This is a genomic window from Mesorhizobium sp. Arg314, assembly GCF_053714275.1.
Genome location: NZ_JBSKBP010000005.1, coordinates 215,211 through 255,727 on the forward strand (window position 1 = coordinate 215,211; position 40,517 = coordinate 255,727).

Annotated in this window: 34 protein-coding genes and 2 pseudogenes; 19 read left to right on the top strand and 17 right to left on the bottom strand. The window is 63.5% G+C overall.

Translation table 11 applies throughout. The features are described 5' to 3' along the window. Positions 1-22: 22 nt before the first annotated feature. On the bottom strand, positions 23-1,297 hold the full coding sequence (locus ACWGS9_RS07950; RefSeq protein WP_454504719.1) for an NAD(P)/FAD-dependent oxidoreductase: 1,275 nt from the start codon (positions 1,295-1,297) through the stop codon (positions 23-25). Positions 1,298-1,313: 16 nt separating this feature from the next. Next, positions 1,314-1,982 carry a haloacid dehalogenase type II gene (locus tag ACWGS9_RS07955; RefSeq protein ID WP_454504720.1) on the bottom strand — a complete coding sequence of 223 codons (669 nt, stop codon included), beginning with the start codon at positions 1,980-1,982 and terminating at the stop codon, positions 1,314-1,316. A gap of 320 nt (positions 1,983-2,302) precedes the next feature. Here ACWGS9_RS07955 and ACWGS9_RS07960 point away from each other — a divergent pair, with 320 nt between their 5' ends. The 7 genes from ACWGS9_RS07960 (at position 2,303) to ACWGS9_RS07990 (ending at position 10,817) form a co-directional block, all read left to right on the top strand. Next, positions 2,303-3,142, top strand: coding sequence for a GNAT family N-acetyltransferase (locus ACWGS9_RS07960; protein ID WP_454504721.1), 840 nt, complete (start codon positions 2,303-2,305; stop codon positions 3,140-3,142). A gap of 128 nt (positions 3,143-3,270) precedes the next feature. Next, a complete protein-coding gene (locus tag ACWGS9_RS07965; RefSeq protein WP_454504722.1) occupies positions 3,271-4,644 on the top strand; it encodes an aspartate aminotransferase family protein in 1,374 nt (457 codons plus the stop codon). Between the two features lie 237 nt (positions 4,645-4,881). After that, positions 4,882-5,604, top strand: coding sequence for an HAD-IA family hydrolase (locus ACWGS9_RS07970; protein ID WP_320212838.1), 723 nt, complete (start codon positions 4,882-4,884; stop codon positions 5,602-5,604). A 65-nt stretch (positions 5,605-5,669) separates the two neighbouring features. Then, positions 5,670-7,280, top strand: a complete 1,611-nt coding sequence (locus ACWGS9_RS07975) for an ABC transporter substrate-binding protein (protein ID WP_454504723.1) — start codon at positions 5,670-5,672, stop codon at positions 7,278-7,280. Between the two features lie 86 nt (positions 7,281-7,366). Further along, positions 7,367-8,317, top strand: coding sequence for an ABC transporter permease (locus ACWGS9_RS07980; RefSeq protein WP_454504724.1), 951 nt, complete (start codon positions 7,367-7,369; stop codon positions 8,315-8,317). Beyond that, positions 8,314-9,165, top strand: a complete 852-nt coding sequence (locus ACWGS9_RS07985; protein WP_454504725.1) for an ABC transporter permease — start codon at positions 8,314-8,316, stop codon at positions 9,163-9,165. Before ACWGS9_RS07980 ends, ACWGS9_RS07985 begins: the two co-directional genes overlap by 4 nt. Then, on the top strand, positions 9,162-10,817 hold the full coding sequence (locus tag ACWGS9_RS07990; RefSeq protein WP_454504726.1) for an ABC transporter ATP-binding protein: 1,656 nt from the start codon (positions 9,162-9,164) through the stop codon (positions 10,815-10,817). The genes ACWGS9_RS07985 and ACWGS9_RS07990 overlap by 4 nt, the downstream gene beginning before the upstream one ends. A gap of 34 nt (positions 10,818-10,851) precedes the next feature. On the opposite strand, the gene ACWGS9_RS07995 is transcribed toward ACWGS9_RS07990, so the two are convergent. Further along, complete coding sequence (locus ACWGS9_RS07995) at positions 10,852-11,328, bottom strand: Lrp/AsnC family transcriptional regulator (RefSeq protein WP_320212843.1); 477 nt, start codon at positions 11,326-11,328, stop codon at positions 10,852-10,854. A gap of 212 nt (positions 11,329-11,540) precedes the next feature. On the opposite strand from ACWGS9_RS07995, the gene ACWGS9_RS08000 reads away from it, so the two are divergent. After that, positions 11,541-12,866, top strand: coding sequence for an NAD(P)/FAD-dependent oxidoreductase (locus ACWGS9_RS08000; RefSeq protein WP_454504727.1), 1,326 nt, complete (start codon positions 11,541-11,543; stop codon positions 12,864-12,866). Between the two features lie 53 nt (positions 12,867-12,919). Here the strand turns inward: ACWGS9_RS08000 and ACWGS9_RS08005 are convergent, their stop codons facing one another. The 5 genes from ACWGS9_RS08005 to ACWGS9_RS08025 form a co-directional block, all read right to left on the bottom strand. Then, positions 12,920-14,287, bottom strand: coding sequence for an FAD/NAD(P)-dependent oxidoreductase (locus tag ACWGS9_RS08005; RefSeq protein ID WP_454504728.1), 1,368 nt, complete (start codon positions 14,285-14,287; stop codon positions 12,920-12,922). Continuing rightward, positions 14,284-14,586: a (2Fe-2S)-binding protein gene (locus ACWGS9_RS08010; protein ID WP_454504729.1), complete on the bottom strand. Its 303-nt coding sequence runs from the start codon at positions 14,584-14,586 to the stop codon at positions 14,284-14,286. Before ACWGS9_RS08010 ends, ACWGS9_RS08005 begins: the two co-directional genes overlap by 4 nt. Further along, the gene (locus ACWGS9_RS08015) at positions 14,583-16,568 is read right to left on the bottom strand and encodes a hydantoinase B/oxoprolinase family protein (RefSeq protein WP_454504730.1); all 1,986 of its coding nucleotides are present in this window, start codon (positions 16,566-16,568) and stop codon (positions 14,583-14,585) included. The genes ACWGS9_RS08010 and ACWGS9_RS08015 overlap by 4 nt, the downstream gene beginning before the upstream one ends. Before the next feature lie 5 nt (positions 16,569-16,573). Next, positions 16,574-18,652 carry a hydantoinase/oxoprolinase family protein gene (locus tag ACWGS9_RS08020; RefSeq protein ID WP_454504731.1) on the bottom strand — a complete coding sequence of 693 codons (2,079 nt, stop codon included), beginning with the start codon at positions 18,650-18,652 and terminating at the stop codon, positions 16,574-16,576. Between the two features lie 90 nt (positions 18,653-18,742). Beyond that, positions 18,743-19,648, bottom strand: coding sequence for a LysR substrate-binding domain-containing protein (locus ACWGS9_RS08025; RefSeq protein ID WP_454504732.1), 906 nt, complete (start codon positions 19,646-19,648; stop codon positions 18,743-18,745). A 115-nt stretch (positions 19,649-19,763) separates the two neighbouring features. Between ACWGS9_RS08025 and ACWGS9_RS08030 the strand changes: the two genes are divergently transcribed. The 7 genes from ACWGS9_RS08030 to ACWGS9_RS08060 all read left to right on the top strand — a co-directional run bounded on the left by ACWGS9_RS08030 (position 19,764) and on the right by ACWGS9_RS08060 (position 28,288). Further along, positions 19,764-20,885 (top strand): NAD(P)/FAD-dependent oxidoreductase, encoded by a 1,122-nt coding sequence (locus tag ACWGS9_RS08030; RefSeq protein ID WP_454504733.1) that lies wholly within the window; start codon positions 19,764-19,766, stop codon positions 20,883-20,885. A 187-nt stretch (positions 20,886-21,072) separates the two neighbouring features. After that, positions 21,073-21,390, top strand: a complete 318-nt coding sequence (locus tag ACWGS9_RS08035) for a hypothetical protein (protein WP_454504734.1) — start codon at positions 21,073-21,075, stop codon at positions 21,388-21,390. Then, positions 21,387-21,809: an ABC transporter permease family protein gene (locus tag ACWGS9_RS08040; protein ID WP_454504735.1), complete on the top strand. Its 423-nt coding sequence runs from the start codon at positions 21,387-21,389 to the stop codon at positions 21,807-21,809. Before ACWGS9_RS08035 ends, ACWGS9_RS08040 begins: the two co-directional genes overlap by 4 nt. Positions 21,810-22,187: 378 nt before the next feature. Next, positions 22,188-23,720 (top strand): alkaline phosphatase family protein, encoded by a 1,533-nt coding sequence (locus tag ACWGS9_RS08045; protein WP_454504736.1) that lies wholly within the window; start codon positions 22,188-22,190, stop codon positions 23,718-23,720. A gap of 267 nt (positions 23,721-23,987) precedes the next feature. Further along, positions 23,988-24,863, top strand: a complete 876-nt coding sequence (locus ACWGS9_RS08050) for a protein-L-isoaspartate O-methyltransferase family protein (protein ID WP_454504737.1) — start codon at positions 23,988-23,990, stop codon at positions 24,861-24,863. Positions 24,864-25,071: 208 nt separating this feature from the next. Beyond that, positions 25,072-27,753: a hypothetical protein gene (locus ACWGS9_RS08055; RefSeq protein ID WP_454504738.1), complete on the top strand. Its 2,682-nt coding sequence runs from the start codon at positions 25,072-25,074 to the stop codon at positions 27,751-27,753. 247 nt (positions 27,754-28,000) lie between these two features. Next, a complete protein-coding gene (locus tag ACWGS9_RS08060) occupies positions 28,001-28,288 on the top strand; it encodes a hypothetical protein (RefSeq protein ID WP_454504739.1) in 288 nt (95 codons plus the stop codon). Positions 28,289-28,300: 12 nt separating this feature from the next. Here ACWGS9_RS08060 and ACWGS9_RS08065 read toward each other — a convergent pair. Then, positions 28,301-28,450 (bottom strand): annotated as a pseudogene (locus ACWGS9_RS08065) (ATP-dependent DNA ligase); the annotation flags it as partial. 680 nt (positions 28,451-29,130) lie between these two features. On the opposite strand from ACWGS9_RS08065, the gene ACWGS9_RS08070 reads away from it, so the two are divergent. After that, entirely contained in the window at positions 29,131-29,763 is a 633-nt protein-coding gene (locus ACWGS9_RS08070) for a hypothetical protein (protein WP_454504740.1), read from the top strand. Between the two features lie 203 nt (positions 29,764-29,966). After that, on the top strand, positions 29,967-30,251 hold the full coding sequence (locus ACWGS9_RS08075; RefSeq protein WP_454504741.1) for a PilZ domain-containing protein: 285 nt from the start codon (positions 29,967-29,969) through the stop codon (positions 30,249-30,251). Positions 30,252-30,757: 506 nt separating this feature from the next. Here the strand turns inward: ACWGS9_RS08075 and ACWGS9_RS08080 are convergent. Then, positions 30,758-31,369, bottom strand: coding sequence for a TetR/AcrR family transcriptional regulator (locus ACWGS9_RS08080; protein ID WP_454504742.1), 612 nt, complete (start codon positions 31,367-31,369; stop codon positions 30,758-30,760). A 116-nt stretch (positions 31,370-31,485) separates the two neighbouring features. Here ACWGS9_RS08080 and ACWGS9_RS08085 point away from each other — a divergent pair, with 116 nt between their 5' ends. Continuing rightward, entirely contained in the window at positions 31,486-32,175 is a 690-nt protein-coding gene (locus tag ACWGS9_RS08085; RefSeq protein WP_454504743.1) for a DUF2306 domain-containing protein, read from the top strand. A 415-nt stretch (positions 32,176-32,590) separates the two neighbouring features. Beyond that, positions 32,591-33,139 (top strand): annotated as a pseudogene (locus ACWGS9_RS08090) (tyrosine-type recombinase/integrase); the annotation flags it as partial. Between the two features lie 514 nt (positions 33,140-33,653). On the opposite strand, the gene msuE reads toward ACWGS9_RS08090, so the two are convergent. The 7 genes from msuE to ACWGS9_RS08125 all read right to left on the bottom strand — a co-directional run. Then, on the bottom strand, positions 33,654-34,214 hold the full coding sequence (gene msuE, locus ACWGS9_RS08095; protein WP_454504744.1) for an FMN reductase: 561 nt from the start codon (positions 34,212-34,214) through the stop codon (positions 33,654-33,656). Between the two features lie 107 nt (positions 34,215-34,321). Next, positions 34,322-35,569: an SfnB family sulfur acquisition oxidoreductase gene (locus ACWGS9_RS08100; RefSeq protein ID WP_454504745.1), complete on the bottom strand. Its 1,248-nt coding sequence runs from the start codon at positions 35,567-35,569 to the stop codon at positions 34,322-34,324. A gap of 21 nt (positions 35,570-35,590) precedes the next feature. Continuing rightward, complete coding sequence (locus tag ACWGS9_RS08105; protein ID WP_454504746.1) at positions 35,591-36,382, bottom strand: ABC transporter ATP-binding protein; 792 nt, start codon at positions 36,380-36,382, stop codon at positions 35,591-35,593. Between the two features lie 68 nt (positions 36,383-36,450). Next, the gene (locus ACWGS9_RS08110; RefSeq protein ID WP_292452150.1) at positions 36,451-37,791 is read right to left on the bottom strand and encodes an ABC transporter substrate-binding protein; all 1,341 of its coding nucleotides are present in this window, start codon (positions 37,789-37,791) and stop codon (positions 36,451-36,453) included. An 85-nt stretch (positions 37,792-37,876) separates the two neighbouring features. Next, positions 37,877-38,932 (bottom strand): branched-chain amino acid ABC transporter permease, encoded by a 1,056-nt coding sequence (locus ACWGS9_RS08115; protein ID WP_454504747.1) that lies wholly within the window; start codon positions 38,930-38,932, stop codon positions 37,877-37,879. Positions 38,933-38,934: 2 nt separating this feature from the next. Then, the gene (locus tag ACWGS9_RS08120) at positions 38,935-39,834 is read right to left on the bottom strand and encodes a branched-chain amino acid ABC transporter permease (protein WP_454504748.1); all 900 of its coding nucleotides are present in this window, start codon (positions 39,832-39,834) and stop codon (positions 38,935-38,937) included. Continuing rightward, positions 39,831-40,517: ABC transporter ATP-binding protein (locus tag ACWGS9_RS08125; RefSeq protein WP_454504749.1), on the bottom strand; the 687-nt coding region annotated here is incomplete at its 5' end. The genes ACWGS9_RS08120 and ACWGS9_RS08125, both read right to left, overlap by 4 nt.

Here is a 40,517-nt window from a genome sequence, read left to right on the forward strand (position 1 = left end):
ACTGCGTTACTGCCCTACTGCCTTACTGCATCCGGTCAAGCGCCTTGTAGTAGAGGCCGACCATCGGCAGGAACCAGGGCTTGCCGGAATAGCCGGGAATGGAGGGCCACTCGAGCCCCTTCAGCGGATTGCGGTCTTCGCGGCCGAGCATGGCATCGGCCAGGATCATGCCGAGATGGGTGGAAAGCTGCGCACCGTGGCCGGAATAGCCCATCGCGTACCAGACACCGTCATGGTAGCCGGCCCGCGGGAAACGGTCCTTGGTCATGTCGACCAGCCCACCCCAGCAATAGTCGATCTCGATCTTGGCGAGTTGCGGGAAAATCGCCGCGAGACCCGCCTGCAGGATCTGTCCGCTCCTGGCGTCGGAGCGCTGGTCCGAGGTCGCCGAGAAGCGCGCACGGCCGCCGAAGATGAGGCGCCTATCCGGCGAAAGCCGGAAGTAGTTGCCGATGTTCATCGAGGTCACGCATGTGCGGTTGCCCGGCATCGTCGCGGCGATCTCGGCATCGCTCAACGGCCGCGTGGCGATGATGAAGCTGCCGACCGAGATGAGCCTACGACGGAAGTAACTGAAATTCGGTGTCGTGTAGGCTCCGGTCGCCACCAGCACATTGTCGGCGCTGATGCGGCCACGCGAGGTGGTCAGCTCATGCCTGGTTCCGGCTTGCCTGCGGTCCGTCACCCTGGCGTTCTCGTGGATGATAGCGCCGTGGCGGACGGCGGCCGTGGCCAGACCGGCCACGTAGCGGCCCATATGCATCATGGCGCTTTTCTTCGACAGCATCGCGCCATGGAAGGGCGAGCCGATCTCGGATTTGAGATCGGCCGCCGACAGCAGCGCCGTGTCCGGATCGACCTCGGCATGGACGGCTTCGAAGTTGCGCGCGATCGCCTCGAAATGCTGCGGCTTGGAGGCGAGCTTCAGCTTGCCCGCGCGGCGGAAGTTGCAGTCGATGCCTTCCTTGGCGACCAATGCCTCGATGGTATCGACTGAGTCGTCCAGCGCCCGATAGAGCGCGATCGCGCGCTCCTTGCCGATCTCCGCCTTGGCCGAAAGATAGCTGTGGGCAAGGCCGTTGTTCAGATGCCCGCCATTACGCCCGGAGGCGCCCCAGCCGACCCGCTCCGCTTCCAGCACCACCACCTTGGCGCCGGCCTTCGCCAGTTGGCGCGCAGCGGCAAGACCGGTGAAGCCGCCGCCGACGATGGCGGCATCGTAATGCCCTTCGACCGGGCCTTGCGCCCCGCCTGAAAAGACCGGGGCGGTATCGTGCCAGTAGGAGACGAGCTTCATCGGCAATTCGCCTGTCTCAAAGCCCGACCACGCCGGGAAGACCTGAAATATTGGCGATCTCGGTGTAGCCGTAATAGGGGTTGGCCGGCTCGTGGGCGCGGTTGACCCAGACCTTGTTCTTGATGCCGAGATCGTGCGCCGACATCAGGTCGTAGCGGAACGAAGACGAGCAGTGAAGGATATCTTCCGGGCCGCAGCCCAGCATGTCGAGCATATATTCGAAAGCCTGGAAGCGGGGCTTGTAGGCCTGCGCCTGCTCGGCCGTGTAGACGGCATGGAACGGCGCGCCGAGCTTCTCGACATTGGACATGATCTGCGCGTTCATGGCGTTGGAGAGGATCACCAGCGGAATTTCCTTGGCGACCTTGGCCAGGCCGGCCGGAACGTCGGCATGCGGCCCCCAGGTCGGGACACGCTCATAGACCATCTTGGCGTCGTCGGGGCTGAAGACGACAGCGTTGCGCTTGCAGGCACGCTCGAGCGCGTTGTGGATGACGTCGGCATAAGGCTTCCAGTCGCCCAGGATCTCGTCCAGCCGATAGGCCGCGAAGTTCTTGATGAACTCCTGCATGCGCGGCTCGTCGAGCCGGCTGCCATAGAGGTCGCGGGCCGCTTCCGCCATCTGGAAAAAAGTCAACGTGCCATAGCAGTCGAAGGTGATGTATTTGGGCCTGAATGAAGCCATGTCCGTCGATCTCCGGTGGAAGCACCCGCATTGGGATTTACGTCATCATATGCGCGCAGGCGACGAGCCACCTGACCGAAAACGGCTCCGCGAAAGCAGAAAGTTCCGTATCCGACGTCCGGTTTGGCACGCTGTAGCATCTTGCCTGTCGGGAAGCGCGCCATTCCACGATGGTCAAGCGCATCCGCCTGGGACGCCGCCAGCAGAAGATGCGGCGCGCGTGCCGCGCAAAGGCGAAAGATACCGCGGAGACCGAAACCTTCAGACGATCTGCGGCGCGCCGATGGTCGACACTTCGAGGCGAGACGGAAGGATGCCTCATGCAGCAGGGCGAGATCGAACTCCGGGACTTCGGGCCCGACCATATCGAGGGCGCGGTGGCGCTTTCTCGCCAGGAGAACTGGCCGCATCGCCCGCAGGACTGGCAGATGGCGCTGCAGCTTTCGAGCGGCGCGGTGGCGCTCGACGGCCAGGGCCGGGTTACCGGAACAATACTGGTGACGCCTTATGGCGCGGATTGCGCCATGATCAACATGGTGATCGTCGACAGGAATATGCGCGGCTTGGGGCTCGGGCGCCGGCTGATGGAACAGGCCTTCGCCCTGGCCGAAAAACGTCCGCTGCGTCTCGTTGCGACAGCGGATGGCATGCCGCTCTATCAGAAATTGGGCTTTGTGCCCTCGGGCACAATCCTGCAGCATCAGGGCAGCGTCGCTGCGCTTGGGGCGCCCGACGGCGTGGAAGCGACAAGCGCCGACGACCTGCTGGAGATCAAGGCGCTGGACCGCGACGCCTATGGCGCCGATCGCGAAGCCTTGATCGATGCGCTGGCCGAGCGCGGCCAATTCGCTGTTATCCGCCGCGACGGCGCCATCGAAGCCTATGCCGCGATCCGTCCGTTCGGACGCGGCGAGGTGATCGGCCCGGTCATCGCGGGAAGTGTCGAGGACGCCAGGGCCCTGATCGGCTTCTTCGCCGCGTCGCGCGCCGGCGCCTTCCTGCGCGTGGACACCGACAGCCGGACCGGCATCGCCGGTTGGCTCACGGAAATCGGCCTCGCCCATGTCGGTGGCGGCGTGGCCATGGACCGCCCTTCGAACAAGGACGCGGCACAGGCCCGGCCAAAAGTTTACGCACTTGCCAACCAGGCGCTCGGCTAGAGCCGGATGATTTCGGATCGGTTCGATCCGAAATCTGAATCCGCCTCTAAATCAAGGAGATAGAGCATGATGTCGTCCGAAAGCCGCTTCACACTTTTCGGCATCATGCTCTAGTCACGAGGACAACAATGCTCGCCAATTCCCTGATCGAACTCGACCGCGCCCATCTCATCCATCCAGTCTCCTCCTATCGCGGCCACGAGGCGCTCGGCGTGCGCGTGCTGAAATCGGCGAAGGGAGCGACCGTGACCGACGCGTCCGGCAAGCAGCTTGTCGACGGTTTCGCCGGGCTGTGGTGCGTCAACGCCGGCTATGGCCATGACAGCATCGTCGAGGCGGCGGCCCGGCAGATGCGCGAGCTTCCCTACGCCACCGCCTATTTCGACCTTGGCTCGGAGCCGGCTATCCGGCTCGCCTCGGAACTGGCCGAGCGCGCGCCGGGAGATCTCAATCACGTCTATTTCACGCTCGGCGGATCGGACGCGGTCGACAGCACGATCCGTTTCGTCCGTTACTACTGGAATGCCAGGGGCGAGCCGCAACGCGACCAGTTCATTTCGATCGAGCAAGGTTATCACGGGTCGTCGGTGGTCGGCGCGGGGCTGACTGCACTGCCTGCCTTTCACGCGGGTTTCGGCATTCCCTTCGAATGGCAGCACAAGATCCCGTCGCCCTATCCGTACCGTAACCCGGCTGGCGAGGACGGGAACGCGATCATCGCCGCGTCGCTTGGCGCGCTGAAGGCCAAGATCGAGGAGATTGGTCCCGAGCGGGTTGCCGCCTTCTATGCCGAGCCGATCCAGGGCTCGGGCGGCGTCATCGTCCCGCCGAAAGGCTGGATCAAGGCGATCCGTGAGCTCTGCCGCGAATACGGCATCCTGTTCATCGCCGACGAGGTGATCACCGGCTTTGGCCGCACCGGGCCGCTGTTCGCCTGCACGGACGAGGACATCGTTCCCGATTTCATGACGACCGCAAAAGGTCTGACCTCGGGCTATGTGCCGATGGGTGCCATGTTCATGGCCGATCATGTCTACCAGGTCATCGCCGATGGCGCGGGCAACGCGGCGGTCGGCCACGGCTACACTTATTCCGCCCATCCTGTCAGCGCCGCCGTCGCGCTCGAGGTGCTGAAGCTCTATGAGGACGGACTTCTGGAGAACGGCATCAAGGCCGGCGCCCGCCTGATGGCCGGATTGGCCGACCTGAGCGACCATCCGTTGGTCGGCGACGTGCGTGGTCGTGGCATGCTTGCCGCGGTCGAGCTGGTGACTGACAAGCAGAAGAAGACGCCGCTTCCCGCCTCGGCAATGCCGGCGCGGCGGGTCTTCGACAGGGCGTGGGACAACGGCCTCATCATCCGTGCCTTCGCGCACGGGGTTCTGGGCTATGCACCACCGCTCTGCTGCACCGACGGCGATATCGATGCGATCATCGAGCGCACGCGGCAAACGCTGGATCAGACACTGGCCGATCCCGATGTCCGCAAGGCCCTTGCATGACGGGCGCCGAATTTTTGGCATCTCGAAATATCGCCGGGGCAGACGATTTCGCAATTTTGTGCCGCTGCCCCGCGCCTTTTCGGCGTATCCAGCGCGAGGGAAGTGCCAGACTGCTTTCAAGACAAGGCCAGAGCCCGAATTTCCGGGCTTTTGAAAAAGGCCGACGCCCCGGACAGCACGGAATTTTGTTCTGTTCAACACAATGCAATTGGGCCGCGTGCAGAGGAGAGCTAGTTCTTGGCCAAGGCCTTTAGCGAATTCAAATACATGACCTTCGATGTCGTCGGCACGCTGATCGACTTCGAAGGCGGTATTACGGCCTGTCTGGCGGGGATTGCCGCCGAGGCTGGCGTTGCCATCGTCGGCGAGGAAGCGCTCGCCCTCTATCGGCAGGCCCGTTACATGCCTGGCGTGGGGTTGTTCCCGGACGATCTCGTGCGCGTCTACATGGTCATCGCGCCGCGGCTCGGCCTGCCGGCCGAAGAGAAGTACGGTGTCCGCCTGCGGGATTCAGCCAGCGTTTGGAAAGGCTTCCCCGACAGCGCGGCGGCATTGGCCGATCTCGCCAAGTCGCACAGGCTGATTGCCATGACCAATGCCCGACGCTGGGCGCTCGACCATTTCGAGAAGCAGCTCGGATCGCCCTTCTTCGCCACCTTCACCGCCGACGACACCGGTACGGAAAAACCCGACCCGGCCTTTTTCCAGAAGGTCTTCGATTTCGTGGCGGCGCGCGGCGACGGCAAGGACGACATCCTGCATGTCGCACAAAGCCAATACCACGACATCGGTATCTCCCGGGCGCTCGGCATGACCAATTGCTGGATCGAGCGCCGGCATGCCCAGAAGGGCTATGGCGGCACGATCGAGCCCGAGCGCTTCACCGTGCCGGACCACCACTTCACCTCGATGGCCGCCCTTGCGACGGCCGTGCGCGAAAGCCTGAAGGAGCGAACCTGAACCCAAGCCCGGGAAGCCGCAGCAAGACGAGCATACCGACCAAACCAACAGAAAGGGGAATGAACATGACCGACAAGATCACCAACTGGACCAGCGCAGACGATGCCATGGTCGAAAACGCTATCCGGCGGGGCGCGAGCCGCCGCGAACTTCTCAAGATGCTGCTGGCCGGAGGCGCAGCGGTTGCCGCGGGCGGCGTAGTGCTTGGCCGCGCGACGCAAGCAGTCGCAGCCACCCCGGTTTCGGGTGGGAACTTGAAGGCGGCCGGCTGGTCGTCCTCGACCGCGGACACACTCGATCCGGCGAAGGCGTCGCTCTCCACCGACTATGTCCGCTGCTGCTCGCTCTACAATCGCCTGACCTTCCTCGACAAGGATGGCAAGACGCAGATGGAACTGGCCGAAAGCTTCGATAGCAAGGACGCCAAGACCTGGACCGTGAAGCTGCGCAAGGGCGTCACCTTCCATGACGGCAAGGACCTCACAGCTGACGACGTCGTCTTCTCGCTGAAGCGCCATCTCGACAAAGCGGTCGGCTCCAAGGTTGCCAAGATCGCCGCGCAGATGACCGGCTTCAAGGCGGTCGACAAGTCGACCGTGGAAATCACGCTCGCCGATCCGAATGCCGACCTGCCGACCATCCTGGCGCTGCATCACTTCATGATCGTGGCCGACGGCACCACCGATTTCTCCAAGGGCAATGGTACCGGCGCCTTCGTGCTGCAGACGTTCGAGCCCGGCGTGCGCTCGGTGGTCACCAAGAACAAGAACTACTGGAAGTCGGGCAAGCCTTACCTCGACTCCTTTGAGTTCATCGCCATCACCGACGACAGCGCCCGGGTCAACGCCCTGCTCTCCGGCGACATCAACTTTGCCGCCTCGATCAATCCGCGCGCAATGAAGCTGCTGGAGAGCCAGCAAGGCTTTGAACTGTCGAAGACGACGTCGGGCAACTATACGGACCTCAACATCCGGCTCGACATGGATCCGGGCAAGAAGGCCGACTTCGTGGCCGGCATGAAGTATCTCGTCAACCGCGAGCAGATCGTCAAATCAGCATTGCGCGGTCTTGGCGAAATCGGCAACGACCAGCCAGTCTCGCCGGCGAACATCTTCCATAACGCCAACCTCAAGCCGAAGGCTTTCGATCCGGACAAGGCGAAGTTCCACTTCCAGAAAGCGGGCGTGCTCGGCCAGTCGATTCCCGTGATCGCTTCCGACGCCGCGACCTCGTCGATCGACATGGCGGTGATCGTCCAGGCCGCCGGCGCCGATATCGGCATGAAGCTCGACGTCCAGCGCGTTCCGTCCGACGGCTACTGGGACAATTACTGGCTCAAGGCGCCGATCCATTTCGGCAACATCAATCCGCGCCCGACGCCCGACATCCTGTTCTCGCTCCTATACGCCTCCAACGCGCCGTGGAACGAAAGCCAGTACAAGTCCGAGAAGTTCGACAAGATGCTTGTCGAGGCGCGTGGCTCGCTCGACCAGGCCAAGCGCAAGGAACTCTATGGCCAGATGCAGACGATGGTGTCCGAAGAGGCCGGCACCATCATCCCGGCCTATATTTCCAACGTTGATGCCCTCTCCAGCAAGGTGAAGGGTTTGGAAGCGAACCCACTCGGTGGCATGATGGGCTATGCGATGGCGGAATATCTCTGGCTCGAAGCCTGAGAGGCGCCTGCCGGGGCCGGTCGGCCGGCTCCGGCACTGCATTGCGCAGGATAGTTCGACCGAACGCAACCGCGGGGAGCGCTTCCATGAAATCTGGGGTTCTCAACCTCGTGGTGAAGCGGCTGGCGGTCGCGGCCGTCACGCTTCTGATCGTCCTGTTCGCCGTTTTTTTCGCCACCAGCATGCTGCCTGGCGACACGGCCTCGATCCTGCTTGGCCAGGCGGCGACCCCCGAAGCGGTCGCCGGCCTGCGCGAGGCCATGCATCTCAACGACCCGGCGATCCTGCGTTTCCTGCGCTGGCTTGTCGGCCTGCTCCACGGCGACCTCGGCACCTCCTATGCCAACGACATGCCGGTCGCGGCGCTGATCGGCGGCCGCTTCGTCAACACCTTGAAGCTCGCCAGCGTCACCACGCTGATCTCGGTACCGCTGGCGCTGACGCTCGGCATCACCGCCGCGATGCTGCGGGGCTCGCTCTATGACCGCGCCGTCACCATCCTTTCGATCGGCGTCATCTCGGTGCCGGAGTTCATGGTCGCGACGCTGGCGGTGCTGCTGTTTGCCGTCTATCTCAAATGGCTGCCGGCGTTGTCCTCGGTCAACGAGGCGCATTCACTGACCGACCTCGTGCGCATCTATGCGATGCCCGTGATCACCCTCACTTTCGTCATCTCCGCCCAGATGATCCGCATGACCCGTGCCGCGGTGATCGAAACGCTGTCCACGCCTTATGTCGAGATGGCGCTTCTCAAAGGTGCCTCACGCGGCCGCATGGTCTTGCGGCATGCGCTGCCCAACGCGCTCGGACCGATCGTCAACGCGGTCGCGCTCTCGCTGTCCTATCTGGTCGGCGGCGTCATCATCGTGGAGACGATCTTCAACTATCCCGGCATCGCCAAGCTGATGGTCGACGCGGTCGCGACCCGTGACCTGCCGCTGATCCAGAGCTGCGCGATGATCTTCTGCCTGGGCTATCTCCTGCTGATCACGGCCGCCGACATCGTCGCCATCGTGTCCAACCCGAGGCTCAGATGATGATGGCGCGCGCGGCAGCTTCCCGACGGTCCCTCCTGGGCCACAGCTACAACCTCGTCGGCGTCGTCGCCGCGCTGGTCATCCTGGCGTGGACGCTTGTCGCGATCTTCGCGCCCTACATCATCCCACATTCGATCGGCGACATCGTCGACGACGACTATTTCGGCCCGATGCGCCAGGGGCTGTGGCTCGGCTCGGACTATCTGGGGCGGGACATGCTCTCGCGGGTTCTGATGGGCGCCCGCTACACCGTCGGCATATCGCTCGCCGCAGTCTCCATCGCCTGCTTCTCGGGTGTTGTGCTCGGCATGATCGCGGCCGTCGCCGGCGGCTGGCTCGACACCTGCCTCAGCCGCTTCCTCGACGCGATGAACTCCATTCCCAGCAAGCTGTTCGGCCTCGTGGTGGTGGCTGCGGTCGGTTCGTCCATCCCGGCGTTGATCCTGACGCTCGCCGTCATCTACATCCCCGGCGCCTACCGCTTCGCGCGGGCGCTCGCCGTCAACATCAACACCATGGACTTCATGACCGTCGCCCGCGTCCGGGGCGAAGGCACGGCCTATCTCATCGGGTCCGAGATCCTGCCCAACATCATCCGCCCGGTGCTCGCCGATTTCGGCCTGCGCTTTGTCTTCATCGTGCTTTTGCTCTCCGGCCTGTCCTTCCTCGGGCTCGGCCTGCAGCCGCCGTTGGCCGACTGGGGTGCGCTGGTGCGCGAGAACATCGGCGGCCTGCCGTTCGCGGCCCCGGCAGTCGTCGTGCCTTCGCTGGCGATCGCCAGCCTCACCATCAGCGTCAACCTGCTGATCGACAACCTGCCGCAGAAAATCAGGGACCGTGACGCATGACCAACCTCGTCGAGGTCAGGAACCTGAAGATCGAGGCGACGACCGACGCCGGACGTGTCGTTGAAATCATCAAGGGCGTCAGCCTCGACATCGCCGACGGCGAGATCGTCGCGCTCATCGGCGAGAGCGGCTCCGGCAAGACGACGGTGGCGCTCTCGCTCATGGGACACGCGCGGCCCGGATGCCGGATCACGGGCGGCGAGATCAACGTCAACGGCAAGAACATGGCAGCGCTTTCCGAGAAGGACCGGGCGAAGCTGCGCGGCACCGACATCGCCTATGTCCCGCAAAGTGCCGCCGCCTCGTTCAACCCCTCGTCGACGATCATGGAGCAGGTGATCGAGGTCACGCGCATCCACAGGCTGATGCCACCCGAGCAGGCGCGCAAGAGGGCGGTCGAGCTGTTCAGGGCCTTGTCGCTGCCGGACCCGGACGGGATCGGCGCCCGCTATCCGCACCAGGTTTCGGGCGGGCAGTTGCAGCGGCTGGCGGCGGCCATGGCGCTCATTGGCGATCCAAAGCTGATGATCTTCGACGAGCCGACGACTGCGCTCGACGTGACCACGCAGATCGACGTGCTGAAGGCATTCAAGTCGGTCATGCGGGCGGGCGGGATAGCGGGTGTCTACGTGTCCCACGATCTTGCCGTCGTCGCCCAGATCGCCGACCGCATCGTGGTGCTGAAGGGCGGCGAAGTGCAAGAGACCGGCACGACGGCTGAAATCCTTTCGGCCGCCAAGCACCCCTATACGCGCGAACTGCTGGCAGCGTTCGAGCCGAAGCCGCGGCAAGCGCACGCGGACGCGGAGGCCGAGGCCAACCAGCTGCTGCGCATCGACAATGTGACGGCCGGCTACGGTGCGGTTCGGGACGACGGCCTGCCCCTCATCCGCGCTGTCGATTCCGTCAGCCTGATCGTGGAGAAGGGCCGCAATCTCGGCGTCATCGGCGAATCCGGCTGCGGAAAGTCGACGCTGGCGCGCGTCATCGCCGGCATCCATCCGGCGGCAGCAGGCAACATCGTCTTCGACGGCAAGCAACTGCAGCGCGCCGCCAGCAAACGCAGCCAGGATCAGCTGCGCGAGATGCAGATCGTTTTCCAATATGCCGATACCGCGCTCAATCCGGCCAAGCCCGTGGAAGACATCATTGCCCGCCCGCTGGCGTTCTATCACCGGCTCGACAAGCAGGCACGCTCCAAGCGCGTCGACGAACTGCTCGACATGGTGCGCCTGCCCAAGGCGCTGCGTTACCGTCACCCTTCGGAACTGTCGGGCGGCCAGAAGCAGCGCGTGAATTTCGCGCGCGCGCTGGCGGCTAACCCCAAGCTCATCATCTGCGACGAGATCACCTCGGCGCTCGACACGGTCGTGGCGTCCGCCGTCATCGAGCTGCTCAAGGAGCTGCAGCGCGAGCTGGGGCTCTCCTACATCTTCATCAGCCACGACCTCTCCGTCGTCGAGGCGATCTGCGACGAGATCATGGTGATGTACAACGGGGAGCGGGTGGAGCAGATCACACCCGACAAGGTGAAGGCGGCCACCCATCCCTATTCCAAGCTTCTATTCTCCTCCGTGCCGAAGCTCGATCCGACGTGGCTCGACGGCCTCGTCCGCGACCCCGAGCTCGTCAGCCAGTACAGCCACCGTTGACGAGGCGGCAAGGTCTCACCTTGGAAACAGGGCCTCACCTCGGAAATAGGCTGGGCAGCGGCATGTGCGCCTTGACTATGGGGGACTTCAGCACCACGAACGAGAAATACTTGTCGATGCCGATGTCCATGTCGGTCAGCCGCTCCATGATCGTCTGGTATTCAGCGATGCCCGAGGTCACGAATTTCATCAGGTAGTCATAGCCACCCGACACAAGGTGACATTCGATGACCTGCTCGATCTTATCCACGACGGCGAGAAAACGAGCGAAGTCCACCTGGCGGTGGTTCTTCAAGGTGATTTCGGTGAAGACGGTCAATGTCTGGCCGAGCTTGCCAATATTGACCTGCGCGGAATAGCCTTCGATATAACCCTCCGATTGCAGCCTCTTGACCCGCATCAGGCATGGGCTCGGCGATAGATGCACCACTTCCGCCAATTCCACGTTGGTGATGCGGCCGTTCTTCTGCAGTTCGTGAAGAATCTTGATATCGATCCGATCGAGTTTCACGGGTGTCTCCGAAGAAGAGTGCCGCAGCACAAAATGCTGACCGTCGAGACTATCACAGCCCGCCGGCCTGTCCATCCGGGCGGATGCCGCTTTGAAACGCAGGGACTCGCGATTTCGACTGGATTGCCGGAATAAAATTCTGCCTCTGTCTCAACTGCGGCAGCGGCTGCCAGCACAACGCGATAGACTGGCGCTTCAAGGCAGAGAGGATCATGCGCGCGCCGCTGCAGCAAATCGAAACGTCGGGCGAACTGCCGCAATCGGCTGATGTGGTGGTGATCGGTGGCGGCATAGTCGGTGTCTTCGCGGCCTATTACCTGGCACGGCGCGGCCTGAAAGTCGCGCTTGTCGAAAAGGGACGCATCGGCGCCGAGCAGTCCTCCAGGAACTGGGGATGGTGCCGCCAGCAGAACCGCGATGCCCGCGAGCTGCCGATGGCGACCCGAAGCCTCGATCTGTGGGAGCACTTTGCCGCCGAAAGCGGCAAGGACACCGGCTTCCGCCGCTGCGGCCTGCTGTATCTCAGCAATGACGAGGCGGAACTGGCCGGCTGGGCGCGCTGGCGCGACTTCGCCAGAACGGCCGGCGTCACCACGCATATGCTCGACAGCGCCGAGGCCAGCGAGCGCGGCCGCGCCACGGGCCGGAGCTGGAAGGGCGGCGTCTTCTCGCCGACCGACGGCACGGCCGATCCATCGCGCGCCGCGCCCGCGGTCGCCCGCGCCATTCTCGCGCTCGGCGGCACCGTGCACCAGAATTGCGCCGCGCGCGGCATCGAGACCGAGGGTGGGCGCCTGATTGGCGTGGTCACGGAACACGGAGCGATCCGCACGAAGATGGCGGTGATGGCCGGCGGCGCCTGGGCCTCTTCGTTTTGCCACCAGTTCGGTTTCCGCTTTCCGCAAGCGTCGGTCCGCTCCTCCATCTTGTCCGTCTCGCCCGGTGCTGAAGGCCTGCCGGATGCGCTGCATACGGCGCGGATCTCGGCGACGCGCCGCGGGGACGGCGGCTATACGCTCGCCATCAGCGGACGCGGGCGCGTGGACGTGACGCCGCAGCAGTTGCGCTTCTCGTCGCAATTCGTCCCGATGTTTCTGAAGCGGTGGCGAAGCCTCGCGCCCGGCGGCCTGCAGGGGATGCGTTCGGGCCACGAAACGCTCCGGCGCTGGCAGCTCGACCGGCCAACGCCGATGGAGCGCATGCGTATCCTCGATCCGAGCCCGGACCAGGCCACGATCCGCCTGACGCATGCCCGCGCGCTCGAGCTGCTGCCCGCCTTGCGCCACACCAGGATCAGCGCCGCCTGGGCCGGCTACATCGACAGCACGCCGGACGGCGTGCCCGCCATCGGCGAGATCTACGGCGTTCCGGGTTTCTTCCTGGCGGCCGGATTTTCGGGGCACGGCTTCGGCATCGGACCTGGCGCAGGACACCTCGTCGCCGATCTCGTGACCGGGTCGGAACCAATCGTCGATGCGACATCCTACGATCCGCGGCGCCTCGATGCTTCGGCCTGGGGTAAGGTCGCCGACTTCTAGTCTCAAGCTCGACATTCCGACATCGCTTGGTAGGTGGAGCCTCCGGAACTGCATCAGCCCTCTCGGAGAAAGGCGCCGATCGGCGCCGGACGGACAGGAGCCTGCCCGCGAAACCGGCCGACAGCATCCGGTGCGCAGCCGGCTTGCGCCGCGACGAGCTCGACGGCTGCCAACTGGCAAAAGCGCCCCTGGCAGCGCCCCATGCCGACACGCGAAAGCGACTTCACCCTGTTGGCCTCGCCACCGCCGAAATCCGCGCCTTCGCGCACGGCTCCGGCAGTTACATTCTCACAGCGGCAGACGATCGCCTCATCGGGAAGTGCCCGCACCATCTCGGCCGGCCAGGGAAAGGCACGAGCCAGACCGCGGGCAAAGCGCTCGAGCCGCGCCAGCTTGCGCAGATCGGCGCTGGCGGAAGGCGCCGGACGTCCGAGATCGGCAAGGCACGCCGCCGCGGCAAGGCGCCCCGCGATCTCCGCGCCGTCCGCCCCGCGGAGGCGGACCCCATCGCCGGCAAGGTAAACTCCGTCGCCGGCCCGACCCATCTCGTCGGTCCTTGGCAGCCATTGCCGCCACTGCTCGTCATAGGTGAAAGCGCATCCCGTCAGGTCGGCCAGATGCGTCTCCGCCCGCAGGTGCCAGCCCATGCCGACCATGTCGCATGCGGTAAGGCGCTGCCGGCCGCCGGCATCGCGCCAGCGTATTGCCGTTACACCCGACGCGTCGGCCTCGATACGCTCCAGCGCCGCGCCCGCATGATAGCGGCCGCCAAGCCGCGCCCGCAGTGCGAGGCCGCGCAGCGTGACCACCGGCCGGGCGGCGAGTCCCCAGAACCCCTGCATCTGCTGGCGCCAGGAGGATGTATCCAGCATCGCCGCCACATTCGCTCCGGTCTTGAGGAGCTGTGCGCCGACCAGTGTCAGCAAAGGCCCCGATCCGATGAGGACGATGCGCCGCCCGAGCGCCACGCCCTGCGCCTTGAGCGCGGTCTGCGCAGCACCTAGGCTGTAGACGCCGGCGCTCTGCCAGCCGGGAACCGGGGCGACGCGGTCGGACGCACCCGTGGCAAGGATCAAGCGGTCATAGCCGATGACCTGCAGGCCGCCCTCCCCCAGCATATGCAGCCGCCCCCCATGCACAGCGATGACGGAGCTTCCCGCGCAATAGGTGAGTCGCCCTGCTTCGGCCATTTGGTCGAAGAGCGCATGCAGCGCGCGGGCCTTGGCCGCCTCCGACCCGTAGAGCTGCTCCGGTGTGCGGACGAAGCCGGCAGGCGGGCGGCGATAGATCTGCCCGCCCGCGCGATGCCCCTCATCGATCACCACCGGGTGAAGCCCGGCCTCGACCAGCGTCGCCGCGGCCCGTATGCCGGCCGGACCGGCGCCGGCAATTACGATCCGCGGCGATGGGGCCTCGCTCACGGCCAGTTCTCCGGCGCCGTCGTGCGCAACCGCATGCCTTCGACGACAGGCGTCGAACATGCGCGCAAACGTGGTCCTCCATCCCGCCACACCCAGCAATCCTGGCAGGCTCCCATCAGGCAGAAGCCGGCGCGCAACTCCGGCCCGAACTCCGACTTTCGCAACGCATGACCTGAAGCCAGCATGGCGGTCAGCACAGTGTCGCCTGCAAGTGCAGAACGCATCTCACCGTCGAGAACGAAACGCACCTCCGCCCGGTCGCGCTCGGCCAGCCGGACGATGCGACCGGCGGCGATCATTCCGCGGCCTCTCGCACCGGACGCGGACGAGGCAGTTCGGGAAACCGTTCGCAGACCGCGTCGAAGGCCGCCAGGACACCTTCCGGCCCGGAGCGCCCTTTCATGCGGCGAAAAATCTCCGTCTTGGCGAAGAACCGCCAGTGGATCGGCAAGGCATCCAATATGGCGTGAAGCCGGTCATAGGTGGCCGGCGTCCACTGCGCCTCGTAGCCATCGCGCTCGGGACCGAAATGGAAATGGCCGGCGGACGGCTGATGCCGCGCGCGCAATTGCTCCGTCGCCTGCTCATCGACCTCGCCGCCGCGGATGACGACGCCATAGTCGCGCTCGGCCGCAGCCGCCGAGAGATAGCCGCGCCGCACATCCTCAGCGACCCGCCAGGGCTCGCGTTCATGCGGATCGCCACGCCCGCCGCCTCCGGCGGAGCGGATCTCGAGCACGTCGCCGGGCTGCAGCACCGCGGTATCGATGTTGCCCAGCCGCCGCTCGCGCTCGGTCCCCGGATTGACGACCATATCCGACAGGCCGGCCGCCTTGCCGCCGAGCACCCCCCAGGGACGGAAGAAGCTGCGGTCGCGGTTGCGCGCCGTGATCCTGGAGTCGGGGGCAAAGACGCGGAAGGCCATCTCGGTCGCCAGCCCGCCGCGCCAACGGCCCGGACCGCCGCTATCCTTGGCGAGGCCGTATTTGACGAATTCGACCGGAGTCTCGGTCTCGGTGATCTCGATCGGTGTGTTCTTGAGATAGGCGGCATCGGCGCCCGATCCATTGGTCCCGTCGCGATGCGGCATCGCGCCGCCGCCGCCCACCACCGGGTTCACCGCCGCGATGACGCTCCGGCTGGTGCGCTCATCCGTGGTCATGACGTTGACGATGCAGTTATTGCCGGCCGGAGCCGCAGGCAGGCGCTCCGGCACTGCCTGCGAAAAGGCGCCGAAGACCACCGAGCGCAGCCGGGAGCAGGTGAGCGAGCGCATGCCTACGGCCGCGGGGTAGACCGGGTTCAGCACCGAGCCCTGAGGCGTAATGCAGGTGAACGGCCGTGTGAGGCCCGTGTTGAGCAGGAGCTTCGGGTTGAGCGTATAGAGCACGTAGTAGACGCCGATGAGCAGCATGGTGTGGCGCGGGTCGCCGCCCGAGGGCACATTGAGCGAGGAGCCGAGCTGCGGATCGGAGCCGGTGAAGTCGAGCACCGCCTCGTCGCCCTCGATCGTCAGCGTCAGCTTCAGCCGGCACGGATTGGCCTCGACGGAATCCTCGTCCGCATAGTCGGCGAATTCCCAGGTGCCGTCGGGCATGGAGCGCAGCACGTCGCGCGCCTGCGCCTCCGCATGGTCGAGAAGAGCGGCAACGCCCTCGACGAACCCGGCCTTACCAAACTTCCGCACCATCGCCTGGATCTTTCGCTCGCCGGTGTTGAGGGCGCCGACCAGCGCCTTGATGTCGCCGATGTTGAGATCTGGCTTGCGCACATTGGTGCTCATGATCCGCAGGATCATCTCGTCGAAGACGCCCTCGTTCACCAGCTTCATCGGCGGAAAGCGGATGCCTTCCTGATGGATTTCGGTCAGCGCCCGGCTAAGCGAGGCCGGCACCGCGCCTCCCATGTCGGTGTTGTGGATGTGGCCTCCGGTCCAGGCGACGATCTCGCCGTCGACGAAGACCGGTTTCCACAGATGGGTGTCCGGCGCATGGGTGGCGACGTAGCCGGAATATGGATCGTTGGTGAAGGCGACGTCGCCGGGCCGGTAGTCGTCCACCATGGCGATGGCGCGGCGATAGGAAAGGCCGGGATACCAGGTGGCGCCGAGTTCCATCGGGACGGCGAATGTAGCGCCCGAGCGGTCCATCAGCATCACGGTGAAGTCCTGCGTCTCCTTGACGAAAGCGGAGTGCGCGGTGCGGTGCAGCGTGTGGGCCATGTTCTCGGCCGCCGCGCGGGCATGGTTCGCCAGAACCTGAAGGTTTGTGCGGTCGAACAAGAGCATCACTCCGCGAAAGTCAGAAGGAGATTGAGATGGCGGTCGACCCTCGCCTGCGTTCCGGCGGGGATAGCGAAGGTGGTGTCTTCCTGCACCACCACGGCGGGGCCGTGGAACGTGCTGCCCGGCACCAAGGTCTGCCGGTCATGGAGATCGACGGTCTGGACGCTCTGGCCGGTATAGACCGGGAGCCGGCGCGCCGGGCTGGCCGGAGCGTCGATCTCCTCGGTCTGCGGGAAGGAAAGCGCCGGCCCTGCGCCTATCGCCGACAGCCGGACATTCACAAGCTCGATCGCGCCGTCGGAGTCATGGAAATCGTAGAGCCGCTCATGGGTGCGGTGGAAGGCCTGCTCGATGGCGGCCGCATGGCCGTCCGCCAGCCATTCCGGCGAAAGGACGACCTCGATCTCATAGCTCTGCCCGATATAGCGCATGTCGCAGGAGAGATTGAGTTGCGCGACCGCATCATGCCCCTGCGCCACAAGCCAGTCGCGGCCTTCTTGCGCAAGCGCCTCGAAGGCCTCGCGGATCGCCGGGAGCGAGGCGGCCGACAGCGGACTGAAGATGGTGCGGATGAAGTCGCCGCGCAGATCCGCCACCAGCCCGCCCAGCGCCGAGACCACGCCGGGGCGGCGCGGCGCCATGACACGCTTCATGCCGAGCTCACGGGCAAGGAAGGCGCCTAGCATCGGGCCGCCGCCGCCAAAGGGCATCAGCGTGAAATCGCGCAGGTCGACGCCGGCGCGCGAGGCGAGTTTTTCGACCTCGACGAACATTTCCGACACCGCGATGTCGAGGATCGCCTGCGCGGTCTGCTCGACCGGGCGGCCGAGCCGGGCGGCAAGCTCGCCGACGGCGCGATGCGCCAGTCCGGTGTCGATCCTGAGCTGGCCATAGGCCATCTCGCTGTGGCCCAGCCATCCGCAGACCACCATAGCGTCTGTCACCGTCGCTCGCTCGCCGCCGCGACCGTAGCAGGCGGGTCCCGGCATCGAGCCGGCCGATTCCGGTCCGACCCGTAACACACCCTGCGCATCGACGCCGGCGATCGAGCCGCCGCCGACGCCGATCGAACTGACCGACACCGATGGGATGTGGAGAGGAAACTCGCCGATCAGCTCGCCGGTGCCGAACTGCGCCTCGCCGCCGATGATGAGCGCGAAGTCGGCCGAAGTCCCGCCGATGTCGAGTGTCAGGATCCTGTCTTCGCCAGCCTGACGCGCCAGCCAAGAGGCGCCGATGACGCCAGAGGCCGTTCCCGACAGCAGCATGTTTACGCAGGCGCGCTTGCCCTCAGCGGCATTCATGACCCCGCCGTTCGATTTGGTCAGCATGGGGCGGGCTGGCACGCCGCGGTCTTTCAGCCGCTCTTCCAGCGCCGTCAGATAGCTCGAGACACGCGGGTGGACATAGCCGTTGAGGATGGCGGTCGAACTGCGCTCATACTCGCGGATGACAGGCCACACCTCGGCCGAGGTGAAGACGAAGAGGTCGGGCGCCAGACGGGCGATCGTGGCCTTCACCGAGGCCTCTTGCGCGGCATTGCGCCAGGCATGGAGGAAGGACACGATAATCCCTTGCGCTCCGTTAGCTTTCGCCGTTGCGACAGCCCGCTCCACCGCCACCATATCCGGCGCGTGGGTTTCGCTCCCATCGGCGCGCATGCGGGCCGGAATGCCGAAGACCATGTCGCGCGAGATCAGCGGATCCGGCCGCGAGCAAAACAGCGAGTACATGTCCGGCATTCGAAGCCGCGCAAGCTCGATAACGTCCTCGAAGCCCGCGTTCGTAAACAGGGCAAGCTTAGCGCCTTTGCGCTGGATAATCGTGTTGATGCCGACGGTCGTGCCATGCACGAAGCGGGTTGTGCGCCCAGGATCAAAGCCTTCGCGTTCAGCCAGAAGGGCGAGGCCCGTCGTCAGCTCGGCCCCCGGGTCCTCCGGCGTCGTCAGCACCTTCAACGAAGCGACCCGGCCGGAACGGGATTCGAGCGCGCAGAAGTCGATGAATGTCCCGCCAATATCGACGCCGAGCTTCCAGTCGGCTCCGTTCCGCGCCTCATCCGCCGCAATGGCACCGTCCATGATGCGTCCCTTCCTGTTTGCCAAGCGAAAGCTGACACGACCGGATGGTCCGGGTCCAAGACAAATGACGGAGAAGCGTATAAGTCCTGCTTATGGTTTTGCGCGATGTTCACTCAAGACGGCGGCACAGGCCACGCGAATTTCGTGGCGCATCATCTCATCGGCTCGCGAAAGCGCCCGTGCGCGCGAGCTAAGCAGCGCGATCGGGAGTTCCGGCCCGTTGGCGAGCGGCCTGACGGCAACTCCGGTAAATTGCTCCCACGGCAGCAGCGCGTCGACCAGGCCGACACCCAGGCCGGCCTGGACGAAACTGACCGCGGAGATGGACGCATCTATCTCGAGCGACGGCGAAAGCGTGACACCCTGCGCGTGGGCTGCGTGGGCCAGTACGTCGGCAGGACGCGTGTTTCCGCGATAGGATATCAACTCCTGCCCGACGAGATCGGCGAGCATCAGCGCGGTCTGCTTCTGCAACACGTGCCCGGCAGGCAACAGGCACGCGAAGCCGATGCTCCCGATCACCTCAGCCTCGATGTCGGGTGGCAAGCGGTCGTCCATGGCCACCCCGAGGCTCGCATCGCCGGCGCGCAGCATGTCGACGATCGCCGCGATCGGGGCGCTATGGGAACGCAGCAATATGTTGGGATGCTGCTCCCGGAATCTGGTGAACGCGCGCGGCAGTATCGCCATGGCCGGCGGCGGCGAGGCCGCGACCCTCACCAGTCCTGCCCGGCCGAGGCGCAGATCGGTGGTCTTGCGGCGCAGGCCCTCCAGCCCGGCCGACAGGCGCTCCGCATCGGGGAATATCTCCAGTGCGTCCGGAGTTGGCCGCAGCCGGCCTTTCACCCGCTCGAACAGCGTGAAACCGAGCTCGTCCTCGGTGTGGAGCAGGATCTGGCTGAGCGCAGGCTGGGAAATGTTCAGCATCCGCGCCGCCGCCGTCACGGTGCCCGCGCGCATGACGGCAATAAAAACTTCGAGCTGCCGGGCTCGCATCGCAACTCCATAGGTCAAACTTATGGTTGTTGTCCAAACCCATCTTTGACGCAATGCCGTGGCGCGAACAAGATGGGCGCATCAAAGATCAGCCGCCCTGCGCTAAGGAACGACTATGGATGTGATCGTGCTGGGCGGCGGCCTGATGGGGACGGCTTCGGCCTATTTCCTCGCCCGGCGTGGCGCGCGCGTGACGCTGATCGAGCGCAACCGGATCGGCACCGGGGCGACCGTCGCCTCCTTCGGCAACATCCGGCGCACAGGCCGTCATCTGTCGCAGCTACCGCTGGCAAACCGCTCGCTGAGGCTGTGGGGCGAGGCCGAAAAGATGCTTGGCCGCGATGTGGAATTCCGCGCCACCGGCCACATCCGGCTGATCTTCGATGAGGGAAGCCTTGCCGACATGCGGGCCTACGCTCAAGCGGCACGGCCCTGTGGGCTCGAGTTGGAGGAACTTGGCCCAAACGAAATCCACTCCCGTTTTCCAGGCCTCGGTCCCCAGGCGATCGCGGCGTCATTTTCGCCGCATGACGGCAGCGGCAATCCGCGGCTGATCGCACCGGCCTTTGCCGAGGCTGCACGTAAGCTCGGCGCGGAAATCGTCGAGGGAGCCCAGGTCGAGACGATCAAGCACACGGGCTCCAGTTTCGTCGTTGCCAGTTCGAAGGGCATGTTCGCCGCCGAGTGCCTGCTCAACGCCGCCGGCGCCTGGGGCGCCGGCATCGCCGCCCAATTCGGCGAGGAGGTACCGCTCGAAGCCCGCGGCCCGCAAATGGGCGTGACCGAGCCGCTGCCACACCGGATCCTGCCGGTGGTCGGCATCTGGACGCGCGACAAGGATTATGGGGCCTATCTGCGTCAGGTGGAACGTGGCAACATCGTCTTCGGCGGCGCGGCCGAAAGGGTGGCGGTGGAGCTCGATCCCGGCCACGCGGCGGCCGACCCGATGCGGCTGCCAGTGCAGTTGCGCGCCGTCGCGCGGCTGCTGCCGGCGATCGCAAGGGCCGCGGTGATCCGCACCTGGTCGGGCTGCGAGGGCTATGTGCGCGACATGCTGCCGGTCATGGGACAATCGGCGACCACGCCAGGCCTGTTCCATGCCTTCGGTTTCTGCGGGCACGGCTTCCAGCTCGGCCCAGGCGTGGGCGACGCAATGGCCGAGGTCATGATGACCGGGCGCTGCGAAACACCGCTCGATGATTTCAGGGTGGATCGCTTCGGCCGTCGCCTGTATTGACGACGGCATCTGACGGCTCGACCTACGTCAAGTCCCGGAGTCACTCCCTCCCGGCCTGCGAATTTTTGCGCCTTGGAGCGCGTTGCGGCGAAAGGGATTCACGGATTGAGGTGTCAGGCGGAGTTGGCTTGCATCGGTCCCGGGAACGAACCTCACGCTGAAGCCAGCTATTCACTGCAGAAGATGCGTGCAGAAAGCCATCCGGATTGAAGGCATTCCACTATGGCGCGCGTATCTGCAGGTCATCTTTCCCGGTATGCGGCCGGTCATCGCGTCTTGCGTGGTGCCGCTGATGTCCGAGGTGATCCGAGGCTACGACCTGATCATCGCCATGACCAAGGGAGGACCGGGCATCGCCACCGAAATGCCGGCGAAGTTCGCGGTGGATTTCTATTTCACCCGCGTCAATCTCGGCCTGGCCTCGGCGGCGTCGATCATGATGCTGGTGCTGTCGCTCATCATGCTCACCCCCTATTTCTACAGCGAGTTCCGGAGGCGCACATGACATCAACCGCCATCCGCGGCGGGCCGGCATTCGGACCGCGCGCCGCGCGCCTCGGTCTCTATGCCTTCCTCGTCGTCTCCGCCGTCTTCTTCCTGCCGCCGCTTCTATTGGTGATCATGAACTCGCTGAAGCCGATGGAGGAAATCCGCCAGGGCAATCTCCTCGCGTTGCCGATCAATCCCAATTTCGACGCATGGGCGAGTGCCTGGCAGAGCGCCTGCACGGGCCTCGAATGCGCCGGCATCCGTCCCGGCCTGTGGAACTCCATCAAGATCACCATACCGAGCGTGGTGATCTCCACGCTGGCTGGCGCGCTCAATGGCTATGCGCTGGCGCAATGGAAGTCTCGTCACGCCAATATGATCATGCTGCTGGTCACCGTCGGTCTGTTCGTCCCCTACCAGCCAGCCGCGCTGTAAAAGGGCAGTGGTTAGAGGACGCCTCGTCATCAAAAAGAAGCTGATAGTCGTCGGCGATCTTTCCGCGCAGCCACAGAGCTTTGCTGGTCCGTGCGGGCTGACGATCGGCGAGTAGGCGTAACGGACCGATAGGGTCGAGCGAAATGATGGATTAGGCCGCCGGTGCAACCGCCGTCTACCGTCATTCACCGCGATGTTCGCTTTCAGCTTTCAGGCATCCGCAGAGCCTGACTTAGTGGCTTGAACAGCCCCTTGAGTCGACTTTGGCGAACCGCCTCGTAAGCGGTTGTTAAATAAAGGCCGTGCGGGGTTCATGAGCGCGTCATATCCCGGGGCCTATCCTTGATCGAGCGCGGGGCTCCAAGAGAGGGATACCCAATGAAAAGGCTAAAATCGGCGTTCGCCGCGAGTGCGCTCGCGGCAATTTCGCTCGGCGCATTGCAAACGTCCGTCGCAATCGCCGCGCCATACAAGCACGTGCTGCTCATCAGCGTGGACGGGCTTCATGCCATCGACCTGGCGAACTACGTCGCCGAGAATCCCAGGAGTTCTTTCGCTACGCTCGCCCACACGGGCATATTCTATCCGAACGCGCTCACCAGCGCTCCGTCGGATTCCTTTCCGGGCCTCGTCGCGCAGGTGACTGGCGGCACGCCGAAATCGACGGGTGTATTTTACGACGACAGCTTTGACCGCACCTACTTCCAGCCGGGTTCGGACTGCAAAGGCGCACCTGGTTCGGAAGTGGCGTTTGCCGAGAACATAGATGTCGACTTCACACGCCTCGACGGTGGCGGCAAGCCAGGAGATTACCGTAGCCAGATCGATCCGGCCAAACTGCCAATGACGTTGGTCGGCGGAAAGTGCGCTGTCGTCTATCCACATGATTTCGTGCGAGTAAACAATATCTTTGAGATCGTGAAAGCTCACGGCGGCCGTACGGCCTGGTCCGACAAGCACCCGGCATATGAGTGGCTCAACGGGCCGTCCGGCAAGGGCCTTGATGATCTTTATGCGCTGGAACAAGATAGCCTGATCCCCGGCACGAAAGTAAAGACCACTGGCAGCTTCAAGGCAGAGCGCGACTTCGACGAAGCGCGTCTCAAGGCACTGATCAATGAGATGAAGGGATTCGACAGCACGGGGTCGCACCCGGCGACGGTTCCGACCCTCTTTGGCATGAATTTCCAGGCGGTCAGCGTCGGTCAGAAGCTTCCGAAGGCCGGCCCGGGCGACGACGCGGGCCTCCTCGGCGGTTACAAGGACGCGAGCGGCTTGCCGAATGACGGTCTCGCCAAGCAACTGGCCTATGTTGACGGCGCACTGGGCGAACTCCTGGCGGGACTCAAGGACAACCACCTCGCCGACTCGACGCTGATCGTTCTGGCCTCCAAGCACGGCCAGTCTCCGATCGATCCGGCAACGTTCCAGGCGCTTGACGATGACCCTTATACCAAGACGCCGGGCTATGCTTTCCACATAGCCGACGATGCTGCCCTCATCTGGCTCAAGCCGGAAGAGAGGGCCAAGAATCTCGCTGCCGCGCAGGACTATCTCGAGAAGTCGAGCAAAGCGGAGGGCATCGCACAGATCCAGCCGCCGAACGTGCTGGCCCTCTCCTACCAGGACCCGGCGAATGACAGCCGCACGCCGGACTTCATTGCCACCGTCAATCCGGGTGTCGTCTACACTTCGGGCTCCAAGATCGCCGAGCACGGCGGCGCCAACCAGAACGACCGCAATGTGGCCCTATTGATCAGCAGCCCGACGCTGGCGCCGAAGTCGGTGCCCGCCTTGGTCGAGACCACGCAAGTCGCTCCAACCATCCTGCGAGCCCTGGGCTACGACCCGAACGAGCTTCAGGCAGTGAAGGTGGAAGGCACGCAGCAGTTGCCGGCGCTGCCGTTCTGATTTTCGCCCTCGAGGCAATTGCACCTTAGCGGCGGCGCGCCACCGCTATAGCGCGCCGATACGGCATGGCAATAGCGAGACTCGCGAATGTTCCGGCCCGGTTCCTTACCAAGCAGTAAGGAACCGGCAAGGTTCCTGTAATTTTTCCGTCCCAAGCTTTTTCGCGACAATTCTACGTAGCGTCATTGGCTTTTGTCGACGATGCCACAGATTTGAATCTTGTTGTTTGCGGCCTGAGCCCCTCAGGCCGGAAAGAGGCGCCCGACGATGCTGACCCGGCGCGAATTGATGTTTTGTGGTGCCGGAGGTCTGATGTCATCAGCGTTTGCGACATCGGCCTGCGCAAAGGTGCGCGTTCCCTTGGGCCAAGCCCCCAATCCGCCTATGGACAGCAAGGAAAACTACATAAAATGGATGCAGGGCGACCGCGGCGAACAAGCTGATTTCCTGAGCCAGCGTTGGGATCGCTTCGAGGCACTGATCGCGCACAAGGACCTGTGGGAGACTCGCGACAAACGGGCTTACCTGCTCACGCCGCGAGAGAGGTTCGTTACCAAGGCGAACATCGGCCGCGCGTATGAATGGCATTATCTCGATATCGGCTATGGGGTGACGATCACTGGCCCGCATACTGTCGCACGCATGACCAATTCGATCAGCGTAGGGCCTGGGGACAAGGTGTTGGAAATCGGAACAGGCTCTGGCTACCAGTCCGCCTATCTTTCATACCTCACCGACAAGGTTTTCACGATCGAGATCATCAACCCCTTGGCAGCCCGCACGCGCGGTGTTTATGACACGTTGATCGCTGAGGGCTACACCGAATATCAGCGCATCTCCACACACACGGGCGATGGATATTACGGCCTCAAGGACGAGGCGCCGTTCGACAAGATTATCGTTACATGTGGCATAGACCATATTCCGCCACCCCTTTTGCAACAGTTGCGGCCAAACGGCATCATGGTCATCCCTGTTGGTCCACCCGGCGCCCAACATGTGCTGAAAGTCTTGAAGAAGCAGGGAGCCAGCGGCGCCTTCAATGTCGTGCGCACAGACATCTACAATGGCGGAACCCTATCATTCGTCCCTCTGACGAAGCTGGGAGAATCCGGAATCAGCGGCACCCATAATGGAGATTGACGGGCTAGGCCCCATCCTGGCCGTCTGCGCAGGGACATCAAATCCGAATGGCATCATAGCCGTCAGATCCTGAACATCGCGCACATCGACATCCATAAGGGCAAGACGGTGCAGTTGCGGCTTATCTCGAGCTACGAGGCGAACAGGTCTTGGGCTCCGCAACACCTGATTGGACAAGGTTGACACAACACAACACTGGAAGGCCTGCATGGCAGCCTCCGCTTCCTCTCCTGACCCGAGCGCCTCGCCGCTGGAGACTCCTGGGACTGCCCATTTCCTTGCCATCGGGCTCGTCGCCGGCTCCGTCATCGCCTTGCAGATCGCCGTCATGCGCGTGTTCGCCGTCGGCAGTTGGACACATTTCGGCTCACTTGTAGTTAGCCTGGCGATGCTCGGCTTCTCGCTATCCAGCGTCTTCATCTTCGCTGGCAAGAGCTGGTTCGATCGCCATTGGCAAGCCGCGGCCGCCACAGCGCTGATGCTGCTTGGTCCGTTTGCCGTAGCGTCGAACCTCGCCGCCCAGACGCTACCCTTCAACGCCATTTTCCTCGTTTCCGACCCTGCCCAGAAATGGCGCCTTCTCGCCAATTTCCTGCTTTATCTTTTGCCCTTCCTGGCCGGCGCGTTCTTTCTGGGCATCGTCTTCCTGAAAAGCCGCGCCGCCTTTGGCCGTGTCTATTTCGCCGACCTGACGGGCTCGGGCCTGGCAGGCCTGGTGATACTCGCCTCGCTGTATGTCTTCGCGCCGGAACGGATACTCGCCGTGCCGCTGCTTCTCTGGGCGGTTGGCTCGTTGTTGTGGTTCCTGGCCTTCCGGGCATGGGCGAGCCTGGCGGCGACATTGGCGATGGCCGTCGCCTCGCTTTTCGGTTATCTCGCGCTGCCCAACCTGCTCGGCGTGCCAGATATCGCGGTTTCGCAATACAAGGGCATCGCCTATGCCCGCAACTTTCCGGACAGCAGGCGCATCTACCGCAATATCTCGCCTTTCGGCGACCTGCAGGTCTACTCCAGCTCCTACATGCACTTCGCGCCTGGCCTCAGCGACAACGCCGCGTTCGGCCTGCCGGACATACCGGCCAACACCTATGTCGGCATGTACCGTGACGGCGACGGGCCGGAGGGCATCATGCGCTCCCTCCTGCCGTCCGAGCAGGCATACTTGGGCTATCTGCCGATGCACTATCCCTATGTCCTCAAGGACACCCCGAAGACCTTCGTGGTGCAATTCGGCGGCGGCATCTCGACCCAGGCAGCCCTACAGGGCGGATCAACCTCAGTCACCGTTGCCGAAGGCAATCCCGCCATTCTGCAGGCATTCCGCGCTCCAGCGCTCAAGGATGCGACTGGCAACATCCTCGCCGATCCGCGCATCGGCGTCGTCGACTATGACGGGCGCCTCTACCTCGCCAACACCGAGAAGCGCTACGACGTCGTCGATCTCAGCCTGGCCGACAGCGTCGGCCTTTCCAATCCAGGCGGCTTCGCCATTTCGGAAAAATACGCCTACACACGCGAGGCGATGCTGAGCTACATGCGCGCCCTTGCCGATGGCGGAGTCCTGTCGGTGACGCTCTGGAACAAGGAAGAGCCGCCGAAATCGGCGCTCAAGCTCTATGCAACGATCACCGATGCCGCGCAGCAGATCGATCCGGCTTCAGCAGCAAACGACATCTTCGTGGCCTCAAGCTACCTGTCGACAACCACGGTGTTGTTCAAGCGCGGCGGCTTCACCGCAAGGGAGATTACGAAGCTCAAAGACTACACAAGCGCGATGTCCTGGGACGAAGTCTATTATCCCGGCATCGCCTTTGATGGGTCCACGACGGAGCAGTTGCTCGCGGACTATCGCGCCTCGATCTTCGGCGGCCAGGCCTCACAGCAGGCGGCTCAGCCGGATGCTGCCGCACCGACCGGAGACTCCTGCGATCCGACGGCTCCGAGCGACGACCCGACCCACGACGCCTGCGATGGCACCAGCGACAATCAGTCGACTGCGCTGCCCGCCACCCGGCTGCAGCGCCTCGCGATGCATGCGTTGCTCACGGGCGGCTGGACCAAGATCGCCGACCAGTACCCGTTTGACACCCGGCCGCTGACCAACGATCGGCCCTATTTCGCAGCCTACGTGAGGACCGCCGATTTACCACGCACGCTCGACAGGCTCGATGTCTTGCAGGATGACTGGGGCTATCTTCTGCTCTGGGCGACGCTCGGCATCGCTTGCTTGGCCGCGGTATCGCTGGTGCTGCTACCGATGGCTTTCGGGTGGCGCATCGCGTTCTCTCCTGCCCGCGGCAAACTCGGCACTATTATGTATTTCGCCTGCCTGGGTCTCGGCTATATTATGGTCGAGGTCGGGCTGATTGGTCGCTTCACCCTGACGCTCGCCAACCCGACCATCTCCGCTTCGGTGTTGATCTCTTCCATGCTTGTGTTCTCAGGCCTGGGCAGCCTGTTTTCGGAGCGCATCCACGATCGAGCGCAGAGGTTGTTGCCCATCGTCCTTCTGGCCATCGCGGCTCTGCTCCTGCTCTACGGCTTCTATTTGTCTTCCGTGCTCGACCTGATTGGCGCCCATTCCTACCCGATTCGCCTGTCGCTCTGCTTCATGCTGGTAGCGCCGCCGGCGTTCCTGATGGGCATGCCGATGGCAACGGCGATGACTTGGCTCGTCAAGCTGAACAAAGAGCATCTGTTCATTTGGGCCTGGGGCATCAACGGCTGCTTTTCCGTCGTCGGCTCGGTCCTGGTGCCGATCGTGGCTACCAGCCTGGGCCTCAGCGTAGTGCTTCAGTGGGCGGCGATCGCCTATCTCATCGCCGCTCCGGCGTTTTTCGCGGTGCTCCTACCGATGCGGGCAGCGCCTTCCCAGCTGGCACCTGCCTGATGTCGGACGTTCCCGTATATTGAGACATAGACGTCGCGCGCCTGCTCTAATCAAATGAGGGCACCTTGCAGAACATTACCGAATTGTAATGTTCTCGCAAAGCGCCGGGCCGCGCGTGCTCATTTCGCGATGAGCGCGAGACGCATATTAGGTTCCGCTTAACTCTACAGGCAGCCTGCCCTTTAAAAACGAAACCTTATCACTCCTGACATGTTGTCTCCCCCAGTTCCGGATGTAGGGAGCATATATGGCAGGGCGAAAGAATGCGGACGGAAATTGGGACGAAGCGTACGACCCTTTGTATTTTGCCAAGAAGCATGGCCTGACGGTAAAGCAGGCGAAAATTGTCATTCACTCCAATGGGCCGAGTAAGCACGCATGCGACCATGCCGCGCGAATCTTTTTGGCCGCGCTCAAGCAGTGCAGTCCAAACCGTGAAGCGCGGCGCTCGCATTCTGAAACCAAAGTCGCCCCGGCGCCACAAGAACCGGATAACGCATCCCTGATCGCGATCCTGCTAGCGGCGCAGCGTTAGGAAGATATAGCCTTATGTCTCCTCGCGGAAATCCTGCAGCGAGGCGTGCCGCAAGTCTTCCTCGCCTCGCAGATGCTTCACGCGGCCGATCAAGCCCGGCTTTACCCACTGCGTCGCCGGCCGCTCTATGCCCGTTGGCGCGGCCCCTGCGTGGTCCTGGACAGTGGTCGCCGTATGGGCTTTAACCTCATCGAGCAGAACCGCCGGCTTACAAAACGGTCCCGTGAAATCCTTTCGGGCGCGCCCCAGCTGGCCGCGAATGCTCGGCAGGGCTAACCGGACTTGAGAGAGCCGCGCGGCGCAGGGATTTCAAGGACAAGGCGCCCAGCCCTTGCGCTGCTCCGGCGTGGCCGGGCCGTCCTAGGTCCCCTTGTCTTCGGCAAACCCTGTTGGCGAGGTGTCGGGCGTGTAGATCAGGTCCACACGATTGCTGCCGCACTTGGAACACCTCAGCTGCCGCAGATTCCATTCCATCGCAGGAGCGTCGGGGCCGATCCTATCGCGGAGCGCACGGAGATCGAGCATTTGGCTTCGCCGGCATCGAGGCAGTCGGCCGTGACAGAGATCCGCGCGTCGATAAGTCGTTGAAATGTCCAATTGCCCATACAAGCCGATATACGCTCGAGCAAGGCGGAGGCCAGGGACCGCCTTGGGCCATTAGGAGGCGGCGCGAGCCGTCCGCAATAAGTTTAATAAAATTTCGGCGGCTGCCTCAATCGTTTCTTTTCCATGCGGGGAAAAGAGAACGCTTTTCAAAGAAACCCAAACATTAGCGGTGCGTAATTTAAGCGCAGCTAAAGTGATTTGACTGTCCCAGCGCAACTTCAACAAAGGAGAGTGTTATGACCTCAACCATCAGAACGTTCGCCAGCATGTTGGCGGGAAGTGCAGTGGCTTTCATGTTGTCTATGCCGGCGAACGCAGCCGGGATCGGAGTCGGAGCTGGCGCCTCGGTTGGCGGGTCTGGCGGCGTCAATGCCGGCGCCGGCGCATCGATCGGTGACAGTGGCGGCGTCGATGCTGGCCTCGGCGCTTCCGTGGGAGGCTCGAATGGCGCTGATGCCGGTGCCGGCGCCTCCATCGGCGGCTCAAATGGCGTTGACGCCGGCGCGGGCGCCTCCATCGGCGGCTCAAGCGGTGTCACGGCCGGCACCGGTGCGACGGTCGGCGGTTCCAACGGTGTTACCGGCGGGCTGGGCGCGAACGTCGGCGACACGAGTGGCGTTGGCGCAGGTGTAGGCATCGGCAACGGCATCGACCCCGGTGTCGGCGTCGGCGGTACGGTCCTCGGCGCGCCGGGAACACCGGCCACGCCAGGAACGCTAGGCCTGTCAGGCGGCGTTCCCAAGGCCGTCGCCGGCATGTCGGGCGCTCAGCTCAGAAAAATGAAGAAACGTTGTGTCGACGTGCTGGGCAGCCAGGACAGCTACGATCGAGACCTGCGTGAGCTATGCCTGATGATCTCGCGTCGCTGACCCGGCTTTGCCGGACGGAAGTGAACAGGCAGGAGGCCCGTTTGTGACACTCTCCGGCCTCCAGCCGGTCGGAAAGTCCGCTTCGAAAGCGGCGGACTTTTCGCTCGGCGCGGCCGTTTGAGTCCGTTTCGCATGATTTTGTGGTAAGAAGGCTGGGGGCTTCGAGGGTTGATGGCGCGTGATGGCGCTCGGAGGAACCAACGTTGCCGAACAACGAACACCGTCGCGATCACAGGCAGAGAGTCCTCAAGGGCGCGACGATCATCACCAGCAATACGAACTCGGAAACCAGTTGCACGATACGCAATCAACACGCGGGTGGCGCAGAGTTGAAAGTGCCGGTTGAGGCCAGGGTCCCGGCAGAATTTCTACTCTATGTCCCCGTCGATGGAGTCGCTTACCGATGCGTTATGCGATGGCGGAAGAGCGAACGGGTAGGTGTTCAATTTGCGGGCACCGAGACCAAGCCCAGGTTTCACTATGGTTGACATTGCCAACAGCTCGATCATTGGCAACCGGCGAAAGCGACAGCCCTCCCGCACCCGATAGGCCGCTGGGTGGTGCGATGAACAATTCTAACCGTTAGGCGGGCCCGACCTGCTCATCACGGTGACATAAGAGTTGCAGGCCGGCCGCCCAGTAAGGATAGTGCTGCCTAGTCTAGTTTCCGTCCACAAACGCCTCTTTTTGTGAGTATTTGCAAATGCTTGTCGATTGTCGAAAGAGGCCATTGAGAGGCGAAGGCGGGATTTAGAACGCTGGCGTTTAATGCGAGGTGCTAGGTGTGAGCTTCTACATTGGTCCTTGAACCTCTCGCCGACAGGGCCGAAGGTACTTGAATCTCGAAAGCCGGATCCCAGACGCTACGAAGAAATCACGCAGTTGAAGAAACCGAAACAAGCAGCCAAGCCGGAATTGCCAATGGCGCCGATCGCTGGGACGCTTGCCGTCGACCAAGAGCCCGATGCAACGAGGCCTATGAAGGTCGACCCTGCTATTTCCTAACCTCTTCGGCGACCGTCACGATATCATCAATCAACGTCTCAATCGTAACTCTATCGGCCAGCGCGCCTGAAAGAAGCTGTTCATGATCGAGCATGACCAGCCCATGGAGAGCGGCCCAGACGCCTAGCGCCTTCTGCCGAGCCGAACTAGGTGTTGATCCGGAGGTGACCTTGGCTTCAAGGAGAGTGAAGCTAGCCAGTGCCACCTGCCTCAGGTCACTGTTCGGTGCAGAACGGGCTAGGAGCCATGAGCCGAACATCAGGCGATAAAGGCCCCTATGTTCGCGTCCAAAACGGACGTAGGCGTTTGCCATGGAGCCGAGCGCAGTCGCGTTTGCTCCTCCCGCCGCCGCGATTTCAAGCGCCTTGATGAAATCATGGAAGCCTTCAACGGCGACGGCCGACAACAGCGCTTCCCGATCGGTGAAGTGCCTGAAGGGTGCTGGCTGTGAGACACCTAGCGCATGAGCTAAAGCCTTGAGACTCACTCCTTCCGGTCCCGACCGCTCCACCTCTTGCCGCGCGGCTTCGACCAATGCCGCGCGGAGGTCGCCGTGATGATAGGGCCGACCAGCCCTGGAAGCGGGTTTTTTCAAATGCATGTAATACCTTATAATTTTAGCTTGACGCCGACGCGTATTAGAGTCGATTATACCGTATAACATAAAGCGATGGCGTGGGTCACTCCGTTCCGTCATGACCACCGAGGGAAACGATCATGCGCCCGATGCGTCAGAAAGTGTCTAGCGGTTTGGGCCTGCACCAGGACGTCACGCCAAGGGGCACCAGTCTTGTCTGTCGCGGAGCTTGGATCGCCCTGACTATCTCAGCCACACTCGTCGGCGTGGCCTCTTTACGATACGCGCTTCCGACCGTCCCGTTTCCGGTAGTGGAGAATTTCGTCACGCATCGTACCGCCTTGGTTGTTCATGCGGTGTCGGCTTCGATCGCCCTTTTGGTCGGGCCGTGGCAGTTTTTGACGCCTCTACGCCAGCGTCGTCCCTGGCTGCATCGTTATGGTGGCCGAACTTACGCTTTGGCGGTGCTGATCGCCTGGTTAGCTTCAATTCCTGTCGCCTTGCATGCTGAAACCGGCACGGTCGCCTCGGTGGGGTTCTTAGCACTCGGCGTAGTCTGGGTTGCAACCACAGCTGTCGGTGTGTTTCTTATTCTACGTCGTCGGACGGCGTTGCATCGACGTTGGATGATCCGAAGCTACGCCTTGACCGCGGCAGCCATCACTTTGCGCATATATCTCGGGCTTGCTGGCGCCATGAACATGCCCTTTATTGAGGCATATCCAGTTATCGCCTGGCTCTGCTGGGTGCCAAACTTGCTGTTTGCCGAAATTGTCCTGCACCGCAGCCGAGACAAATTATCCTGGTCTAAATTAGAAAGTCCGCTATAGAACCCCTGCAAGCGCTTATAACGCAACGGCCCCTGGTGTTGAACCGGCCGCCGCCTTTGCTCGCCGCCGAACCACTGATCCCGCCAGGGTTACCGCCGGCCTTGCGGACTGCGATCTTCACCTGCGTCGCGAAGGGGAGCGTGTGCCACCGCTTCGCACACGTCCCGGCCTGACGCGGAAATCTCCGTCGTTGCGATCCACCATGGCGGCAGATTGAGGCACCGCAAGGCGCTTCAAACGCTCATCGCGCTCCAGCGTGCAAAGACAGGTTGTGGCGCGGAAACGGCGAATTGCACATTGTGGGGGCATCGCGGATTTGCGTGCTTCGCCAGTGTTTTGTCAGCACTGCCGCCGCCCTGCGGCGGTCGAATGGCGGCCCGCCTATGCCGGTTGGAAAGCCTGGTCGCGCGAAGCGATGGCGCAATTCGAAAACCGTTGGCAGCTCGGCACAGCGGCACGCACTTGCTACGGTTTGGCGCTTTGGCTAGGCAACCGCCGCGGTGACGTCGCGGGCCTTCGCTGGGACCAGAGGGTCACCCGCCGTGTCTTCATCGATGGCGTCGAGCGTCACTTCGATGGTTTCGATATTGTTCAGGCCAAGAACAACGGACGAACTGGCGGCAAGCGGCTTTTCGTGCCGATCACACCAATGCTGACTGAGATCCTGGATGCGGCCGACAGGCGAGGCGAGACCGTTCTGGTCAACGGCTATGGTGAGCCCTTCTCCGCCAAGTCACTGACTGGGATGATGGCGCATTGGTGCAAGCTCGCCGGTCTTCCGAAGGGTCTGACTCTACATGGTCTGAGGAAGTCGCTCGGTGTGTATCTGGCGGAGGCCGAGGCCTCAACCAGGCAGCTCATGGATGTGCTCGGTCACGACGACATCGATCATGCGGAACTCTATTCGCGCGAGGCATCGCAGGTTCGGCTGGCGGTCCAGGGGATGGATCGAGTCGTACGTCTCGTGACGCGCAAGCCGATGCTTGGCGAACCTGTTGGCGAACCTCGTGGCGAACCGCCCTATAAAGCATTGATAAATAACGACAATGGTGGGCCCGGAGGGCGACCTCAAATCGTTGAATTTGTTATCTTTTTCGTGGGCACAAATCGAGAACTTTCCCGTATTGTCCCGTATGGTTCCGCGGCTCATTTAGCTTAACCCGATTCTTCAACGAACCCGCTGGCGTCCGGCAGACAACGTCCATGCAGTCCTTGACCGCGTCAGCTATCATTCGCCTCCCTCGTTGCCAGTAGCTGACGCCGCGTGGCGCATCGGCGAACGCCCGATTTTGGCGCCGAACGCGGAATCCGCTTGCGAGACGATTGTCGACCTTTGCATCCGCAGCGCCGACCGCCTTGCGCCAGGAAACCGTCCTTGGTGACGTCTGCTTTCAAGGCGGAGTTCATTGAGGCTCCGCCTAGCTAACGTCGTGGCTTCTGCGGGTTCCTTGGTTAGCGCCAAGGGCTGCGCTGTAGACCTACTCTGCTGCCAATCTGACGCCTGAGCGGATAGCGAGCAGAACCGCAATATCGTCAACGGCCTGCGCCGCCCGCTTCAGAATCGGTTCAGACCGAAGCACTCCATCGGTGAAATCCTTGTCGGTCGCGTAGACAGCTGTGGGCAGCGCGAAAGCCTCGAAGAAGCCGAACAGCGGCCTGAGCTGATGCTCGACGATCAAGGCATGGCGCTCGCCGCCTCCGGTAGCGGTGAGAAGCACTGGCTTGCCTCTCAACGCCGACGGATCGATGAGGTCGAAGAAGTGCTTGAACAGCCCGGTATAGCTGCCCTTGTAGGTCGGCGAGCCGACGACGAGCACGTCTGCGGCGATGACGTCTGAAAGTATCTCCTGCGCCCGCGCGTCGAGGTCGCGCGCCCATTTGGCGGTGCCCAGCGACGGACCGACATCATCGATGTCATAGGTTGTGGAAGAGAGGCCGTGGCGGATGGCGATGTCCTGCACGATGAGGTCGACGAAGGTGCGTGTCTTCGACGGGCGGGTGATGTTGCCGGAAAAACCGACGATTGCTGGATTTGACATGGAACGGATCTCCGGGGTGGCTCCTGGATTGAGAAGTAGGCGGCCCGGCCGGGCCGCCGCTTGGCGAGACTTGGGCGACGCCGACCGGCCTCGACGGAACGGCGCGATCAGCTCCAGGCGTGCAGCGGCGGATTCTCGCCGTTGAGAAAATATTTGCCGAGGATCGCGTATTTCCAGCGTACCGGATCGTGCAGCGTATGGGTGCGGGCGTTGCGCCAATGCCGGTCGAGATTGTGCTCGGCAAGCGTCGAGCGCGTGCCCGCCAGCTCGAAGAGCTTGTTCGTGGCGGCGATGGCGATCTCGGTCGACAGGATTTTCGATTCTGCGGTGACGATCTGGGCATGCGCCACCGTGTCGGCGGTCGGCTCGGCAACGGCCCGGTCGATCGCATGGCCGGCCTTTTCCAGCAGCGCCTGCGCGGCGTGCAGGCGCAGCGTCAGATCGCCAATCGCCTGGATCGTGTAGGGATCGTCCCAGGCATTGTCGACGCCGCTGTCGATCCAGGCGCGGCTCTTGGTCCGCACGAAGCGAACCGTCTCGTTGATCGCCGCCTGCGCGATGCCGGTGTCGACCGCCACCTGGATGACCTGGAAGATGGCGCCATCCGCGGTCGGCTTGTCGTAGCCTTTGTAGCCGGGCACCAGATGCGTCTTCGGCACCTTCACATTGTCGATGATGACCGTGCCCGACAGCGTCGTGCGCTGGCCGAAGCTCGACCAGTCGTCGATCACGGTGAGGCCCGGCGCGGCACGGTCGGCGATGGCGTACCAGGCGCGCCCCTCATCGTCGAGCGCCACGATCGGCACCAGGTGCGCCAGCAGCGCGCCCGACGAATAGAATTTCTGCCCGTTGACGATCACATGATCGCCGGCGTCGGTGAACCGGGTCTCGAAATCGGCCGCGCGCTTGGAGCCGAATTCGGAGAAGGCGTTCCCGAAGCGGGTGCCCTTCAGCACCTCGGCGAACAGCAGCGCCTGTTGATCCTTGTCGGAGACGGTGCGGATGGCGGCGACGACGCCGAGGTGGTTCTGCGCGATCTGGCCGATCGAGGAATCCGCCGCCGAGATGATCTCGATCACCTTGGCTAAAGTCGCGTAGGATACTTCCGGTCCGCCAAAGGCCCTGGGCACATTGATCGACCACAGGCCGCTCTGCGAGAATGCGTCCAACTCGGCAACGGGCCAGATCCGCTCGCGGTCGCGCCTGGAGGACTCCTTGACGAACTCGGCCGCGAGGCGATGCGCGACCGCAATCGCTTCGTTGTCGTCCTTGACGATGTGCGCTGGAACGGTCGGCCTTGGCACCGGCGGCACGGCGGCCGCGGCCTTGTCGGTCTTGACGTTGGAGACGGTCATTTCATGGCTCCTTCGGAGTTGTTAGGCGACGGCATGAAGGTGAGGAAGCTGAAAAGAGGGGGAAGCCTGCTGCCCGAGATAGAAAGTGCGAATGTCTTCGCGCTGGCGCAGCTCCGCCGCAGGTCCGGACAGGACCGAAACGCCGTTCTCGAGCACGGTGGCGTGGTCGGCATATTTGAGCGCAACCGCCGAGTTCTGCTCCGCGACCAGGATCGACAGGCCCGTCTCGCGATTGAGCTTCTTCAGCGTCAGGAAGATGTCCTGGACGACAAGCGGCGCCAGCCCCATCGACGGCTCGTCGAGGACCAGCAGCCGGGGCCGCGACATCAGCGCCCTGCCCATCGCGGTCATCTGCTGTTCGCCGCCCGAGGTCAGGCCTGAGAGCGTGCGGTGTTTTTCGGCGAGACGTGGGAAGAAGTCGTAGATCCGCTGAAGATCCCGGTTGATCTCGGCACGGCGACCGCTGCGGCCGATGCCGCCCGTAACCAGGTTCTCCTCGACAGTGAGGCTCTTGAAGCAATGGCGCCCTTCCAGCACCTGAACCAGACCGGCGCGCACCAGGTCGCCCGGCTTGCGCTGCGAGACGTCGTCGCCTTCGTAGCGAATTGTCCCGGCATTGATCTGGCCGCGCTCCGCCGGAAGCAGGTTGGAAACAGCCTTCAGGGTCGTGCTCTTGCCGGCGCCATTGGCGCCGAGCAGCGCCAGGATCTCTCCGCGCTTCAGCTCGAAGCTGACGCCGTGCAGCGCCGTGATGGCGTGGTTGTAGGTGGCATGGACATTGTCCACGACAAGGATGGCATCATTGTCCGGCATCGCGCTTGTTCCAGCTGTAACGAGATGAACCGGGCGCCGGAACATAGTCCGGCGCCCGGTCGGTTGGATCAGTTGGTTGCGGCCACGGAGTCGGCATCGGCGGCGGTGCGCAGCTTGATGCCCTTCTCGGCGGCATAGGCCTCGGCCGACTTTTCGATGATCGGCCTCAGCAGTGCCCAGTCGGGCGCGATCCAGTCGGACACGACATTCCACTTCTTGCCGTCCCACTGCTGGAAGGTCACGTAGCCTTCGCCTTCGTGGTTGTCCCAGCTGACATTGATGGAGTGGAACAGGTCCTTGGCGCCAAGCGCCTCGACCTTGGCGGGATCGAGCTTGAGATGCTCGAAGCCCCAGCGGACCTCGTCACCGGTCAGGGTGCGGTGGCCGAACTTCTCCTGCGCGATGCGGATGGCCTCGACGTTGAGGATGCCGTTGACGATGCCGAGGTTATGGTAGACCGAGCCGATGCGCGACTTGTCCTCGAGATTGCCCTTGCCGGCGCCGTAGACGGTCTTCACGATCTCCTGCACCACCGGGTAGGAGTTGCCGGAGGCCTGCGTGGTGATCGCCGTGTAACCCTTGGCGGCATCGCCGGCCGGGATGACGTCCTCTTCCGAGTTCGACCAGACATTGCCGACGATATGGTCGACCGGATAGCCGACCTTCACCGCCGTCTTCAGCGCCACCGGGTTCATCACGCCCCAGCCGCGCAGCACGACGAAGTCCGGCTTGGCGCGGCGAATCGTCAGCCACTGCGACTGCTGCTCGTTGCCCGGATGCGGCACTTCGATCTGCTGCACGGTGAAGCCGTATTTCTGCGCCAGCAGCTCATAGATCGGGATCGTCTCCTTGCCATAGGGCGAGCCGTGGTAGAGCACGACGATCTTCTTGCCCTTCAGCTTGTCGATGCCGCCTTCCTTGGCGGCGATGTAGTTCACGATGCCGGAGGTCTCGCTGTAGGGATTGAGCAGCAGCGGGAAGACGTAGGGGAACACCCGCCCGTCGGTGGAGTCGGTGCGGCCGTGGTTGACCGTGATCAGCGGCACCTTATCGGAGGTGATGCGGTCGATCATGGCGTAGGCGATGCCGACCGAGAGTGGGTTCCACGCGGCGGCGCCGGCGTGGCTCTTCTGCCGCTCGTAGCATTCGACGCCGCGCTCGACCTCATACTGGGTCTCGCACTCGTCCCAGGTCAGCTTGACGCCGTTGACGCCGCCGTCGCGGGTGTTGATGAGGTTGAGATAGTCGATGAAGCCGCCGAAGAAGCCGGTGCCGCCGGCCGCATAGGGCCCGACGCGATAGCTCTGCAGCGGGAAATACTGCTCGTCGGCGTGGGCGGCCGGCAAGGCCACCGACACGGCCAGTGCCGCCGACAGCGCGACCGCCTTTACTGTGGTCAGGAAATTCATGATTGAGGTACTCCCGGTATGGCCGTGGACGGCCTTGGTTCATTTTCCGATGTCTGGTTGGTCGGGGCCGCAGCCCCGAGCCGGCTCAGCTCGATTGCCAGGCGAGCAGAAGCCGTCTCCGGACCCTGTCCCACAGGGCGACCAGCCCATCCGGTTCCAGGATCAGAAAGAGGATGATGAGCGCGCCGAGCACGATGCGCTGGCTCATGTCGAGCACGCCCGAATCGAAGAGATCGCCGAGCAGGAAGCCGCCGAGCCGCGACAGCACGAGCGGAAAGACGACGATGAGGGCCGCACCGAGAAACGCGCCGCGTATCGAAGCCAGCCCGCCGATGATGATGATGAAGAGGATCTGGAACGAACGGTCGAGGTCGAAGCCGGCCGGCTCGACCGTCCTGAGATAGGCGAAGGCCCAGATGACGCCGGCGACGCCGATGATAAAGGACGAGATGGCGAAGGCGAGCAGCTTCGTTTTCAGCACCGGAATGCCGATAATGCGGGCCGCCGTCTCGTTGTCGCGGATGGCGATGAAGTTGCGTCCGGTCTGCGAGGAGACCAGCCGATGGGCTAGAAAGGTCAGGATGACGACGACCGTCAGCGCGAACAGATAGCGACCCACGGCGCCATCGAACTCGAAGCCCGCGATGAAAAGCTTCGGCGCGTCGATGACGCCCGACGCCGAGTCGTTGGAGAACCAGCTGAACTTGGTCAGCGCCCACTGTACGAAGAACTGCGCCGCGAGCGTCGAGACCGCCAGATAGAAGCCGCGCAGCCGCAGGCTGGGCAGGCCGAAGACGATGCCGATCGCGGCCGCAACGAGACCGGCGAGGATGATGCTGGCGACCAGCGGCAGACCCTCGACGCGGAGGTTGAAATTATAGGCGGCAAAGGCGCCTGCCGCCATGAACGCCGCACTGCCGAGCGAGACCTGGCCGGCATAGCCGGTGAGGATGTTCAGCCCGACACCCGCCAGGCTGAGCGCCAGGAAGGGCAGCAGGATCGCCTCGAACAGGTACGAGCCGCCGACGAGCGGCACGACCGTATAGGCGACGGCGACGATGAGCAGCGGCGCCAACCATTTCGGCAGGCTTGCCCTATTGGTCAATTCGGCTGCTGACAATTCGGTTGCGATCGCGCTCATGCTCAGACCCTTTCGACAAGCTTCTGGCCGAACAGGCCGGATGGGCGGATGAGCAGGAAGACGAGCGCGACGACATAGGCGAACCAGCTCTCGATGCCGCCGCCGAAATAGTCGCCGATATAGACCTCGGCGAGTTTCTCGCTGGCGCCGATCAGGAGCCCGCCGACGATGGCGCCGAGGATGGAATCGAAGCCGCCGAGCACCAGCACCGGAAGCGCCTTGAGCACCACCAGCGACAGCGAGAACTGGACGCCGAGACGCGCGCCCCACAGCAGCCCGGCCACCAATGCGACGAGCCCGGCCGCGGCCCACACGCTCGCCCAGATCAGCGGCAGCCTGAGGCCGACGGCAAGTGCTGCGAACTGATCGTCGGCGACGGCGCGGAAGCTCAGCCCGATGCGAGTGTAGCGAAAGAACAGCGACAAGAGCAGCACCATGGCCGCGGCCACCGCGGCGGCGAAGATGTCGAACTGGCTGATCAGCACACCGCCGACTTCCAGCGGCACGTCCTCGATGCCGAGCTCGAGGCCGTGCACCTGCGTGCCCCAGATGAGCTGGGCGGCGCCCTCGATGATGTAGGACAGGCCAAGTGTGGCCATGAACAGCGTGATCGGCGGCTTGTTGGTGAGCGGCCGCAGCACCGCGCGCTCGATGCCGATGCCGAGCGCCACCATGATGGCGAAGGTGACGGCTAAAGCCAGCGCGAACGGAACGCCGCGCTCGACGAGACTGACGAAGGTGAGTGCCGCGAACAGCAGCAGAGCGCCCTGTGCGAAGTTGAGCACTCCGGACGTCTTGTAGATCAGCACGAAGCCGATCGCGACCAGCGAATACATGACGCCTGACAGCAGGCCGCCGGTCAGCACCTCGATAAAGAACTGGTAGTCGATATCGCCGATCATATGCCCGCCCCCTCTTCATTATCGGAGGCGACGCCGAGATAGGCGTCGATGACACGCTGGTCATTCCTGATCTCGTCGGGTGTGCCGTCGGCGATCTTGCGCCCGTAGTCGAGCACGGCGATGCGGTCCGACAGGCCCATGACGACGCCGACATCGTGCTCGATCAGCACCACGGTGGTGGCGAAGCGATCGCGCGCGGCGCGTACATAGGCTGCCATCTCGCTCTTCTCGCCGGCGGTCATGCCGGCCATCGGCTCGTCGAGCAGCAAGAGGCGCGGTTCGGCGACCAGCGCGCGGGCAAGCTCGACCCGCTTCTGCAGGCCATAGGACAAGGTGCCGGCGAGCCGGTCGCGCACGTCGGTCAGATGCAGGAATTCGAGGATCTGATCGGCGCGGCCGCGTTGCTCGACCTGCTCGCGGCGCGAGCGGCCGACGCCTAGGATCTGACCGGCGAAATTCGACCTCGAGCGGTAAGCGAGACCGGACGCGACATTGTCGAGAACGTTGAGACCCTTGAACAAGGCGAGGTTCTGGAAGGTACGGGCGACTCCGAGGCGCGCCAGTTGCTGGGTCGGAACCTGCGCATAGCGCGCGCCGTTGAGGCGCACATTCCCGCGATCGGCCCGGTAAACACCGCTGATGACATTGATCAGCGAGCTCTTGCCGGCGCCGTTCGGCCCGAT

Bases quoted from the DNA above. Each gene is read 5' to 3' on its own strand.
- ACWGS9_RS07950 (WP_454504719.1), bottom strand. From the start codon at position 1,297: ATGAAGCTCGTCTCCTACTGGCACGATACCGCCCCGGTCTTTTCAGGC.
- ACWGS9_RS07955 (WP_454504720.1), bottom strand. From the start codon at position 1,982: ATGGCTTCATTCAGGCCCAAATACATCACCTTCGACTGCTATGGCACG.
- ACWGS9_RS07960 (WP_454504721.1), top strand. From the start codon at position 2,303: ATGCAGCAGGGCGAGATCGAACTCCGGGACTTCGGGCCCGACCATATC.
- ACWGS9_RS07965 (WP_454504722.1), top strand. From the start codon at position 3,271: ATGCTCGCCAATTCCCTGATCGAACTCGACCGCGCCCATCTCATCCAT.
- ACWGS9_RS07975 (WP_454504723.1), top strand. From the start codon at position 5,670: ATGACCGACAAGATCACCAACTGGACCAGCGCAGACGATGCCATGGTC.
- ACWGS9_RS07980 (WP_454504724.1), top strand. From the start codon at position 7,367: ATGAAATCTGGGGTTCTCAACCTCGTGGTGAAGCGGCTGGCGGTCGCG.
- ACWGS9_RS07985 (WP_454504725.1), top strand. From the start codon at position 8,314: ATGATGATGGCGCGCGCGGCAGCTTCCCGACGGTCCCTCCTGGGCCAC.
- ACWGS9_RS07990 (WP_454504726.1), top strand. From the start codon at position 9,162: ATGACCAACCTCGTCGAGGTCAGGAACCTGAAGATCGAGGCGACGACC.
- ACWGS9_RS08000 (WP_454504727.1), top strand. From the start codon at position 11,541: ATGCGCGCGCCGCTGCAGCAAATCGAAACGTCGGGCGAACTGCCGCAA.
- ACWGS9_RS08010 (WP_454504729.1), bottom strand. From the start codon at position 14,586: ATGATCGCCGCCGGTCGCATCGTCCGGCTGGCCGAGCGCGACCGGGCG.
- ACWGS9_RS08020 (WP_454504731.1), bottom strand. From the start codon at position 18,652: ATGGACGGTGCCATTGCGGCGGATGAGGCGCGGAACGGAGCCGACTGG.
- ACWGS9_RS08025 (WP_454504732.1), bottom strand. From the start codon at position 19,648: ATGCGAGCCCGGCAGCTCGAAGTTTTTATTGCCGTCATGCGCGCGGGC.
- ACWGS9_RS08030 (WP_454504733.1), top strand. From the start codon at position 19,764: ATGGATGTGATCGTGCTGGGCGGCGGCCTGATGGGGACGGCTTCGGCC.
- ACWGS9_RS08040 (WP_454504735.1), top strand. From the start codon at position 21,387: ATGACATCAACCGCCATCCGCGGCGGGCCGGCATTCGGACCGCGCGCC.
- ACWGS9_RS08045 (WP_454504736.1), top strand. From the start codon at position 22,188: ATGAAAAGGCTAAAATCGGCGTTCGCCGCGAGTGCGCTCGCGGCAATT.
- ACWGS9_RS08050 (WP_454504737.1), top strand. From the start codon at position 23,988: ATGCTGACCCGGCGCGAATTGATGTTTTGTGGTGCCGGAGGTCTGATG.
- ACWGS9_RS08055 (WP_454504738.1), top strand. From the start codon at position 25,072: ATGGCAGCCTCCGCTTCCTCTCCTGACCCGAGCGCCTCGCCGCTGGAG.
- ACWGS9_RS08060 (WP_454504739.1), top strand. From the start codon at position 28,001: ATGGCAGGGCGAAAGAATGCGGACGGAAATTGGGACGAAGCGTACGAC.
- ACWGS9_RS08070 (WP_454504740.1), top strand. From the start codon at position 29,131: ATGACCTCAACCATCAGAACGTTCGCCAGCATGTTGGCGGGAAGTGCA.
- ACWGS9_RS08080 (WP_454504742.1), bottom strand. From the start codon at position 31,369: ATGCATTTGAAAAAACCCGCTTCCAGGGCTGGTCGGCCCTATCATCAC.
- ACWGS9_RS08085 (WP_454504743.1), top strand. From the start codon at position 31,486: ATGCGCCCGATGCGTCAGAAAGTGTCTAGCGGTTTGGGCCTGCACCAG.
- msuE (WP_454504744.1), bottom strand. From the start codon at position 34,214: ATGTCAAATCCAGCAATCGTCGGTTTTTCCGGCAACATCACCCGCCCG.
- ACWGS9_RS08100 (WP_454504745.1), bottom strand. From the start codon at position 35,569: ATGACCGTCTCCAACGTCAAGACCGACAAGGCCGCGGCCGCCGTGCCG.
- ACWGS9_RS08105 (WP_454504746.1), bottom strand. From the start codon at position 36,382: ATGCCGGACAATGATGCCATCCTTGTCGTGGACAATGTCCATGCCACC.
- ACWGS9_RS08110 (WP_292452150.1), bottom strand. From the start codon at position 37,791: ATGAATTTCCTGACCACAGTAAAGGCGGTCGCGCTGTCGGCGGCACTG.
- ACWGS9_RS08115 (WP_454504747.1), bottom strand. From the start codon at position 38,932: ATGAGCGCGATCGCAACCGAATTGTCAGCAGCCGAATTGACCAATAGG.
- ACWGS9_RS08120 (WP_454504748.1), bottom strand. From the start codon at position 39,834: ATGATCGGCGATATCGACTACCAGTTCTTTATCGAGGTGCTGACCGGC.